The organism is Paenibacillus sp. FJAT-27812 (genome assembly GCF_001273905.1).
In the GTDB taxonomy this organism is placed as follows: domain Bacteria; phylum Bacillota; class Bacilli; order Paenibacillales; family Paenibacillaceae; genus Pristimantibacillus.
The window spans coordinates 5041867-5097568 of the sequence record NZ_LIGH01000001.1 but is presented as its reverse complement, the minus strand read 5'-3'; the positions used below and the strand labels follow the sequence as shown (position 1 = coordinate 5097568).

Genomic DNA, 55702 nt, shown 5'->3' with positions numbered 1-55702 from the left:
GCAACAACGCGCTTAGAAGCGGTACGACAGTCAGTGCGACTAAGAGAGAGGCTAGCAGCGAGTAAGCAACCGTTAGCGCGAAGGGCAGCAGAAAGGCTTGCAGCGAGCCGCGCAGAAGGCCCATCGGTAGAAACACGGCTACCGTTACGAGCGTTGACGAGGTAATGGCGGATGCTACTTCCTTCGTTGCATCCGTAATGAGCTTGACGGAGAAGGATTCTTTTTGCAGCCTTCTGTAAATGTTCTCAATGACGACAATACTATCGTCAACTAGGCGGCCAACCGCAACCGCTACGCCTCCAAGCGTAATGATGTTAAGCGATACGCCTGAGAGCTGCAGCAAATAAAGCGTAATGCCAAGCGACAGCGGTATGGAAACAATCGTTACGATCGTCGCTTTAAAATTGCGCATGAACAATAAGATAACGATTGTAGCGAACAATGCGCCAAGCAATACTTCCCGCATCATGCTATTAACGGAAGAGACAACTGAATCGGAAGTGCTTAGAATGATAGAAGCTTCAATTCCCTTATTGTCTGCGTTTAGGCGCTCAATCGTTTTCTCGATTCCTTTGCCGACCGTAACCGCATTTGCATCCGCTGATTTAGAAATGGTGAACATGATCGCATCCTTGCCGTTCATGCGGCTGATGCTCTCTTGATCCTTAGCTAGCTCCACCGTCGCTACGTCGCCAAGCTTTACGCCTGCCGCGACTGGAAGGCTGCGCAGCGTTTCCACATCCGTTACCTGGTCATATACGTTTAGGTTGCTGGCTCCTCCGTCAAGCGTGCGTTCTCCGATCGAAACGGAAGCCCCTCTGCCCTGCAGCACGCCCATAAGCGATTGCACAGGGATGCCCGCTGCAGCAAGCTTATCTGTTGTAGGCACGACATGTACAGTTGGCGTTGACTTGCCGCTTACGCTGACCTGACCCGCGCCTTCTGACTTCTGAAGCTCTGCCGTAACGATTTTCAGCTTAGCTTCCTTCTCTTGCTCGCTCATTCCCTCGTCAAACGTTAACGTAACCCACGCGATTGGAATCATCGACGTGTTGAATTGAACGACGAACGGCTTCATCACATTTGCAGGCAGCTGGACCTGATCCACCACCCGCTCAATTTCCGCCTTTGCTTCCTTCATGTTCGTTTTCGAGTCAAAATTCATATTGATTTGGGCGTATCCGTCACCTGAAGTCGAGAACATGTCGGTCTTCCCTTTCACGAACGTTACGGCCTCTTCCAGAGGATTCGTGACCATTTGCTCCATCGACTTCGCATCGCTTCCCGGTCCAATCGCGGTTATCATAACCTGCGGATTATCAGCTGCTGGCAAAAACTCCATCGGCAGCCTGAAATAGCTGATTACCCCCATCGCTAATGCCATAATGACGATTAGAATCATGGCCGCCTTATTTCGGAATGACCATTCTGTCAATCTACTCATTTGTTTCCGACTCCTTTTCCCTCTACGGTTTTCTTTTGTTTTGTCTTTTCTAATCATAGTGGGAAGCTGGGGATAGCAAAAACGTCCAGAGAAGGGATTTGTTTCTCGCCCTTAGTCGTAATCCGGCTACGTCTGTAGACCGATTACAAGCTTATAAAAAATGAGTAAGTACTCACTTCACGAACGCGCAAATCGTATGTATAATAAAGTGAGTACTTACTCATTTATGAGGACGAGGAGCGTGACCCATCATGTTTGCCAGCAAAAACGAGCCTTCCGGAGCTGACATTGCCGTCGAGGTGCAAGGCATTACACGTTCATTCGGCGGCCGAGCCGTGCTTGAAGACATTACGCTTTCCATTTCGCAGGGCGAGCTGTTCGGATTGCTAGGCCCTTCCGGCTCGGGCAAAACGACGCTCATCAAGCTGATGACAGGCATTGATCATGCCGATGCAGGCACGGTCCGCATGCTTGGCGAGCCGATGCCGCAGCTAAAAATGCTGCAAGCGTTCGGTTACATGGCGCAGTCGGATGCGCTTTACAACGAATTGACGGGCAAGCAAAATTTAGCTTTCTTTGGCGCTATGTTCGGATTAAAGGGGGCGGTCCTTCAAGAGAGGATTCAAGCCGTATCCCAGCTTGTTGCATTGACCGAGCATTTGAATAAGCAAACAGCAGCCTACTCCGGCGGGATGAAGCGCCGACTCTCGCTGGCAATCGCGCTTCTGCACGAACCGAAGCTGCTCGTGCTTGACGAGCCGACGGTCGGAATTGACCCTGTTCTGCGCCAATCGATTTGGCAGGAGTTATCTGCGCTTACCAAGCAGGGCGTAACGATCATTATTACGACGCATGTGATGGATGAAGCGGAAAAATGCGATCGGCTAGGCCTGATCCGAGGCGGAAAGCTTATTGCCGTCGATACGCCTCAAGCGATTATCCGGCAAGCGGGCGCAAATACCATCGAAGAAGCGTTCATCGCGCTTGGCCGTGAAGGAGGCGTTGAAGCATGAGAATACGTGCGCTTGCCATTCGTATCATCAAACAATTTCTTCGTGACAAAAGAACGCTTGCCATGCTGTTCCTTGCTCCCCTGCTCATTCTATGCTTGATGAAGCTCGTATTTGACGGGCAAGCCGTCTCGCCTGACATTGGGATGATTGATCCTCCAGCGGCAATCACGGAAAAATTCGAGACCTTGAATGCGGAGATGATAAGCTACAGCTCTGCTGAAGATGCCCAGGCAGCATTAAAAGCGGGCAAGCTCGACGCCATCCTTCAACTAAGCGGAGCAGGCACGCCGGAGCTAACGCTTGAGGGGAGCGACCCCTCCACTAACCGAGCCGTCTTGCTGCTATTGCAAAATGTACTTCAGAACGGAGCAGCAAGCTCCGCACCTGCTATTACGTATTTGCACGGCGGACCAGACATGGCTGCATTTGATTCCTTTGGACCTGTGCTTATCGGCTTCTTCTCGTTTTTCTTTGTCTTCCTGCTTGCAGGCGTCTCCTTCCTGCGGGAGAGAACAAGCGGAACGCTCGAGCGATTGCTCGCTACGCCGATTAGGCGCAGTGAAATCGTCGCCGGCTATTTAGCCGGATTCGGCATTTTCACCCTGCTGCAAGCGTCCTTGATCGCCTGGTTTTCCGTTGACGTTCTCGGTTTGTACATGGCTGGCAATATCGGATATATGCTGCTCATTAATTTGCTGCTATCTTTAACGGCATTAACGCTCGGAACGTTGCTGTCGTCCTTTGCCAGCAGTGAATTTCAAATTATTCAGTTCATTCCGATTGTTATCGTGCCGCAAGCGTTTTTCTCTGGCTTGTTCAACCTCGACGCGATGAATCCTTGGCTGCAGAAGCTAAGCTTCGTCATGCCTCTTTATTACGGTGCCGATGCCATGCGGGGCATCATGATTCGCGGCGAGGGCTGGCGTGATTTTCAAACGGATGTTTACGTGTTAGTCGGCTTCTCTTGTATTTTTGCTCTATTGAATGTGCTGGCTTTAAAGAAGCACCGCCGCATGTAGCATCGTTAAGCTTCTGATATAATGAAGGAATGGGTAAGAGCGAAGGAGTGTCTCAGATGCAAGAACCGGTTGAGCAATGGCTGCAAGAGCTGTTGAAGCTAGATGATGAAGAAGTAAGGATGACCGATAAGCAATTAAAAATCGTGCAGGCAGCTTCGGAAATTTTCGCCCAAAAAGGGTTTGCCGCATCTTCTACGAGTGAAATCGCGCAGCGTGCAGGCGTTGCCGAGGGTACGATTTTCCGCCATTACAAGACCAAAAAGGATTTGCTCTTCTCTATCGTAGCACCTGTAATGGCAAAGCTTGTAGCGCCATTCGTGCTCCGCGATTTCTATAAAGTGCTCGACAGCAGCTATGACAGCCTGGATCAATTGCTGCGAGCAATTATCGAGAATCGCATAGAGTTTGTAGAGCGCCATATACAGGTCATCAAAATATTCGTGCAAGAAATTCCGTTTCATCCTGACCTTCAAGAGCAATTCCATAAGCTGATTTTAACGAAGGTGTTCGAGAAATTCAGCGTCAATATACGGAAGTTTCAGCAGGAAGGCACGATTGTGGATTGGTCGCCGCTTACGATCATACGCCTAGCGGCTTCCTCTCTCATGGGCTATGTGCTTTTTCGGACCTTTTCAAGCACTCGAGCGGATAGCGGCTGGGATGACGTGAAGGAAAGGGAGGCAACGATCACCTTTATACTCAAAGGCCTTGCCCCCTAAACAAAACAAGCCGGTTGTCCATCTTATGATGAACAACCAGCTTGTTTTGTTATTTTATTTAGCCGTATCTACTGTGCCTTCCGAGAAGCTGTGCTTGTCCAATTGACGGAAACGAAGCAGCAGCAGAAGCGCCGCCAAACACAATATGCCGCCCAGCAAGTAAGGAAGTCCCATCTCAATCGTGAAGAAAAAGGAGCCTAGCAGCGGTCCAGCTATGCGGCCTAAGCTATCCATCGATGAGCTTAAACCCGACGCGACGCCTGTGCCTACTGTCGTCTTCTGCGTAATGAGCGACGTCACGCACGGACGGATCAAGGCGTTGCCGATTCCAAATACAGCTAGCGACATCGTTGCCCACCATAAGGAATGTGCGGCCAGCAGGAGGAAGAAACCGATAGCGGAAATGACAAGCCCCAAAGCAATATATTTGGGCTCCTCGCCTGTCTTGATTCGTCTGCGCACAACACCACCCTGCACAAGCGCTCCAACAAATCCGCAAACAAAAAACAAAATGCCGACCTGCAGCGGAGTCACGTCAAAGCGGCGCATGCCAAAAAATTGCAGCGTAGCTTCCATTCCCGCGAGCGTAAACGTTACAAAAAACGCTAGCACGTACAAGTATTTAAGCGGTCCTGTAAAAGCCGCAAGCCGCGATACCCGCTTCTCCGATTTGCTCCTCCGCTGCTCAGGCGCAAGCGATTCCTTCAGCTTCGCCGCAGCAAGCACAAACGTAATGAGCGCTAAGGCCGATGCCGCATAAAAAGGAGTCTCAAGCGTAATCACGCTGAGCAAGCCGCCAACGCCGGGACCAATCGTAAAGCCAAGGCCGATCGACATGCCGACAAGCCCCATTCCTTTGGTCCTCTCCTCCGGCGGCGTTATGTCGGCGACATACGCGACGATAACGGAAGCGACTGCTCCCGAGAACAAACCTCCGAGCACTCGTGACAAATACATAAGCGTTAAATTGCCCGAGGATAACCCGAACATCAAGAAGCTAAGAGCAAATCCAAGTACGCCAATTAGAATAATCGGCCGTCTGCCGATTCGATCGGACAAGCTCCCCCAAAACGGCGAGAGGATGAATGATACTGCGGAATAAATAGCCAGCATCCTGCCCGTATGTAATTCCGCTTTGCTAGGATCCGCTGCTTGGATAATTTCAGGCATAACCGGGATGATAATGCCGAATCCTATAAACGTTGTCATTAGAATAGCCATTACGATAAGCATTCGTTTATCTTTCATGCTGCAACCCCTCCACCAACCTATGTTACCATATCCTTTTAACCATCATCTATGAACAATTGAAGAACAAATAAGCTGCCTCGGCTATTATTAAAAAAATGTAGCTTGCATTCCCCCCTGTATTTGCTATACTCAACTTTGTTTGTTACCTCTAATGAAAGGCAGGGATGATAGCGATGGATCACAATAAAACCCCGCTCTTCACCGCGCTTCGCCGACATGCGGAGCAGGATCCCGTTCAGTTTCATATTCCCGGACACAAAAAAGGATTGGGCAGCGACTCGGAATTTCGCGAATTTATCGGCGATAACGCGTTGTCGATCGATTTAATCAATATAGCACCGCTTGATGACCTGCATCAGCCTACAGGCGTTATTGAAGAAGCGCAGAAGCTGGCTGCTGACGCCTTCGGATCGGACTATACCTATTTCTCCGTGCAAGGAACCAGCGGCGCGATTATAACGATGATCTTATCGGTGTGCGCGCCCGGGGACAAAATCATCGTACCCCGCAATGTGCACAAATCCATTATGGCTGCCATCATCTTCGCAGGCGCAAGACCCGTATTCATTTCGCCTGCTAGGGATAATAATCTCGGCATTGACCACGGCATTACGACCCGCTCCGTGCGCAAGGCGCTAGAGCGCCACCCGGATGCCAAAGCCGTGCTTGTTATCAACCCGACTTACTTCGGCATTTGCGCCAATCTCAAGGAGATTGTGGATCTCGTACATAGCTTCGACATCCCTGTCCTTGTGGACGAGGCGCATGGCGTGCTTATTCATTTCCATGAAAAGCTGCCGATGTCCGCTATGCAGGCTGGCGCGGATATGGCAGCGACGAGCGTTCATAAGCTCGGCGGCTCCATGACGCAAAGCTCGGTGCTTAATGTTCGCAAGGGCAGAGTTAATCCGCACCGCATTCAGACCGTCATCAGTATGCTGACGACCACGTCGACCTCTTATATTTTGCTAGCGTCACTTGATACGTCGAGGCGTAATCTTGCTTTGAATGGACATGCAATCGCCGAGCGCGCGATTGAACTGGCACAGCATGCCCGTCAACAAATCAATGAGATTCCAGGCCTTTATTGCTTCGGAGAAGAAATTCTCGGCGATGAGGCTACCTATGATTACGATCCGACTAAAGTATCCATTCATGTCCGTCACCTTGGCATTACCGGCTACGAGACGGAAAATTGGCTGCGCGACAACTATAATGTGGAAATCGAAATGAGCGACATGTATAACATTCTTTGCTTAGTTACGCCTGGAGATACCTCTGATTCCGTATCAAAATTATTAATGGCGCTGCGCGGCTTGTCAGAGCGGTTCCATGAAGGTGCTGAAGCACGTGAATTAGTCGTCAAAATTCCGGATATCCCTCAGCTCTCCCTCTCGCCTCGCGATGCATTCTACGGCCAGACGGAAGTGCTGCCGTTCAAGGAATCCGCGGGACGAATCATTGCTGAATTTATTTATGTTTACCCGCCAGGCATCCCGATTCTGCTGCCAGGCGAAGTGATTACCCAAAAAAATATCGATTATATCGTGGATCATGTCCAAGTCGGCTTGCCGGTCAAAGGGCCTGAGGACCGCAGCATCGAGTTTGTTAAAGTAATCGTAGAGGAAACAGCTATTTCTTAATCGCATTAATATAATGAAAACCGCCCTAACGAAGCATGAAAGTGCTTTTTGGGACGGTTTTTTTTGATAGGGAACGAGGGTATCCCACTTATTGTCAACCGATTTCGAGCATGCTATGATGTTGGCAGAGGTGAGATGCGATGAGTCAAAGCGCTTACATAAAATTCGTGCAAGGATCATCCGTGGAAAAGCTGACATTGGAAGACGTGCAAAGCCAGCTTCTGCTTTACGTAGAGCAAACCAAGCTAACCGGCGCCCAGTTAGGCTGGGATTACGCCGAAGCCGCATTCCCCTATACGATCGAATCGAAACAAGATGACCGTTGGTTTTATTTAAAAGGCATTAATCCTCTTTATAAGCACATCATATTTGGTCCCAGTGAAACAACGAGCGTAGCCGGCAAAACCGTTCCTTGCGTGCAGGTCGTCCTTCCAGATGAGGCTACGCATGGCGATAAGGCAAAAGCAAATGAGCTGTGTAAATTTATGGCGAAGCAGCTGCAGGCTGAGCTGACTATGTTCAACGGGCGTACGATTTACTATAATCCACGTAAATAAGCGGGTACAAAAAAATTCGCGAGCAGTGCTCGCGAATTTTTTTGTGCCCGCTTATCGGAAAGCTGCGAACTAGAATTAGTTCTCTTCGCTCTCCGTGCGTGCGATTTCCTCGTAGATCGCAGTTACGCGATCCCACTCTGCATCATCTTCGATGCCAACCAAGAAGGACTCATCGTTTTCTTCTTCAATACGGAAAATGACACCGTCTGCTTCCGGATCATTACGATCCAGCAATACAGCGTACACATTGTTTTCGGATTCAAACGTATAAACCATGACCATTTCACGTTCCTGGCCCTCGTCGTCAGTCACGATAAAGACATGCTCCTCATGCTCGTGATCTTGACCACAGCCGCAATCATCTCCATGCTGATGCTCGCTCATGATATTACCCCATTTCAATAATGTTTACAGACTATCGTATAGTAACATGACACTCTATCAGCGGTCAAACGAAGACGCCCCTCAAATTTGAGGAGCGCCTGCGTTAATCCTATGCATCACTGGGAGGAAATTAATTTCTCGGAAACAGGCGTCCATTCATCCGAGCCTTTCAGCTTAAGAAAGAAACGAATAGGATATTTCCCGCTAGCTTCAAACTTGTAGTCAATCTCATCTGTCGCATACCAGAAATTGTCCTTGGACGTACTCACGGATTCCGTTTGAATCACTTTCTCTTTACCATATGGGTCAAAGATCGACACTTTCACGGCAACGATATCCGTCTTCAAATTATCGATCTGAGCAAACACTTTGAACTTCGCTTGATAGCCTTTTGATACGTTTCCGAATACCGCGTTATTTTGGAAAAGGAACATATGCACATTTGGCTTATACACGGTGGCTCGTTTGCTTTGATTGTCCCATTCAACGATTGCTTGCATTGATGTGGCTAATTGGCGAAGCGGCAAATAGGTTTTGCTGTCTGCGACTAATCCTCCGTCATCCTGCTCATTACCATTAATGATGACACGTACCTTTTGTGTTGCGGAATCTGCAAACAGCATGGTTCCGCCCCAAAGTGACAGTAACAGCAGCAGAATAGCAACTTTTCTGAGTTTCATAGATGTAAGCCCTCCATCCGATTGCCTGGATGTATGGTTATACTCGAAAACACTAGCAAAGTTGCGGCATGGACAAAACTATTTTTAGCCCGATGCATAATTCGACCAGCACTGTCAAACGCTGTTGAAACCTGCGCTTGCCTGGGAAATACCGCAGGCCGATTATTTTATTACCCGTACGTTCTGGTAAGAACGCAAGGCACGCCCTTCCCTACCGTTCCGGGCTGTCTCATCCTTGCCAAATAGTTGATTCCCCTTGCGCAGGGCGTTTTGCATACCGCGCACGTATCCGATAACACCAGCTTGTAGTTATACTGCTTCCGATCGCTTGCCGGCTGTTTTTTCTTTGCTACTTTACCTTTTCCTTTGCTCATCCTTCGCTCGCCTCCACTATACGTTTCGCTTTAGCATTGTATGTAGGGAAGGGCGAATGTGCATCTGGAATTGTCAGCGTTACACAAAATTTGGTACAGTAAACATGTGGAAAGTTGAGGAGGTTGTATGATGAATATAAAAATGATTGGAACAGGAAGCGCTTTTGCGAAAAAATACGATAATAACAATGCTCTTATTGAAGAAAATGGCTTTCGGCTGCTCGTTGATTGCGGGATTACGCTCCCCAAAGCGCTGCATCAGCAAAGCTACTCCTTCTCTGATCTGGATGCCGTATTAATTAGTCACATTCATGGCGATCATGTTGGCGGCTTGGAAGAATACGCTTTTCAAATGATGTTCAAATACAATCGAAAGCCGGTTCTCTATATTGCCGAATCGCTAATTGAACCGTTATGGGAAAATACGCTTCGCGGCGGGCTTACGCAGGAGCCGCTCGATAAGCTTGAGCATTTCTTTGAGGTGCGTCCGCTCCAGCCGAATATAGAAATTGAGCTTCATCCCGGATTAACGGTTAAGCTGCTGCAAACGAAGCATATTGTGAACAAGCCCAGCTATTCCTTTGTATTTAACAGAAGCTTCTTCTACTCTGCCGATATGCGGTTCGATCTCCCGCTGCTTCAGCAATTGGTCGAGGAAGGCGTCACAACGATTTATCATGATTGCCAGCTAGAAGCGCCAGGTGTCGTTCACGCCAGCTTAGAGGAGCTTTTGAGCCTTCCGGAACAAATCCAAAGCAAAACATGGCTCATGCACTACGGGGACGCTATCGAGCAATATGAAGGCAAAACCGGTGCCATGCGTATCGTTGAGCAGCATAAGTCTTATACCATCGCGTAAAAACAAGAAAGGCGCCTGCATATTCGCATATGCGGCGCCTTTTTTTATAGAGCCGCACCCGTCCATCGACGGGTGTGGGCCGTTTATGCTTGTTGTCCAATTATTTTAGGTCATTAACGATTTGCTCTAAAAGGTAGGCAGCTGATCCAAATTGTTCGTCGGGTCGCCATCGGCATCGCCACGGATATATGTATCTCCATCCCTGCCCTTGAAGGCGTTGACACCCGAAATATGTCCAGCTTGGACTTCCTGAAGCGCCGTTGCATAATCAAGCACGCGACCGCTTGTTGTTTTGAACGCCGTCAGGTCACCGTCTCCGTTTTTTTGCACCGCGACAATTTGTTCTCTCGTGTCTTGTCCGCCAATCGAATCGCTCATTGTTCGTTAGCTCCCTTCAATGTAGAAGAATGTACAACAACCCTTATAATGCCTCATAGATGGCTTTAATATGCAGAGATGCCCGATTTTATCGAGCAGCAAGTGCTTGAATGAATAAAAGCTCGTACGTGGCGCCGATTCCTGCGGGTATGCTGAACTTATTTTTATACTCCTTATACATGCCGGTGATCAAGCTTCTTGAGCTGATGCCTGGCGTAACAGCAGCTTCTGAGGTGCTGGCTCCAACCGCTTTTACAGCATGGAGAAATTCGCTTGGGGAAACAAAAACCTCCGTTTGAATCGATCTGGCAACTTGGACACTCGTGAATCCGGCTTGCTCGAGCAAGTACTTCCACTCTGATGTGGATTTGAAAGACAGGCCATGACGCTGCGGCACCTTCCCGCTCGCGAGATAAACCGCTTTAAATGATTCATGCAGCTCATGAAACGTATCCGGCCCGAAGGTGGCAAACGCAAGCATGCCTTCGCCTTCGGATCGCAGCAATCGCCTTAGATGAAGCAGCGTATCTACCGGATGGCTCAGCCATTGAAAACAAGCGTTAGCGACGATGAAATCAAATGAGCCCGAAGCTGCAATTGGAGCCCACTCTTCAATATCAGCGGACAAAAATCGTATATTGGACCCCTTAGAAACGATGCCGATACGGTGCTTAGCCGCATTGATCATCTCAGGTGCAAGGTCCAGCGCAGTAATGATGGCGTCAGGCCAATCGTTCGCCAGCCTCTCGGTTAATGCCCCCGTTCCGCAGCCAATTTCAAGAATGTTTAACGCAGCGTCTGCTTTGGGGCTAAATTCATGAAGGAGCGATTGTGAAAGTTGATCCGCCATTGTACGCTGCACGTTCGCATGCCTATCATAAGAACCGGCTGCACTGCGGTTAAATTGACGGCTGATCATTTGTTTTCTGCTGTTCATGCCACCAACTCCTTAATTGTTCGGCTATACCCGCTTCCGTTTCTATAAACGGCGCATGGCCGCGTCCCGTTAATGTGATCAGTTCTGCATTTGGCAAAAGCGATACCAGCTCTTCCGCAGCGCCAACGGGACAAACCTTATCCTCTGTGCCATGAAAAAGAAGAACCGGGCATGATATTTCCGGCAGGAGGGTTAAGCAATCCTCATGTCGTAAAATTTGAAGGCCAGCGATTAGCGCAGGGGTTGTCCAACTGCCGATTGGCGGAAGAAAGCCAGACATGCCTGCTGCCCCTTCCGCCTCCGCAAACAATAACTGCCGAAATTTTGTTTCCGCCTCATGTCGGTCATGCTTTAAGCTTCTGATCATCTGCCTCAAATAAGCTTCTGACCAGCCGCGGTCCGCCTCTTCCTTGGAACGCGTGAACTTTGCAGTTGCCGCAAACAGCAAAAGACCATCTGCAATTGACGCAAATTTAATCGCCAGCAATGCGCCGAGTGACCAGCCTGCAATTAGAAGCGGTCCTGTGGCATTCGCCACCCCTTCATCAATCAGCCTCATCATCTCTTCCGGCGTGCCTGCCCTGCTGTAATCCACCGAAATATGATGAAATTCCGGTAAACATGCATGAAGCCGGTCGAATATAACATTCGGAAAGCTCCATCCTGTTAGCCATAAGATCGTACATGGTTTCATGCTTGTGCTTACTGCACACAAGCAAGAATGAAGCCCCGGATGTTTAGCTATAACGGTCATGCGCGAAGCACCCCCAGTTGGTAACCTATGCGACGAATACACCGGGTGGCGTCAACCAGCTCCTGCTCCGTATGCGCTGCAGATAAAGAGAAGCGAATGCGTGCGGTTCCGCTCGGAACCGAAGGCGGGCGGATCGCTACCGCAGCAATTCCCTCCTGTTCGAGCAACGCACTGAAACGAAGCGCAGCAGCGTTGTCTCCAACGATTAACGGGATAATTGGCGTGTCACCGTCGGCGATATGAAAGCCGGCTTCGCTAAGCGAGGAGCGGAACAGCCAGCTTGATGAACGGAGACGTTCCCTCCGCCAATGCTCGGTTTGCACGAAGGTTAATGCCGTTGATATTCCAGCGATAAGAGATGGGGGCAGCGCTGTAGAGTAGATCAGCGCTCTTGCCTTATTGATTAGCCAGCGAATTAAGTTTCGGCTCCCGCATACATAAGCGCCGTAAACGCCAAATGCCTTGCTGAATGTTCCCATATGCACATCCACCTCATTTTGCAGGCCTAGCTCGTGGCATAAACCTTCGCCGCAGCTTCCAAACATTCCGCCGCTGTGCGCTTCGTCCACCATCAGCATCGCGCCGAACTCGTTTTTAAGGGAAACGAGCTCCCGCAAATGCGCATGGTCACCATCCATTGAGAAAACGGCATCCGTAACAATCAGCTTCCGCCGCTTATTACGGTGCTTGCGAAGCAAAACCTTCAAATGCTCCGTATCGTTATGCCGGTATCTTGCATGCTCCGCTCGGCTCAGTACAACGCCGTCTACGATGCTCGCGTGATTGAGTTGATCGCTAAAAACGACATCGCCCCGTCCGACGAGCGCGCTGATCACACTTGAATTAGCCATGTAGCCGTTAGCAAAAACAAGCGACGCCTCGCTATTTTGCCAAGCTGCCAGCGCTTCTTCAAGTCTTGCATACTGTTCACCGTTGCCGGTCACTAGACGTGAAGCGCCGGAGCCCGCACCGTCGATAAGCAGCTTTTCGCGCATCGATTCAATAATGACCGGATGCTGTGCAAGCCCAAGGTAGTCGTTGGAGGCGAGATTTAGCAGCATTTGTCCATTACGCATCGTATAGCCTGGACGGTTTGGAACGGGAGCACTCTCCCGCAAGGTTCGCAAAAGCGATAAGTCAGCCAATGATGAAAGCTCTTCTTCTATCCACTTCATCGTGCGTTTAACTCAATCTCAAAGCCCATATCTTCAATGATTTGATGATCAGCCGTTATCGCTTGGCCTGCTGTCGTTAAATAATCGCCAACAAACAGTGAATTTGCGGCATACAGCGATAAGGGCTGCAGCGAACGGAGGTTGACCTCGCGGCCGCCTGCGACGCGGATCTCTTTGGCGGGACAAATGAATCGGAACAATGCCAATACCTTTAGCGCCTTCATTGCCGGAATCCGGCCTGCATGCTCAAGCGGAGTTCCCGGGATTGCATTCAGGAAGTTTATCGGTATCGAATCCGCATCCAGCTCGCGCAGCGCATAAGCCATTTCTATCATTTCTTGATTCGTTTCACCCATTCCGATAATGACACCGGAGCAAGGGGACATGCCGTGCATTTTCACCTTCTCAACGGTCTCGATGCGCTGGTCGTATGTATGGGTTGTCGTAATGGACGGATAGTTGGCTTTGCTCGTATTCAAGTTATGGTTGTAGCGATCGACGCCTGCCTCGGCTAATCGTTTGGCTTGACCATCCTTCAAAATGCCGAGGCATGCGCATATTTTGAGCGGCATCGTGGCTCGAATCTCTTTTACCGCATCCACGACTTGCGCAAGCTCTCTTTCCGTCGGACCTCTACCAGCCGCAACAATGCAATAGGTTCCGGCTTTGCGCGCCATCGCCTCGCGTGCTCCTGCAAGCAGCGTATCCTTTTCCAGCAGCGTATATTTTGGAACAGGCGCCGTCGATACGATGGATTGAGAGCAATAGCCGCAGTCCTCGGGACAAAGACCGCTTTTGGCATTGATGATCATGTTTAGCTTCACTTTTTTGCCGTAATAATGTTTCCTCACTCTAAAAGCCGCTTGCATAAGGGGAAGCAGCTCATCATCGTTCGCTTCTAGTACCGCAAGCCCCTCTTCAACCGTTAAAGGCTCGCCATCAAGCGCCTTTTTGGCAAACGCATCCCATGCCGGAACAGCAGCAATCATGTTCATTTTCCTTCGTCCTCTCTATGTTAACTCGTCAACGCTTGTATGATTGGTGTGAGTTGAAGCTCTTCCAAAGCCGTGTTGATCAATAACGTTGTATTCGTATCGTCTTGCAAGCATGGAAACCGGCCGAGTACCTTTATGCCGCTATATCGTTCGATTAGCTCTGCATTCCTTGCAACGCTTGGGTCGTCATGAAGCCCGGCCGAGCTTCCGTCATTTAAAATAATGCCGATGATCGGAACCTTGCGTTCGCGCAGGAATGATACCGTAAGCAAAGTGTGATTAATCGTTCCTAGACCCGAACGGGCGACGATTAAGACCGGTACGCGCAGCTCCGAAATCAAGTCCGCTACAAGCGCCGTTTCCGTCAGCGGAACCGCAGCGCCTCCTGCCCCCTCTATGAGTAAGGAGTCATAACGTTCAACCAGCGGAGCGCCTGCAGCAATTAGCTCGTGCAGCGTTAAGTCCAATCCCGCCTCCTTGGCTGCAAGCAGTGGGGTTAGCGGAGTCTCGAATGAGAATGGCGCCACCGCCTCGGCATGCTCATCCATTCCCGTGCATCGGAGCAAAATTTCCGCGTCAGTATCGCCGCTGCCAAGCACGGCACCGGACTGCACCGGCTTCCAAACGCCAATCTTTAACCCTTGTGCGCGAAGCGCAGCAGCAAGAGCCGCTGTAACGATTGTTTTCCCAACGCCTGTGTCTGTTCCCGTTACAAAACATCCTCGTATCAGCTTCATCGAATCAAGCCGTTTTCGGTAACGTCAACGATGGACTTCGCCAAAATTTCCGTCATTGCAGCAAGTTCGGCTTCCGTGCTCACAAGAGGGGGAATAAACACGATGACATTGCCTAGCGGCCTCGTCAGCATTCCAAGCTCTCTCGCCCTTTGACTTATTCGAACGCCAATGCGATCTGCCCAGTCGTAGGGTTCACGTGAAGCTTTATCGCGCACAAGCTCAATTCCGATCATCAGCCCCTGCTGACGGATATCGCCGACATGCGGCCTGTTTTTAAGCGAGGCGAGCTGCTGCTCCACAAATGCCGCTTTTGCGCTTACTCCCTTCACGATGCTGTTCTCTTCAAAAAGCTTCAAGCTGGCCAAAGCGACCGCGCAGCCAAGCGGGTTGCCCGTGAACGAATGCCCGTGGAAAAATGTTTTCTGCTCCTTGTAATCCGCATAAAACGCGCCGTACACCTCATCTGTCGCAAGCGTCGCCGCCACAGGCAAATACCCGCCCGTTAGCCCTTTACCGATGACCATCAAATCGGGCGAGACGTCATCGAGCTCACAAGCGAACATGGCGCCTGTCCTTCCAAAACCGGTTGCCACCTCGTCCGCGATGAGCAGAACGCCATGTTTGCGGCACAGATCAGCCATCTCGCGCAAACATCCAGGCGGCATGACGATGATTCCGCCCGCTCCCTGCACGATCGGCTCCACGATAAGAGCAGCGATCTCATCCGCCTTGGTCTCAAGCAGCTGCTGCAATGCGGTTAACGTAGCCTTCTTCGCTTCCGTTGCACCGCCTTCATGGCGATACGCATACGGATATGGAATGACATGCGTCGGAAAAAGCATTGGGCGAAACACGTCATGATAGAGCGGAATAGCACCTACGCTGACCGCGCCAATCGTATCCCCATGGTACGCTTGATTCATGGTAACAAACGTCGATTTCCTCTTTTCCCCTAGATTATTCCAGTATTGAAAAGCCATTTTGACCGCAATCTCGACCCCAGTCGCTCCGGAATCGGAGTAAAATACTTTATTTAAGCCTTTCGGTGCGATCCGTGCCAGCTTCTCAGCAAGCTCGATTGCCGGTACATTTGCCATTCCAAGCAAAGTCGTATGGGCAACTCTTCCTAGCTGGTCGGTTATCGCTTGATTCAGCTGCGGCACATTATGCCCGTGGACATTAAGCCATACCGATGAGAAGCCGTCATAATAAGGACGCCCCTGAACATCGTATAACCGGACACCTTCCCCGCGTTCGATGATGAGCGGATCAGAGTCATTGTAATCTTTCATTTGAGTAAAGGGATGCCAGAGATGCGCCTTATTCATCGCGGCAAGCCATTCATAACCCGGTGTCATAAACGATCACCATCCGATAAGATTTCTATATGTTAACCAAAATAAATTATTTTAGGTTAACATATAGATTTAGCCATTCTAGCAGACCAAGAAATGCCTGTAAAGAGAAATCAATCCGGTTGCCGCACAAAAACACAAAAAAATCCGACGAACTCGCTTCCTTAAGCGAACGCCGGATTTCCGTTTTTATTTTCTTTTGAATGCCCCTGCCGGAAGTTTCCTCCGCCATACAAATTGTTCATCATGCGATAATGAATCATTGATGGCGAAATTAGCCACAGCACCAACTACAATACCGATAATTCCAAACATCCCCAATAGCCAAATGGCTAAATAGGCATACTCTGCAGCCAACAGAAACCGCCTCCTGAGCGCTTTCTTTATAGGTATGCGTGGCTGGTTAGCTTTAGTATACGTTTCCAATATGCATATCCAACGAAAAAAGGCTCATACTAACGGACGGACATGGGATAACCATTCTTTGGCCTAACCTAACTGATTGGAGGAAAAACGATGCTTGAAAATGTAGACAGCAGCTATAATTGTTCGAACGCGTCTCATGATCTGCCGAGCTTGCTGCAGGAATTGGAGCAGTTAGAGCTAGGCGCTCAAAGTGGACAAACCGAGGAAGAACAGCAGCATATCAATCGGCTTAGAAACCAAATCCATTTCATCAGAAATAAATGCGATATTCCGCATGAATCTTAATTAGATGTAAAATAGTTCCTCCTTCTTGCCGATAATTCAAGTAGGAGGTGTTATATGGATATTGCAGCTGCATCAATTACGATGCACCAGAACAGCCTTGCGCTTGCAACGAGTATCCGTGTCATGTCAATAGCCAAGGATCAGGCTACTCAGCAAGGACAGAACCTCGTGCAAATGCTTCAAAGCGCACAGCCTCATTTAGGGCAAAGCATTGATCTTCGCGTTTAAACATGTCCCCCAAAGGCAATTATTCCTTAGGGGGTTTTTCATCTCTCATTTTTGAAAATGTTTCAGAATATCCTTGTTGGTGTAGTTAATCAAATACGAAGGGTGACTTTTACAAAATTGTTCAAAAAACTAACAATTTCCTAATTTCTTTGTTCGAAAAATTCTAACAACCTTCGTTTATTCTAATCTTAACGAATGAAAAGTTGGAGGGGTTATGATGAACCACTTTTTCTATCAGCAGAAAATTGAAGAAGTTCGCGCCGAAATGGTCCTTATGTTTGACGCATGCAACAACTTTACCGATCAGGCTGTTGTCAAAATCAGCCAAGAGCTCGATTATCTCCTCAATGAATATTCAAGCTGCTTGGCTAGGTCAGAACGTTAATCAAGTGATCTCGCATGTATAGAAATCGTGTTTTATCTTGCATAAAATTCAATCGCGTTGCTCTCATCCTTAAGGATGGCAAACGTGAACTGCAGCCCAGGAGTCACCCATTCTTCCGTTACTTCCGGTACTGTAAAGTCAAGATCGACAATCGCGCTATCCCAAATTTCAATCGCGTCTTCCCTGCCATGCTCATTTAAAAAGGAGACTTTAAAAATCATCGGATCTCTCTCGTCATCATAATGCTCCGACACTTCGAATGCTGTAAATTGCTGTACGATTATTTTGAAATCTACATCATTTTGCAAGTGCACGATACCCGGTTTGCCAATTAATGATTTGATTGCTTCCGCAAATTGATTGTGAATGTCGTTATTAAACATGTTTGTTGCCATCTCCTGTCTATGTATCATGATTGATATCCACTAGCATATGTAGCGCTTGTACCACGTAAAGCATTATAACCCGCTCGACATCGGCACTGCAATCTGACGGGGAAGCTGTTCTTTACAAAATCCCAAAAAAAGTGTTGACTTCATTTCCTTATCCTGCTATATTATTAATTGTCGCTAATACGATCTGGTAGCTCAGCTGGGAGAGCACTATCTTGACAGGGTAGGGGTCACAGGTTCGAACCCTGTTCAGATCATACAAATAAGAACCCGTAATCCTTTGTATCATAAGGGATTGCGGGTTTTTTCCTGTTTTACGGTAATATCGAGCAGCCAAATAAAAAACACCTTCTAATTGAAGATGTTGGAATAAAGCATTTATAATTGCACAATTGTAGGTGCGTTCACCCTTACTATCGGTTTCAACTTCTTAACCAGATCCCTAGTCATATGTGGTGTTATGTCATCCTGAAATAACAATGCCGCAATTTCCCCGGAAGAATTTTTATTTTTACATATCTCTTTGCTTCGACGGGATCTCCCGGTTTCCGAATAGGAGTAGCTATGGAGCAGCAGGCTCGAACCTCTTGCGATCATAAACATAAAAACCCGATATCCTTTATATAATAAGGGATTTCGGGTTATTCCTTTTTCCATGATACGATCGTTGTCAAAATATCGAGGTTAATCCGTAAACCCTAGCATTTGCTTGTATTTGTTCACCGGAAAAGGAAAGCTTATATACCCTTCTGAACCTTGCATCGATACAACCTCGGCTGGTATGCCCGAAACTACGCCGTTATTCGGCACATCCCTAGTCACAACCGCATTTGCGCCAATTGCCGCATGATCTCCGATCGTAATGGCTCCAATGATTTTCGCTCCGGCTCCCATATAAACATTGTTGCCTATTGTCGGCACGCCCTTTGACTTACCTCTATTGCTAGCACCAATAGTCACGCCTTGCATGATTACGCAATTGTCCCCAATCTTAGCTTTGCTGCTAATGACTATGCCGCCATAGTGGCCGATATAAAAACCTTTGCCAATATCCGTGGCAGGCGAGATCGAAATGCCGTACTTATATTTATACCTTTGCAGCATAACCATACTGAATGCGTAAAAAGGATACCAGACCTTGCTTTTTAATCGGAGATACCTGCATAAGCGAAACCAGAACATATAGTGAAAGCCAGGGAGCATAAATTGACGGTAAAATACTTTTTTCATACTTACCTTTTCGGATTCTTCATAACGGTACAAGTCGGAAAACCAAAACAGCTTTAACTCTTTAAATCTCATTTACAATGCACAACCTTCCAGCTGAGTCTTTTTTGAACGGTTCGACGTTCTCAATAAAGAACTTTAAAGGAAAACATCTCCTTTTTCAAGCGTTTTTCTGTAAATATAGAAAATTCCCCTTCAAGCGTGCCTTATAACTAATCTAACAAGCCATGAAGGTTTTTTTATCCATTTGGCCATTCTATAGGTAAGAACGTTCTTCAATTTAGGGACAGCGATAACACATTCTGCAATAAATCTGTAGCGGTTTGCAACAAATTGCCTTTTCCCTTCGTTAAATAAGTGCTGCAGCAAATAATAGAAGAGGTGACCGCATGAGAAAACGACCGATTATAATATTGACACTGGTTGCAATGATGCTCTTCACGCTCGGACAAACCGTCTGGGCATTTAAGGACGTTAAAAATGATGTAAATGAGCAGAAAATTAACGAGCTTAAAAAACAAGGCATACTAAGCAGCAATAAAGCGGATAAGTTTAATCCGAAAGGCAAGCTCACTTATGCAGAAGGTGTTTCTTTACTTGTAAAAGGATTCGAGCTTAACATTGATAATATCCGCTTCATTAAAGAACCTAAAGCAAGCGACTACTTCACTAACCTGAAAGACAATGCATGGTATTCGAAAGCTTTTATCATTGCTAACCTTAATGGGCTTGAAATTCCAAAAACGGTCAAAGCTAATGATATCATGACTCGCGAGCAGTTCGCCCATCACTTGTTCAAGGCAATTTCGAAAAAAGGCGATTATGCTTATATCGAAATTTACATGATGCTAAAGGATGAAGCTGACGTCAACAAGGATTATATGAACAGCATTCAAAAGCTGCTAATTAGCAAAATCGTCACGCTGGACGGCTCGAACAAGTTTTATCCCAAAAAAGCGATCACTCGCAGCGATGCCGCAGGCTGGCTCCATGATGGCATCAAATTCGTAAAGGAGACGGCTCCTATTCCTAATTTGCCTGAGCAACCAACACTGAACCTGAAGCTTACCGTAGCTGCTGTAAACTCCGAGATCAACAAAGTAACGGTCAGCACGCAGGTACCACATCCGGGCTACAGCATCCGGATCGCTTCCATTGGCTTCGAAGGAGACAAAGCGATTATTTATGTGGAAACGATTCTGCCTGATCCGGATAAAATGTATCCGCAGGTCGTAACCGATGTTCAAGTATCTACTTATGTGGATGCCAAGCTTAAACCGGTTCTTCCGCAGTCCGCTTCTTCAAGCGAGTCATCGACAGGCATCATCGCCGAGTAATATGACGGAAAAAGGCTTCTCCTATGCTATGAGCAATCGCTCGGTCATGGGAGAAGCCTTTTTTTTCATTTTATTTTTAACTCTGATAACATCGGTATCGTCCAGTCGATAGGATCGCTCCCAATCGTCTCTAAAAACGCATTTGCCCGCGAGAAAGGTTTGCTTCCAAAGAATCCTTTGCGGGCTGCAAACGGGCTAGGATGAGGCGAGGAGATGATATGATGCTTCTCTCGATCAATACGTTCCGCCTTCGTCTCCGCGTGCTTGCCCCACAGCATAAAGACGACCGGCTTGTCCCTTTCGTTCATCACGGCAATGATCGAATCGGTGAACCGCTCCCACCCAAGCCCCTGATGCGAATTCGGCTTGCCCTCCTCCACCGTAAGCACCGTATTGAGGAGCAGCACCCCTTGCTGTGCCCAAGAGACTAAGCTGCCATGGTCAGGAATTGGAGCGCCTACATCCGCCTCCAGCTCTTTGTAAATGTTTTTGAGTGATGGAGGCACCTTCATGCCGGGCTGCACGGAGAAGCTAAGCCCCTGCGCCTGCTGAGGGCCATGATAAGGATCCTGTCCCAAAACGACCACCTTCGTCTGCTCATATGATGTATAATTTAGTGCATTAAATATATTTTGTTTCTCCGGGTATACCGTCATCGTCTCATATTTATGATCAAGAAGATCAAGCAGCTCCGCCATATACGGAGCATTAAGCTCATCCTCTAACCGCTGTGACCAATCGTTATTTGGCAAAATCGTCACATCTGCGCCTCCCTCTGAGATGAATGAAAACTATATTTATCCTTGCTTATCAAACCAATTATAATAATATTGATTAATATATTGGCCAGCCAGCATATAGGGCACCGTTTCTTCTTCAATAAATGTTTCCTTGCCCCTCATGCTAAAATAAAGCCATAACGCGAGTCCTTCCGAAAAAGCTTCCGCGTTGTATTCAGCCCCATTTAACAGGTTCGAAATAACGCCCATGCAGCTCTCGATTGCCGCTTCCCCTTCTGGATGATACGCTTTGAGCTTTATTTTCAGATAGGAATACACGTAAGGAAACTCCTTGCTTCCCGTCAATGCTGAGCTAAAAAGCGCAGTCGAGATCGCGGCAGCCATAATGCCCGTTTTCCACTGCTCTTTATGTTCGGTCAAAAAATGATCGCCCTTGAACCGCTCGAGTAGATCATGATATAAAGTATCCTTTAACGAGAACACCTCCGCATATAAACGGCGCGAGCTCTGCTTAAGTGAAGACTCCTCATTGTTTTGCTGATTCATTAATCCGCCTACTTCCCCTATTTGCTCAAGTATAACGTTACAGCTTCTAGTTTACTTCATTCAAAATAGAGAAAGCAAAAGCTTTGCAATAAAAAAAGCCAACTGCGATTATTCGCAGCCAGCCACTCTCGCTATTTTTAATGGGTATGCACAACTTCCGTCCCCGCAATAAAATCATGAATCGCACGCTTATCCTCCCGCATACCGACCATAAAGGCGCTGACAATAGCCGCGATGCCCAAAGTTATTCCGTATACGAGCCCGCCAACAACATGCCGCAAAAGCATCGTTCCGAGCCCCGGAGGCGAACCGTCCAGCTTTCGAATTTGAATGCCGCAAATTCTTTTTCCAATCGTGTAACCACTCCAAAAAACAGGAACGAGTACGGTGTAAAGAAATGAAATCACATCGGTAAAATACTCTCTACCCTCAAGCCCGCCGGTAATCAGCAAGGAAATAATAAATAATGGAATACCAACGATAATGCTATCCAGCAATCCAGCCCCAAATCGAACCCAAAATCCTGCATTCATGTTCGAAATCCCTCCAAACAAGCTTTTTTATTGGTTTCAACAAACGGTCGGACCGCCTATGAGTGTTTCACTCATCATGTAAGGTGTATGCGGTAAGCAATCCGAAGTATGCCAGTTAATTAAAAATGGGGCTTTGGCAAGTACTCTCACAAGCAAGCATAGCGCCAAGCTGTGATACGATCTCCCGCTTCCCGATTAAACCATCTATTTTTCGTCTATATTAAAAATATAGTTTACTGCCGGTATAGATATCAACCATTATTACAAACCAATTCAATACTTCATTAAAGGAGATTCGTAAACACGTGGCTTCTACCAACCATATCTTAATCAATAAAGCCTATGCTACTCCCAGTCTAAGACAAAATATACTTAACAAAGGCATGATCTGCCTATATTGCGATTACTCAGGCTTCGTATCAAAAAATGGTTTTGGCGTGGGATGCTGCTTTGTCCATAACAGAACCATACAGGTCACTGCCCGGAAACTGTATCTCGTACAAGATGAGGGCTCAGATTACGGGGAGTTGCTCGCTATCCTGTACAGCCTTGAAATACTTACAAGGGCATTAACCGAACATCAACCGAAACATGCTTTCATATTTACGGATTGCAGCCGAATCGAGCATTTTTTATCTAGAAACGCCTTTTTAAATCCGCATTATGAAAAGGCAAGATCTGAAGTGCTTGCTTCTATGCATCACTTAAAAACGATGTTTCCGGAAGTTCGAGTGGAAATAAAGTACATGAGTAAGCACAAACAGAATAATCCCCTTCATAGGCTAGCGCATAATGCGGCAAGGGAAGCTGCTAATTAAAAAGAAATTCGGAAAACAAAATTTATATGAAACATTTAAATTAAAACGTAATAGCTTCGAAATGCACACAAAGAAAAAACTCTTTCCCAACGCTTGTTTGTGGCAAGTGTAGAGAAAGAGCTTTTTCATTGTTTTGAAGCTTATGTACTTCGTGAAAGCTCAAGGCTTTCTGGTATGCCGAGGACGGGAATCGAACCCGTACGATGGTCACCCACCGCAGGATTTTAAGTCCTGTGCGTCATTGCCAATCCGCAAAACCAGCGTGGATACTGGATTCTTCACTAACTGTACCGCTTGAGCCTAACAGGATTTTATACATCAAAGTACTCATAAATCCTGTGCTTATATACATTTTATCAGTCCAGAAACGGGAAAGCAAGTTGACTTGCGTACTAATTACACTCAACATCTTGTTGCCTTGTTCCTTTGCACCATTGCAATTAACTCATCTAACGAAAGCATATCACTTCTTCTGCGATGTATCATCCGATGGCAGTTAGCGCATAGAACTGCAATATCTTCTTTTGGATCAACATAGTGCTCCTTTTGTACACTTGATAGTGGATTGATGTGATGTATTTCAATAAATCCCTTACCATGATCACCATAGAACTCTTCAAAGTTAAATTTGCATCCCATGCAAGTCACGCCATGGTATAGAATCGCGGCTTTCTTTATCTTAGGATTACGTTCATACTTATTGACCACAGATGATTTCCTTAGGCCTTCTTTATGCAATTCATCCTCATCATCCAAAATTTCATAAGCACTGTCACTCATTATATATTGCTCTAGAACATCCCTCTTAGGCACATATATCCATCCGTAATGCCCCTCCAAGGTCTTCTTAGATACCGTATATCCATATGAGTCTGCAACCATAATAAGCTTATTCAAATAATGCTCGTAATCTTCAGGTGGGACATGGTCGAAGTATGTTCTTAATATTTGTTGGGTTTGACCTCCACTTCCCCAGCCGTCGTAGTTCTCATGAGTCGTTTCTGAGTATCCAATAAATTTGCTTGGCGCGAAAATATCTAGCCTCGGATGGTAGTACCAGTGGAAGTACCTTGAGAATCGTTCGCTTGCCTTGCTTAGGATATGTAACCCACGATTAAACTCAACCATATTACGTTCAATATACTCCCATTTCCATTGTTCAATAGGCATTAGCTTTCACACCTTTGTAACCTAATCATTATGGCTCATCGCTTCCAACGTGGTATGCACTGTGTCCAGGTATGGCTGATTCCGAAAGCTTGATGTAGTTCTGGATTTCGGTTTTCCATGTTTTCATAAGCGTGACCCTAGTCGTGACCAGCCTTATTGACGTATAAACGTAAGTTCCATGTCCGTAGGTGTGATCCAATACACGTCAATTTTATCTCCCACGCTTGCTCGACATACATTGTGAAGCCAATTTCCCAGTATCGTCAGATCACCCATGCTCTCAAACTGTTTAGCATATAAAGGGTCACTTTGTTGACCTGAAGCAAGAAGTGTTGTATTGAGTGTTCCCTCTACGGAAACGCAGTTGTATGTACTTCCTGCTCTTATTCCGATACTATAAGCATGAGCTGCGGGAATTTGAATGTAGGACTCATTTCCTCTCCTGGGTCGAGTGTTTGTATAGCGATGAGTCCCCCAGTTTAAGTGTGCTTCTTTTATTGTTACTCTGTACCTATCTCCTGCTGACGGCATATTATCACCTCTTTATTATATTCACAACACTTTATCTGATTTTTCGACGTAATAGTAGGTTTTTCCTCCTATGGGAGAAGAATAAAATGGTAAAAGTAAACAAACTGCAATAGGAGGATCTCATAACATGACTGATAACCTTTCCCCTGAAGACAGAACTAAGAATATGAGTGCTATTCGCTCTAGTCGAACTAAGATTGAGGATAAGGTCTGTAGTGAACTATGGAGTAGAGGATACCGCTTTCGCAGGAATGTCAGCGGTCTCTTTGGTAAGCCTGACATAGCAATTAAGAAGTATAAGCTAGTCATTTTTATTGATTCTTGCTATTGGCATGGTTGCGAAATTCACGGCAATATGCCGAAAAGTAATCAGGAATACTGGCTTAAGAAGCTTAAGCGCAACAAAGAAAGAGATAATGAAGTAACCAATTACTATCAAAATCGGGGATGGTCTATAATGAGAATTTGGGAACATCAGCTAAAGAGGGATTCATTTGATAAGACAATCAGCGTTCTCTGCTCCTTTGTAGATAAAGCAAAAAGGCAGGGTTTGTCCCCGCCTAATTGATTATCTAACAACATATTCTTCTGATTCTTCTCTTACCTTGTTCTTAACTAAGTTTACTTCTTCTGAATTATCGAATGTCCATTGAGCTTCGATTGAATTGTATGGTACTCCCGCAAACGTCTTAAGAATAGCTTCAACAATCACCTTTGCCCCCATTGGAGGCACAGCCATTCCGATCTGTTTTCTTACAGCTTCTTTTCCACCTAAGAACTCATAGTCATCAGGGAACGACTGTAATCTAGCCCGTTCACGATTTGTAAGTGCTCTAGGTATTGCATAATGATACATATGTGTTCCACCACCCCCGCTGCCTGTTACTGTATAAGCTGGCTTATCAGGGTGGAGGCGTTTATATATCTGACTGATCTTAGTCTTCTTGACGTTCAATCTCAGATGTTCTGGCAATCCTTCATACCATGCATTTTCACCTGGTGGAATATGTGAAAGCATCTCAATCACTTTACCTTGATGATTTGTGTACTCTTGATTCGCTGCGTTTGCAGGGATTGGTGGTACTTCAAGAGCTTGTCTTGCAGTTCTATAATTATTAGGGCCATGAGTCGGTTCAGGCACTCTAAATCGCAATCCTACATCTTTTCTAATTCCAACAATGATTATTCTTTGCCTTGCTTGTGGTACGCCATATTCATGAAACTTATACAGATGAGGCGTTAAGTTGTAACCAGCCTGCTCCAAGTCAGATAGTATCCTAACAAACGCTTCACCATCATTAGCGCTTTCAAGCCCTCCAACATTCTCAGCCATAAACCAGAGTGGTCTATGAATATTCAACACCTTAACTCCATAAGAGTACAATGGTCCAAAATCACCATTAAACCCTTTCTTCTCGCCAACATTACTGTAATCATTACAAGGAAACCCAAATGAAAATGCGTTGATCCTTGGAAGGGCTTCGATATCTAATGTCCTTACGTCACCTTCGATAACAGATTCAGGGTTATCAGGACAGATGTTGTGTCTGAACGTCTCGCATGCTGCTGGGTCATAATCATTCGCCCACGTGTGCTGTACTCTAAACACTTCACCTGTTGAACTGACTACTTCAGCATGTTGTGCTCCTAGGGACAGGCCGCCTGGGCCGCTAAACAATTCTCCTTTATTAAATATCATTATCAAACAACTCCATATATCATATTGTTTGTGTTTGTCATAATCACACGAACTGTAGTTCTATTATACATTAACCATACAAATAAAGCAGCCCCATATAAAAGAAGAAGACTGGGAAGCCCCAGCCTGTGTGGTTACTTTTTCGGTTTCTTCCTAGGGGTGCGAGGATTCTTAGGTTTGGGCAGATCGCTTTTACCAGTATCCTGCGTACTCTTTCTAGTACTAATGCTGATTAGCAACTCAGAAAGATTATTTGCCTCCGCAACAGCACCAGTAATTTTGCTGTCACCTGTAAAACATGGTACAAATACTCTAGAAATGAAGTGACCAAATGTCATATTGGAATAGCTGGCTAAGATGTCCGTCTTTATTTTCTCAGCACCGCTCACTTCAATTGCTGGAATAATATCAAATCCGTGAATAGAGGATACCATTACATAAGAACTTGGAGAGAAGGTAAGCATGTCTTTTACTTGCTTCTTTAAGAGAGTTGTATCAACTCTAACATCGCTTTTATTGTCCGAGCTCATACTTGAATCAAGTTTGTGCTGTAATAGTATTCCCTTCTCCACTTTAAGGCCTTCCAATTCCATCTTTAGAGTAACTATTAGATCCGCACCTATTGTAGATTCTTCTGTTCGCGGGCTTAATAGTCTATGATTAAATTCAAAATCAATCCTAGTATCTTCTCCTTCAATCGGACCAATTATATAGAGATCATTGAATAACCCAAACCAATCAGCAACCGCACCTGAACCGTGTTCTTCCTTAGTTGCAAATGACTTGAAGTTTTTCTTGTACCTCCGTATTGCTTGATCGATGTGTTTTTCAATTTTAGCAATCAACGGGTTTTCGGGATTTAAGTTCATTAGCTACACCTCAGTTAGTTGTCCCAGCCTCTAGCCAAGACATCTAGAGTACAGTGAACATAAAGAATTTCTTGCCATCAGGGAATCTTAAGTTAGGAACCCAGAACGGCTGTCCATCCCAGTCCTCCTCAACTCTACCATTAAATCTGTACATGGTTAAGGTTGGGCCAGATGGGTCAAAACGGTCCGAGCCGCCAGAGAGCAATGCTCGATAACCTTTGCTAATGTTAGTACTCCTTACCTCAATAAATCCACGGTTATGGAACATTTCCTTCATATTCCTCATGCAAGTCCTTATTGCTTCATCGTCCCATGAACCTCCCCCAGTCTCATCAGATGCAGTTAGGTTTAGGACATCTAAAAGCATATCAATTGGAACTTGCATGACTTGTCCCGCGCCCATAAAGGGTAACAACATTCGATCCAACGTCTCTACATTTTTCACCATCGGGGAATACGGGAAATATCTCTTCCCAGGCATGTAGAAGGCTAGGGCATCAACATATACCACACTCGTGCGAGTCGCTCGTAATAACGAATGTGTTGTTCTAGACAATACAATGGCTTGCATTTCAGTCGGATCAATTTGGCGTGTCATTGTCCAAAGTTGCTTATGCGAATCATGTACACCTTTGAAAATATCCAATAACGAACTTGAAATGTAAAACCGCATAACATCCATATCATTCTTTCGGTACCCATACATTCTAGAGTGTTGCAAGATAGTATCAACCTGTGGTGATTTACTTGTTCTGCCATAATAAGTTACCAGAAGCCTTTTAATAGTTACACCACGGCCCAGTCGATTACCACCAATCAATATATTAAACGGTGAACTATATGTTGCTGATCTTGAACCTGAAATAAGTAGCTGAATGCTTGTACTATTTATGCACTCTGCAATCTCTTGAATGACTTCCTGGTAAGGCTGCGGATTTGGATTGGTAAGCCTCATATCGTCGAAAGCTTCTCGTAAATATTCTATTACAAGAGCACTATCTTGAGATGTTGGGTTCGACATAGCACGAGTAAGCCTAGTTACAAAGCTGTTTACGATACGTTCTATCCTCCTGTGAGGATCTTGGCGTTGACTAACATGACAAACAAATGAGAACGCGGTGCCTTCTCCATTTATCAATTTAGATGCAGCTGCAACGAAGAATGAGCATAAAGCCTTTCTAAGTCCTGTTGGAACCGCTTCCCAAGTCTCCTCTGCATCTAATGTATCAGATGAGAGAATGTTGTCGACCTCATTATCTGGAAATAGTCTCATTGGTGATAGTTGCTGCTCAGCTTCAAAAAAAGCTTCGCCGCCTACGTATCCGTCCCCAGGCTCGAATGTTACTGTAAATTGAGGAGCAAAGTCACTCTCCGAATGTTGCAGAAATAGGGATTGTGGAGTCGCAGTTACTTGAACATATACATGCTTTTCGAAATAGCCCCTTATATTTACAATAGCCTCATTAACACCGCTTAAGTCATCTGTGTCATTATTTAGTAAAGTGTTAAGACTAGCTTGATCCGCTTCATCGTCAAAGATAATGGGGCGAATTTCATTTGAACAGTGCGTTTCTATAAAGTCAATGAGTGATTGGAGTATATAAGTATTCTTAGTGGCCATCAGCACTAAACCGCCTGTTTGAAGTGCTGTTTGTATTCTTTCTGGATGTGCCATCATCCACTGGTCCTTACCTAAGGTCTGCATCCCAGGCAAAGACTGATTGATTCTGTCGAGTGTTTGATCATATAACCACACGTTATCAGATGTAAGTATTATAAACAGTCGGAAGCCATTGTCCGATGCTAAAGCAGTGGACATTAGCATATTGTTTGTTTTTCCGCTTTGAATCTGTCCAAATAGTAATCCGTGACGAGTTGGGTCACTAAGAGTTCCAACCTTCTCAATCAGCCTAAAAGCGTTACTCTTAATTTTAACAACTTCTGTTTGGATCAATCCGTCATGTCGTAAAATCCTCGATAATCTTGCAACCTTTGAACCATCTAAGATCATTTCTATCTCCTTCTTTGACTAAAGTCCATATAGTATGTGTCATCGTTCATTTTATATATGGTTATCGAATCTCTTCCATATTGATCAAGGTGCTCTTTCTCCACTTTCTCACCAAGCGGGACCCCAATTCGTCTTCTAAAGTACTTACCGAGTATGCTATTGTCATGATTTGTGTGGATTGCTTTTCTTCCTTGCTGGGCAACTGCACATACAAAACTTTCACCATCATCAGTTATTATAGTAAACTCAACAGCCAAATCAGGAAAAAAATCAGGATTGTCCCTATGTATATCACTTGAGATTGGAATGTAAGCTTGATTAGGCTCCCTACCATCCCGTTGCCCCCAATTCAAAGCACTTCTACCATGCACCTGGTCATCTCTTTTTTGCGTTAATCTAAGCACAACACTTGGACATCCGCTAACCGCTGCACCTATCGCCGATGTATCAATGTCTGAAACTTCAGGCTCCCTCTGATACTGCATTTGGAAGTGTTCAAATACATCTTCGTCAGTACAATCTTTCAGCAAATGATCCTCAGGGAAAGATTGCAATATTTCTCCTGGATCTGCCGATACCATAAGTTCCTGATAATCTCTGAATCCATGCCATGTTAAATTGGAAGAACCCGCATAGGCTATATCTAAATCACCATTCTCCCCTTCCCACAATACAGCTTTTGTATGTATTGGCGGCGATGCATTATAATAGCGAACTCGTAATCTGCCAGTATTCTGGACTAGATTGACATATTCATTATGGTCCCAAATAGTGATTGGTTGTTGTTTTACCATACCCAAGATCAAGTCGATGGACATTCTTTCATATGTATATAAAAGATGATGAACAAAAGCAGACGATCCATATCCCGTTAAAACACGAAAGTTCATCCTGCCTTCTTCATATGGGGTTTTAATGACTTGAGAATAAATATGCGGCCATTGCGGCATCGTGTTTTCCTCCCACTAGTTTTTCTATATTTACTTATAATCAATATCTCTCACAGGGTTAATTGGGTTACCAAAATCAAATGGTTGTGAATAATACACCTTCTCGCAATCAGCACATTGAACATCACACAAACGATTGTATATGAGCTTATCCTGCTTAGTTAAATGGGCAGGAGGCTCTTCAACACCGATAACAAACAATATTCCTCCACAATCCTTGCACCTGAGCATATACTTGTTGCTCCCCCATAAAAGTCTTGGGCCTAAATCACTATACAACATCAGATAATGCTGTGCAGTTCTTAATGTCAATCAGCCTTGGTCCTAACATTCGACATTAATACAAGAATTCCCTGCATTCTAGAAAAAGAAAAGCGCCTCATGGGCGCTAATCCGTTCTTGTCATCGTTACATTCATTAATGCATCAAAGAACTCCATGCTTCCACCGTCATCGCCAATGGTAAGCTGAACATTCACACCACCCGCATCTAATTCCAGGTAGCTTTCCTCCAGATAATTTATCTCAAAATCGACACTAGTGGAAATCTGACCATCTTTGAAATAATCAATTATCCCGTTAGACTCGACACCGAATAATAATTGGATGCAGAAAGTACTATTTTCATCGCACCATTTACCCTTAAATCCATCAATCAAGCTTGTTTCAGCCAAATCATCTGCAACTTGGCTACTGGCTGATCTTTCAAGAGTATATTTATTGTTTCCCTCTTCATAAGTAAGGCCGTCTCCTTCGAGAACTAGCTTCACAGTTGCTCGATCCTGATCATCATTTCCGACTCGCAATATAACGCTACTAGCACCAGATTGAATATAGCCAAAGTTATTAGGATACTCTTCTCCCATACTGTAATAGGTAATAACACCGCTATTATCGTCGGTAAAGGAGATATCAAAGGCCAATTCATCCGAACCAGGTGTACTCCACTTGCCTGCGAACTGACTTATATCATTATTAGGAGCAGCTTTTTCATCTGTCTTAGCGGTTGCCGTCTTTTGTTTACTACCAACAGCATGAAGAATCGACTCATGACCATTCACAATGGTAAAGTACAAGGAACCATCTGAACCAATTATTCCTGTTTGAAGTAATTTATAGTACGGGGGTTCAGTAAATGAAACAATCGTTTTGTCCTTACCGCTCTTATCAAATGCTTTCATCATAGAGAAGTTATAAGAATCATTGATGCCAATAAGAAGTGTTCCTTCTGAATCAATTAATGGGTCAGTAAATGTAACATCACGACCAGGTTTATGTGCGTACTCCCATAGCTTTGTCCCGTTATCTCTTATGGCGTATACAGTTCCAAACCTAGTTGCGAAATATAATACATTTTCATCTGATATTGAAATATTCGTCGTATCATTTTGTGGTTCTGGAATTCGAAATATATACTTGTGTTGTCCGTTTGGTTTAATCGAAACCAAATATGATGGTCCAACTGGATCATTTGTAATAACATACACCGTTCCATCTGGACCTATAGTCGGTGAGGAATTTATTCCTTTAATAGGAATATACCATTTCTCCGTGCCTTCTGAAGTGATAGCAAAGAATCCTCCAACCTTATCCGTTTTCCTTTTTCCGCTAATATATATCGTTCCGTCTTTTGCTATTGCAGGGGAGTCGACCGATCCTGCAAACGTCCAGATGACGCTGCCATCCTTTGGGTTTATTGCGAAAAGTCCTTCTGATGAGGTTAAGTATAAAGTTCCGTTATCGCCAATAGATGGTGATGATTCCCTAGCGGTTTTAGATAATGTTGGGGTCTTCCACATTAATGTTCCATCCGCATTGATTGCGTAGAGTGATCTATCACCGTTACTAACATAAATTGTACCGTCTGTGCTTATTGATGGAGTGAAAAATTGACCTACCAAACCAGATGATGATACATACTCATAAACCCATTTTATTGAACCGTCTCTGTTAATCGCGGTAATATTTTTACCTGCATTATAGATAACTCCGTCACGACCGATCACTATATTCATAAACTCGTCAGGTTTACCTTTTAAGTTCCAAATAGGTGCCTCGATATCCGCAAGCTTAAAACGGGATACACCTGCCCAATTAGATATGGTTGGCTGAATCGCCTGCTTATCATATCCTCCTGAAGCATACCCATTACCTTGAATGAACTCAGGTACAATACTTGAAGACTCCGTACTTGTTGGTGGAATTTCATCAACTGATTCTATGACGGCTTTACTAACATTTGATTCCACTATATTAGTAGGTGAAGCGGTTTGTGGAATTTCTGACAGTGCCTCTTGATCATTTGAAGTGCATCCAACCAATAAAATTAATATGAGTAGTGCCGCGACTGTTACCCTGTGTCTCATTAATTCTGTTCTCTCCCTCTCGATTATACGTTCACAAATCAATGCCAGATAAACGCGAAAATATTTCATATAGCAGAATTGAAACTGTTATAAAATTCTGTGGAATGGTATGTATAGTAGTTTGCTGTCGAAATTCCTAACTCGCCCCCCCCCCTCCTCCACAGGGATGGTAGTGCTTCCAGACTACATTCAGTATTCATATAGTATATATATCACATTTGTTACTTATATGCTATAATATCGGGTCGTTAATATCAATGTGCTGTCGATGCTCCATTAACTCTAAGCTATCGTTTTGCTTAGAGGTGAGAGTTATGAATAGTCGCACTATGAAGATAGTAGGAGAACGAATAAGATCATTGCGTGAGCAGCGAAAATGGAGCCAGATGAAGCTTGGTGAACTAGCAGAATTGCATTACACATACATAGGGCGAATTGAGCGTGGTGAGAATAATGTCACGATGAAAAGCATTGAGAAGGTAGCCGCCGCGCTTGAAGTACCGTTCGAAGAGCTCTTCCGATTCATTCAGCCTCTGGAGAAGGGACGGGATGAATACTACTTATCCCTGCTTGTGTCAAAGTTCCAAGGTAGAAGCGTTGCCGATCAAAAGAGAGCTTACGAAATGCTCAGCTACATGCTTGATTGGAAAGACGAGTAAAAAGGATTCATTAAAAGAGGACCTGTTCACTCCTTATTGGAGTGAATGGGTCTTTTTTGCGTTCATCAGCGTGACAGAGAACAATAAGGGAGCCTTTGAGATGAAGCTCCAATGAGAGGAGGTGAAATACATGAATGATAAAAGAGATTCTATGCAGGAAGTGAGCTCAGAGCTATTGTGTGAAACGTATTGGACAGCATTGCAGCTCGGACTGGATCAGGGATTCGTTGAAATGCTTAAAGCGGAGTTAGCGCGGCGGGGCATCGACATTAATAATGAATCGGAGTGAAGAAGCATGATCAAGCAACTTTTGGTTACCAAATACATTGAGCATGTCCAGTATCAGCTTTATAAAACAAAGGTGCTCTACTTAGCTACATTCAATGACTACAAAGGAACCATTATTGAACAGGACGTATTGATTGATGCTTATGGCATTCTCGTGATCATCAGTGAAGGGCAGGAACAAATCCAGTATGATAGTGGTCCACTATCCGCTCAAGGATACCAGGTTAACTGGCTATTCCATCACATTCACAGACTGGGTTTGAACGAGCTTGCTGAGATACGGGAGGTAATATGGCGAGAATATGATTGTTGGTGTTTTAACCAATATAGTGATCCGTTTGGTCGGATTGCGGCACAAAAGCTTAGAAAACAATTAAAGAAACTGCTTCACTAAGGGCTTCTGTTTAATACCTGGAAAAAGGTATTAGTGGGAGCCCTTTTTTCGTTTGACAGTGAACCCAATACAGGCCGAGTGAGATAAGGCTACAAGGAGGGATAGACATGAAAGATTTTCAGAATAAGCTGCACGAGGCATCCACGGCTCTGATTCTGTTAAGCAGAGAATTTGAGCGATTGGAAGCAGACCACAGTGACATTATTGCAAAAGACTATCCTTTTGGCGTTTGCCTAATAGAAATTGTACATGGAATGCTGGAGTGGCAAGAAACAATCAATAATCATATGGAGGCGATTAAGCGTGGAGAAACGGCAAATAGCTGACGAGATGACCACTCTTCTCCGTCAGTTGGTAATGCAAAATCAGTTGGTTATGGCAGCTCGCGTCTTGGGAGTGTACTTTCAGCGTGTATGGAAAATCGACGAGGAACTATCTAATCAGTATATTCGCGGCTACTTCGCTAAGTACTATCCAAAGCAGTTGGAACAGCATCTTAAGCGTCAAAATTAAGCCAGTTAAGGAAAGGGTGATACTCAATGATTAAACAGTTGCGAGAGCGTAAAGAGGCTCTACAAAGCGTCAGGAAACGTTTGGATGGAAAGGCATCGCTCAGAACCCATGAGGGAAGGCAATATATTCGTTGCCTGGCAATGCTCGTAAGTACGGAAATGCAGATTGAAGGAGTTCATGGCAAAGAAAAAGACCGTACTCGCAATACGGTCTCACAGTAAAACCTATTCGATTCAATAATAACCCAATACCTATACCCATTCAAGGGGAGGCCGCCGTGCCTCTCCTATTTCAATTTCTTGGAGGTAATCCACAGTGAACATATACTCTATTAAAACAGCCTTAGCTGATGCCCTTTGCGTGAAAGAAGATAGCACCATCATTCAAGAGCTATTTACTCGCTTTGTAACGCCATATGAACTGCTTGATGCTAATGAGTTGGAACTTACCTGCATCAAAGGTGTTGGCCCAGCGAAGGCTCGTCAGATCGTTTCTACGCTTAAGTTGGCAAGAGCGTTGAATACGCCGCGTGAAGCTCCCTACGTAATAAGGAAGCCTGAAGACATCTTCCAGTTGATGCGCTTTACGATTGGTCACCTTATGCACGAGGAATTTTGGATTCTGCCGCTGAACACCAAGAATCATGTCATTTGCAAGGAGAGAATCAGTGTCGGAACGCTGAATAGTGCAATAGTTCATCCTCGTGAAGTATATCGATCATTGATCCAGAGAGCTGCGGCAAGTTATATTGCCGTCCATTCACACCCCTCTGGAGACTGCACCGCTTCCCACGAAGATATTCAGTTAACGAAACGCTTAGCAGAAGCTGGGGAACTTTTAGGTATAGAGCTTCTTGATCACGTTATCGTTTCAACCGATAGTTACTGCTCACTCAAAGAGCGAGGTTTGATGTAAGTATCAACTAGAGGAGTCGGCCAAAATGACTGGCTCCTTCTTATTAGCACTAGGCCTTCGGCTGCGTCGTTGGGCTCGCTTCGCTCGCATGTTCGTGCATATTTTATCAATCGAACTTATCACATACCTAAATCCAAACCAATTTCGTGGAGGAATGTTACTATGACTAATGCAGCTGCAATCGGATACGCACTTCTCACAGCTAAGAAAATGGGAATGAACCATGAGGAGCTTAAGCGCCTCGAAGCCATTATGTACAGCTATCTTGATCTCGTTACAGAGGAGGAGGCCGAAGAAGCATACCGTAGGAATTAATAGAATAATAGTGTGGAGCCAGTCCATTAGTGATTGGCTCTTCTTAAGTCCCGCATAAATGTATGGTACTATAGTAAACACAGCATACAGAGAGGATTGAGTCGCATGACCAAAGCAGTATACATCGCACAATTACCAAAGCAGGAGCAAGAAGAAATTGCCGCGAAGCTTAAGGCAATACTGGTTGCAGAAGGTCTTTCAGAAATAGAGGTTTTCCGAGCTGTTAAGGATGCGATGGACAGCAAGATTGCTGACGTTATTCATCTATTCGACGATAAATGATGCAATGGGGATGGAGCCAGCCGCATTGGTTGGCTCTTTTCTATTACCTCTCGTTCATAAGCGATCGAACGCTAAATCTGTAATTAGGATCAGAAAGTCTCCTAGCCATAAGGTCCATAGAAAGCTCATTCGTATAGGTAGGGGAATCACTGGTGGTTCGCTTATTCTTAAGGTTCTCGTACAGATTAATCATATGGGCATTTGCGGCCTTCTGACTATCCGAACAAGTGCTCAGTTCGCTCTCACGAATCAAAGCCTCTATTAGATCATCATAATTATGCATTGTTATCATCGTCTCCTTCATAATCGTCATCGGCCTCAAAGCCTAAAACGAACTCTGGCCAGTATTGCTCGTCTTGCTCGATCAATTCAATAGTGCTATTCATGCATGTTGCCCCCTGTATCAGCTAGTGTAGTAATTCCCGCCGCAGACAGATTACAATACCGTATCCCATAAATCAGGATCATCTTTAAGTTCTGCTTTCCAATATGCTCTTTGTTCTTCAATGTCCATTTCAGAATATTCTTTTTCGGTACTGAGTCTATCCACCAATTGGCCCTCGGAGAACCACATCTCATACAAGTAAGCCTCGAATTCTTTCCAGCGGTTCTTCATAATCAGCCGTTCCCCTCGTTCAATTAGGCTGATCGTAGAAGCTGGTAATCGGACAATCTTTCCGAGCTGCTCCTGGCTAAGCCCATCATGAATCCTTTTCAATTTGATTTGCTTATGAAGAGGAAGTTGCTCAGGGAAGAGCATTAAATCTCTCCTGGCATAATAGATGCTCATTATATCATTGGGATCATGGACATAATCGCTGCGAAAGCCGAATTCCTTATAATATCTTAAATCAGGTGTATACATTTCATCAGTCCTTTATGGTTATCGTGCCTCCCCTCTGGTGTAAGGAAGGGAGGCTATATAGAAGGAGAACACGGTAAGGGAAACAGTAGGGAACCCTTATCGTTCTGATTCGAACGTAACCCTTAGAGCTGGAAGATGCAATACAAAATACTAAATAATTTGGTAAATCATTTGCTACAGATTTACCATTTCAGTTCCCCCTGCTACACCAACTAACACCTAAAAAATTGCCACCCTCTTGATATTACTGGGGTTTTGGGCTCTCATGGTCGAATTCTCAAACAAGGGTATGGGGCATCCTTGCTGGGGGGCCAAGCACAAAATCAGTAATCACGTATAATCATGGTTGATTAGAAACCGATTGCAGCCGACAAATTTGCTAAGTGCAGGCTGCAAGGTTCCGTGATATGATCGTCTCAAATCAATACGAAAGGTGAATGGTGGTAATGAGAAAGGAATTGGAGAGGGAAACGGAATTCAGAACATATCTTCAGGGAGTAACAAGAAATGTTGCTGTGCAGCGAGATAATATCTCTAGATGTCGAACAGTGAGTGAACACGAGGGATCAATATTTAATCATTATTACCAGGATGAAGGGAGACTGCTCCTAGATAGACTTTCATACGGTTCTTCTGATGAACGGTCTGGCGCTAAACAACGGCATTCCATTCCTATTGATGGTAATATTCGTACAGGGACAGCCTCATACAAAACTGCTGTGAATCGATACTTCGACTTCCTAAAGCAACAGAATTGAAGGTGATCTTCGCGGCCAAACAACTCAAGAGCGAAAATTAACAAAGGGACGGTTTTCCCGTCCCTCCAGCAACTATAGGTATTTCGTAAATGTATCCTTGAAAGCAATCAGAGTCCTTATTCCCCAATCGATCATTGAACCTTCACTGGTTGCATCCATATATGCTGCTATTCGGCACGCTCTCTTATCGTCCAATCTTTCCCAAGACAACTCACCGAGTACAGTGACTATTTCTGGTTTGTACTCGCTCAACTCATCGAACTTAGCCTTGTTCAATTCCTTGTCATTCATATCAATGTAAAACTCACATGAGAATCGATTTCCGCTACGGAATGTGACCGTATAGCTAAATCCTGTCTTGCCAGAGCTGAAGCTAAACCAACTATCATAACCAACCGACTTGGCATTCGTAAAATGAGGTTTGCGCTGCTTAAGTTCTGCCAGGAACTTAGTGAAGTACTCATGATAGTACATTTGCTTCGGAGTCTTTGCCCCGCTTCCACCAGACACAATCGCCTTCTGTGCTTTTCCCCATTCATTAGGTGAAGCCTTCACTTTGAGTAATGGCGCGGGTAATGAACCATCTATGGTAATGGCTTGTATCTCTACTGCAAAGAAGTGAGTATCTTCATTGGATACCTGGTTAAGCCAGTCAATTGCTTTTCGATGTTCTTCCCTGACTTCTCTCGATATCCAGATGATGATCTTGGCATCAGCACCAGATGCATAAGTAATTAATTGCCCCAAATGCGAATGATCCGTTGCTTCCAATTGGTTCTCGATAACTACTGAATGTCCCGTATTAACTTCCCTAGCATAAATATCAAGAGAGAAAGAACCGATCCCATGCTCAGTGGTTATTAACTCAATATCCATTCCGAGCTCAGCACCTAATGTATCAAGGTTTTCCGCGAGCCAAGGTGTAAAGTCCCTAGCTTCATTCACCCATACAGAACGAATATCATCTATGTACGACACTTGTCCCAGCTTCATACAGTAACACTGCTCTCTTTTGATTTCCAATCGAATTCTGGATGTTGCTGCTTCAATGAGTAAAGTTCTGTCAAATGGGTAATAAAATACGCCTGAATAGCCTCAATATGATCCTCTGCTGACAAGAAATCCAAAAGACTCTTTTCGCAATAGATGTTAGCCCAAGCTGTGTTGTCATCCAAATCCTCAGAAAACCAACCCTCATTGCTCTCAACAAACTCCTTCATTGCCGCAATCATATCCACACGTTTCGGACATTTTGGATTCACTTCAAACATGATGCAAACGGAAGTGTATTCATCATCCGTAATATAAAATCCAAAGTTAATGACACTAAAGTTACCCTGATCATTTTGCTTCATGTAACGGTAATACTCTTTTAACTGGGCAAATCGATTAGTCCAACCAGTTGATCTATTAAATAGATTGGATACCGTCTCTTCAACCTTGCCTTCTAGACAGCCATCCATCATTCTAATCAAGCGTTCCATGTGCTGAATTGCATATATATCTTGTGGTACAAACCGTCTGCTGTCGTTCAACTGCATCTCCTCCATATACTCCAGTAATAAATCAATGAGTTCGCTTCTATGGCGCTTTAGCCAATTGTATATTTGAAACCATCTAACTTGGTGAAATGAGGTGGCCGCCCCACTACTAATAATGTCTTTCTTCTGCTTGGGATCGTGTAGCTTCGTTATGTATACAAGATGTGTCTGACAACCATCAGTCTCATAACTTCTTAGATGGTCGGCATATCGCTTAAGTTGCTGATCTCCTTCTCCTGTACCTAGTTTGTTTTCGATACATAAAACATGAGGTTGTCCGCCATCCGAAAATCGAATAAGCAAATCAGGCCTACTATCGGTTAAATGATCCACTTGCTTGTTATATGTTTTCTGTGTTGTTACCTCACGGATATTCGTTGTTCCCACTTTAATATCGGTCAGTGTATTCAGAAAATCATGCAGCAGTTCTTCCTTATTCAGCACCTGAGCAAAAATCTCAGTAAGGTAATCCTCTAGCTGATTTCTATCTGAACGGCTGAGCAGATGATACAGTTGCTTGAACAGTGAACTCAGATGATATCCCCCCACTCGCTCGTAATATAAGTAAATATCCTCCATCCATATTGGTTCCACAGAGTGCAACAAAATTCCTTTGTACGATCCTTAATAAAGTTCATACTATAGAAAAAAGCCACCTCTACTGGCGGCTCGTAGTTCTCCGTCAATGTATGTGGCCGATGATAAAATGACAAGCCTACACATTATAGTCGCTACCAAAACTGTGTATAAACCGAATCCTTAGCTAGAATCATTTCCTTTGATAATCGTCTAATCACGGTAATCTCCCCCTATCGCAGTAGCTTTTCAAGAAAGCTCCTTTTGCTTCCCTCTTCCGTCTCAACTACCTGATGATCAACTGCTTGCTCAAGCGCTGCCTTCACCTCTTCCTCAGCAGTTTCCTCGACGGAGGGCATGCGTTTCAGAGTGATGAAGTCCTTTCCAGCTTTTGCAACCTGCCAGCCAAGTTCGACCAGATGCTCGTCAAAGTAATTTCGCGCCTCAATCGTACTAACCACTTGCTTTGCAATTCTGCCGCCGATCTCTTCGCAATGGGAAGACGTATTGGATATCGTCACTTCACTTACTTCATCCGATTGATGGTTTAGATGCTCTTGGATTCTGCTAATGACCGTAGCCTTATCCACTGAACCAATCTTCGCCCTCGGTTTGGGTGCAGCTGTCAGCGTTTCAACAGTATGGATGGGAATCCATTTTCCATCGTGTGCGATATTCCGTCCCTCAGTTGTAATGATCTCCATCTCATGAATAACAGGAACATCTTTAATGCTAGCTTGTTGGAAGTCTTTAAGTAATAACTCGCAAAAGAACACGCCGCTTTCTCGAACCATTGCATAAAATGTACCCATCAATATTAACCCTCCCAAGTTTGATTGATAATCTCTACTCTGTTGCATCGATCTCAGATTGATTACCATCCACATCAACAACTGTCATCAGGCCGTCCATACATCCGTTCTTCCAGATGCCTTTGACGTAACCCCCATCTTTAACATAGAAGATTCCCTCCCCATGTGGACGGCAATGATACATGCTGCCCTCATACCGATGACCATTCGGAAACGTCAGTGTACCCTCGCCGCACGGAACGATGCCTTCAAATACATAACTTTGTGTGAATAAAATTTTCATCTGACGTGCAGGGACACCATCTTCGCACCAAAACTGTACGATTCCGCCAACCATGAACAGCGTGACAGTCCCGTGTGGCTTACCATTCCGAATAACACCATCGAGCTTAGCGAAACCATGCTCTTTGACTTCCTCGGCAATCGACTCCAGGTACTTTTCCAGATGTTCATACTCCAGAAAGGCCCAGTCCATTGCTATAGCGTTCCAATTCAGATTCAACGACAACTTCATTCCTTATCTACTCCTCTCTTGTGATGGACTAATACTACCATACTCTACTTTCTTTTGTCCATATTAATATTGACATAAATTTATTATCAATATTTATTATAAAAATATTGATTGTATTTATATTGTCCAAACAAATGTGGTATAATAATGAAAGAGGTGATTTTATGTATGGTCGGGAGATAAAGCACGATGAACTTATCGAGCTGATGTCTAAGGATAATGCCCAAAAGCTTAAGTGGATTAGGGAGAAGCTGGATGAGATATATAGGAAAGAATTCACGAAGAAGAGAGTAGCCGAACAAGTCGACGGCATCTCTTACCAAACCCTTTATTTCCTTGAGGAGCGCGGCAAAGAACCAAGAATGGATACCATTCGGAAGTTAGCCCAGCATTACAATGTGCCACTGGACATCTTTGAAAAGGATAAGCCAGTACAGCCCTTCTTTCTTGGAAGAAGGGCAGATGAACAGCGTTGGATCGAAGAACAGAATGAAGCGTTTATGAATGGGAGAGATATATCGGAGGTCGATTATGACAAAGAAGACAATGATGAGCTTCCCGATTACATCGAACCAGAATTTGCTTCCGATGAATTCAGCATCGAAGTAGACATGAAAATATTTGTGGGAAATGACAGTAATCCCACAATGGCATATTTACTACAAGAACGGACAGCAATTGATGAGGAAGATATTGAAGACATTAGGAAGCAGATCAGCCAACTCATTCGCCTTCTCGGTCGCAAGCACTTGCAGATAAAGGCGAAGGAAGCTGCAATGAAGGAACTTAAACAAAAGAAATCTACTCCAGAGGAAGCGCTCGCCTCCATCCAAAGTTATATAGCAAGCGGTAAGTTAGCAGATGATCAAGCCAGATTTAAGGAGCGAATGAATACTCGCCTTCGACGTTCTGTACTAAGCAAAAACATAAAGACGGTTATCGCTAAGGATATGGACGAGGATGAAGGTGCGCATTAATTAGATTTGCCGTTTATGTGAACCTGTTCATTCGTGGACAGATTCAAATCTTGTTGTGGCGCTAACTTGCGCAGATCACGGTAAGAATTTGAAGCAACTGATGCGTAGAAATTAGCACGCAGTCAAACCTCCCCCTCCGATGCATTCAACTTTCGAAAGCATCTGAGCAATCAGAATCATTATTGCAGTAACGTAACGAGGCATCCGCAACAAGATTCTATCCAGAACCGATAAGCGAGTGCATACACCGTATTATTCATGCACATCTTTGCATACAACCAGTTACAACCATGTACTAAAGCAACTTAATCAGCAGAAAGCTTCGACCGTTACAATCCATGCATGAAAGAATCGGAATCAGTATCCTAGAACCGCAGATATGATGCATGAATAGTAACCCCCCTTAAAATGCAGGTTATTATATAATAGCGGATACAGCAGACAGTTAGAAATACTACTATCCTGCAAACTAAGGGGGGTAGGGTGACAAAGTCACGAATCAGCACTCAGTAGACAGTATCAATGATGCTGATGACTGGCGGTCTACTAGAACGTATCTTTAGTGGAATACAAACTATGGATGCAGCAGAAGGTAGCAGATTAGCACTATGAGAAGGAGAGTTACAATACATGGATACAGTTACATTGAATCATGAGCAGTACCTTAGCTTTACTGGATGGAGCGAAAGTCACTGCATGAAGCAGACAGTTAGTACACGCAGACAGAGACTTGAGGATATGGGAGCAGATGTCGTTACTGTAGATGGTAAAGGTAAGGGTGCTATTTACACCATACGCATTCCCGCTGGATTCTACCGCATGTTATTAGTAGATGTGATGCGTTATAGTCCCGTAGGTGCAGAGTACATTGACATGATAATGAGTGGCCGAGACATTGTGCATTGCAGTGAAGGTAGCTATGTAAAGTTCAGTGTTGAACTGTATACCGAACTGGCTGCTAAGTACGGGCTTGAGTACAAGGCTGTAGAAGCTACCTGCACTCGCATCCGTAACTTTCTGCATAACAATGGATACATAGTGTCGGACTCACCTACAAAAACGCACCGAGTGAAAAGATCGAAGCTTGTCGGTGGAAGATTCGTCGATGAGTGGGTGATTGGTGACGAAGCCGTAGCGAATGATCAAAAAGCTCGTGACATATGGATAAGTTTCTTTAAGCAGAAGCTGGATGCATACCGCGAGATTGATCCAGATGCCAATTCCATACCACACAAACTTATTGGACACGAAATGAAGCAACTGTACAGCTTTGGTATGAAGGATAAGTTGAATGTCGAATACTACCGTGTTGCAAAGAAGACTCAGGCCACCGAAGCACTCCTTGCTGACATTAATTACACACGGGATACCTTCCTTAGGACATTGGATTTGGGCGCTGTTCTTACTGTACTTCGCGATCGCCAGTCAGAGTATCGTATACGCAAGCAGGAACAAAGGGAACAAGCCCAGAAGAACGAAGTAGAAATCGAAGCGACCCAACCGACAAAAGATGAACTAGAGGAATTACGGCAACGTATGAAGCTCATAGAGCTACAGAAGGAATCGAATTGCCCACCTGCAACTGAAGAACAAAAGCAACAGTTGGCAACCATTATCGACGAACTCTTTCCGCTAATTGAAATTGAGAATGAACATACAAGGGAATACGCAGGGGGCACGCCCGCTTCACCCCGTCACTCGGTGTGAGCCGTCCCTCGGCTTGTCAGCCAAGGAGGGGTGGATAAGTGGTATAAGCCGCCAGTCAAGGCTGAACGCTTCGCAGCCTTTACTGGTTTACCACTTGTTCATGATTCTTCAAGATAATTGCCGCTGAATCAAATCCTTTGCCCATTTCACTACTTCGTCATTACCTTCAATGACGAACTCTTGCCCTCTGCCTACCGACTGCAACGTACAATGATTATCACGTAGTTCCCAGACTGGCCTCCCCGACTTACTGTATAAGTCCTCATGATAGCTCATTCTAGTCCCCATGCTTGGATGAAAGAAGTGCGGCAGTTTCCATACGGATCGTTTTCGCTGTCCCTCTAGGGTTAGAACCAAAGAATCATCGTATTTGAACGTACCACATCCTGGTATGGAATTGTTAAATGACAATGATAGTGCGGCAATATATGCAGTATTCATATCCCTGTCTCGATACAAGTAATGAGGATGAGGCAACTTCCAGCTATCGTAATGTCCTACTTTATCGATTGGCTCAATCTCTCCTACCTGCATATAGCCCCAAATGACATGTCTATGGGTCCCATTAACGTATTTATACCCAGCCGCCGTCCTGACAGCATCCTTGAACCATCCAAAGAATAAGAACAAATCTCCGATCTGAATGTTCTTTCTGGCTAGATGAGACTGAGCCGCGCTTGACTGAACGAATATCCCTCTCCATTCAGGATGCTTCCTTTGCATTACTGAAGCATTGATATCTGGGTCGAGATGTACGTATGTACCGTTGGAGTACTTCTTAATTCCAAGCTGCTCCATCAGATCGAGGTATGTATGATTCTGGTCAACCCTTAAATCGGAGTAGCCTACACCTGAATTCACTTCCTCATCTTCGGGGATAGGAAAAGAGATTAATCTTCCTGAATCAACAAGATGCGGGCTTGGATATCCCCCAGCAGATGAATCGAATCCTTTCCTGCTCAGTATAATCTTCATGATTGCCTTCTCCTATAGGTTTATGACCTTGTATTCGCCTTTGCCAAGAGCTTCGTAATCGTTGTATGTAACAGCATGATGGTCCTTGGCATTACTGCAACACCTGGAAGTGATATGAGTCCTTATCGTCGATTCAGTATATATCGTATTGTTCCTCTTCATATACTCAATTGCTTCCTTAGACGTAAACCGATTATCTCCCTTGGCTCTAATAATCGATCTGGTTGCCAGCAATAGCTCTTCCCTACAGCTCCCCTTACTCATCCTGTATCCCTCCAGTCACATTTCCCCTATCGTATCATGAACTGCCTCTGTCAGAATAGTAAGCGGCTATAGTGTTTAAATGTTGTTTGTCCAGTAGAGTCTATGAATTCATTTCCCCATTGACCATCCATTGTTTTCATTTTTTGGACAGGCTACAATCTGTTCAAGAGGTGAGCATGATGTTGAAGAAGGAATTACTGGATCAGGCCGAGGCGTGTGGAATAGATGGTCCTTGTGAATCGCAAATCACCAATATTAATCGTCTACAGGTTATTATGGACTGTATCCCCTGGATCGGAGTCACCTAACTCTGTTTCGCCTAGCATTCGGCGCATTTCATTGACAACGCTTCGTCTTACAGGAAACCTTACTCTTCTTTTATATAAATGGATTACAATAGGTAACGCAGAATCTCCTATCTGATATCTGAGTAATGTTCCAAGAGCGGTACCAGTTGAACTTCGAACAGTGATATTTTCAACAGGTAAAAAATCATGGATCCTGAATATTTCGATCCAGGCAGAACCTAGACTGATTATGTGTTTCACCAAGTGATTCCTAGAAATCTCGCAAACAGCCTCAAAAGCCATTTTCGTTGTTTTGGCTTTCAACAACCACGGTTGAACTGATCTCAAGTCATTGTAATTTTTTGAATGGTAAGGAATGTATTCCATGGTATTAATAAGGTCAAACGAGAGATTTACGTCGAATTTTGCCTCCCGATACCTCGTACGCCTCCATCTACATCCATCACATGACAGATTATGCAGAATACACGATTGATCGCAAATATTTCTTTTGCTTGGTATTACAAGCTTTGTTTTATCTAACCGCCCGCACTCCTGAAGAAAATCTTTTCGTCGCCAACTAGTGTATCGGGAGATTGTGTTCTTGTTAATGGCTGTAGAATATTGGGCTTGATCCTTTACCCCACCTGGATTCATTAATAACAAAAGTAAGTCTTTTGTCATGTCTTCCTCGAAGGGTCCATAAAAAGGTTCTGGGTACAAGAAATCCGACTGTAACATTTCCTCTTTGAGCTCGGCAGTATATTCTCCATCGATTTCTCTAAGCACATCTAATGGTTTATCTCCTGAATAAACTCTTCGCCATTCATTTACTAAGTGCTGTACTGTTGGATTAATACCCATTTATAAACCTCCGATCTATTCCACTTTTTTTTACAATTGTGAAGTTTCAAAAGAGAAAATACAATAGCTTACACGTAAAAAATAAAAGCACCTTGGCTTGTTTCAAGCCAAAAAGTGCTTCTAAGCATGCATTACTTTATTTTACCTACCCTCACCTTTTGCTGTATCAGTCGATTCAACGGGGATGCTGTATTATGTTGCTCACGCACATCTGTATCTGAAAGCCGTACATATCGTTTGGTCATGGTCATATCCACATGACCCAGCATCTGTTGCAATCCAAATGCATTACCGCCGCCGCGCAGAAACACAATGGAAAATGCATGACGCAACGCATAGGGCCATAAGTGCGTCCCTAGCTTCTTGCAGTACATTTCAACACGGTCGCCCCATGTATGCCTATTCAGTGGTCTACCCTCATTTGTACAGAATATAGGCGCTTTTCCGCTCCACTCCTTAGGACGAACAGACAGCAATTCTTGAATTGCCTCAACTGTCATTGGAGATAATGGTAAAGTACGAGATACACGAGTTTTAGCTTTAGCTGCATCGACACGCATTTCTCTGGCTCGCGGGTGGAAATCCCCCTCATCCAAGCTGAATGCTTCCTTGGGTCTAATCCCACAGTCGAGGAATAGCAAGAATAAAGTATAATCCCTTAACCCAGCAAAGGTCTCACGGTTCGGAAGAGCTATAAGACGGGCAAGCGTTTCTTCATCGACACTGACATGCCTTCCTTCATCCTTGCGCTTCTTGAAGCCATTCAAGGGGTTATCGGATAGCATGCCATGCTCCACGCACCAGTTCAAGAACGTACGCAGGTATACGAGTCGATTATTGTAAGTCGCGGGCTTAATCCCCTCTTGTCCAAGATGATCTACTACAGCCTGTTCCAATAGATCGTATGAATCCTTAGCATCAGGATAGCGCTTAAACAATAAGTTAACATGTGTCGTGTAGTCCAGTATAGTCTGATCGCTAATCCCATTCGCTTTTTTCCAGGTAATGAATCGATCCAGTGCCTCTTCCATTGTCGCAGGTGCTCTCTTTACCTTGTTCATCCTTACCGCCATAATTAAAAAATCCTCCTTCGCCTTCACCTGTATTTGGGATACAGATAGTGCGAAAAAGGATCTCACGTGATGAGTCCTGTGCGGCTAGCAGAGCCACAATCTGGTACACAGGATTCATCATTTTTTATGGTTTTTAGGATTGCTACTGTCAAAGGAAAACCCTTATGTAAGTAGGTATGCCGAGGACGGGAATCGAACCCGTACGGTGGTCACCCACCGCAGGATTTTAAGTCCTGTGCGTCTGCCAGTTCCGCCACCCCGGCATAATGAGAAGGTTTTGCTAATGGTGGGCCCTGAGGGACTCGAACCCCCGACCAATCGGTTATGAGCCGACCGCTCTAACCAACTGAGCTAAGGGCCCTCGAAAAACGTATATTTCAACGTAATAATCGAAAGGTTGGTTGCGGGGGCAGGATTTGAACCTGCGGCCTTCGGGTTATGAGCCCGACGAGCTACCGGGCTGCTCCACCCCGCGACGTATATCCATTTGAGCAAAGCTTCTTGAAATGGCGACATAAAATAATATACTATATGGGGATGTTTTAAGTCAAGCAAAATATTCTAATTTATTTTTGTTTCTTTTTTTAAGGAATAAATCTAACGCCAAACCGCCCTTTGCGGGATCTAAAAACTTCTACCTCACTCGGGCATTCATAGCCGTAAACCCACCAATCATTTTCCATTCTTCTAACTAGGCAACCAGCTTGAAACTTCGTTTCGTATAGGCGAACCCAGTACACCCATCTCATGCGAATCCCCCCACTGTTTTTATAGGATAAGCAGCGTATTTGCCACAACAACAAAGGTTGTAGCCATTAGAATACCCATAAATTCGGATAATACAAGCATGCATCACTTAATCCTTCCCTCGGGCTTCTTATATTTCGATCAAATCGGGTATACTCAAATTAGGTCATTATGAAGGAGCTGATAGCCATGTTATATGGAATAGTCGTTTTCCCGGAGAAACATGTGCAAGATATCGCTAATAGCTGGCGCAGACGCCATGATCCGCATTACGCAGCAATCCCTGCTCATCTAACGGTTAGAGACGCAGAGGAATGGACGGAAGAGCAGCTGCAGCTTGCTGTTGCTCATTTAGAGCAGGTCACTTCAAAGCTGCCCGCATTCTCTATCCATTTGAACCGGGTGTCTACCTTCTATCCCGTTAATCATGTTCTCTATCTAGCGCTTCAAGACACAGATGCCATGCAGAAGCTCCAAGAGCAAGTATGCAGCGGTCCATTGATAACGAACGAAGGAAAGTACGTTTATACGCCGCATGTCACGATCGGGCAAGAGCTCTCCGCTGATGAGCTTCACGATCTTTATGGCAACCTTCGCATGCAGTCGATCGACCTCGCCTCCAAAATCGACCGCGTTCACTTGTTATACCAGACCGATAACGGCTCCTGGACCGCTTATCAATCGTTTCTGTTAAGAGGATAGACTAAATATCTATCTGGATAAGAAAAAGCCCGCAAACGACGCTCAGGTCGGTTGCGGGCTTTTTACGGTATTAATAAATTATCCTCTCGGCATCACTTCAATAGAAGGGCCGCCACCGGTAGCTTCTCCGGTCGGATTGTTTTTGATTTTTTCGAGCACAGCATTTCCTCGAGTTTCCCACTCGGCAAGTGCTTCTTTTGCTGTCTTCGTCTTTTTGATTACTTCTTGGAACAGTTCGTAGCCAGGCTGTTGCGCTTCCCAAACGCCTGGTTTTGTACGATAAATTTGATCAGCATCCGAGCTAGTCGGCGGCAGCGGCTTAAGCGTAGTGAAAGCATTCATGTTGTATTGCAAGCCGCCGATTGGCGTCAAAAACTCTTTGCGTGCAACCATCTCATAAAGGCTTCTCGACTTCAGCTTCGCCCATTCTTTGCTGTTTGAAAATTTAATAAAGTCCCAAGCGTCTTTATCATTTTGGGCTTTGCTGTTAATCCCCATCAGTTGGCTAAGCGAGATGCTTCCGCCTACATCAGGATCATTAGGGTGTACAGGAACGGTTACGACATCCCAATCAACAGGCTCAAAGTCTTTGATTTTAGAAGCGTTGTCCGCTGCTTTTTTGAGTTCGTTAATGTAGCCGTAGTCACCGATTGTCATCGCAACTTTGCCTTTGATGAACAAATCACCATAGAAAGGGTCATTTCCGCCTTCAGCGCTTTGCTTCTCGTACATCTTGTTAATGAATTCCTGTGTCGGAACAACCTCTTCTTGGTAAAGCGATGCTACCGTATTCCACACGCCTTCCCATTGGTCGCTGTTAACAAGCATTTTTTCTGCTTTGTCATCCCACATTTTCAATTGCAGCGCTTGGCTGTAGACTTGTGTGTCGTTAAAGCCATCTGACGGCCAGCGGTTAAACGAGAATCCAAATTTGCGGTCTTCTCCCTCGCCTTTGGCTACTTGACGCGCAAGGTTAAGAATGTCTGCCCATTGCATCTTGTCTGTTGGCGGAGTAACACCTGCCTCAGTGAACATCTTTTTATTATAATAAAGTGCAGAAGAGTTGAACGTAGGCGTTAACGCGTAAAGGTTGCCGTCGCCTGCCGCTTTAATTCCGTCAATAACGGTTGGAACATAATCGCTCAAATCAAATTTGTCTTGCGTAACAAGCGGATCCAGCGGCTGAAGCAGGTTATCCTGCGTCAATCTGCGAAGCATATTGTAGTCAAGCACGACCACGTCTACCGGATTTGTGCCGCTCAGCATTTCCTTCATCTTCTCGTAAGGATCAGGCTGCGCCGCAGGCTTGGATTGATCTTGCTGCTCAAAACGTTGATCATCATAGTTGATTGCGCCTACGATTTCAAACGTGATGTTAGGATGCGACATCTCATACATATCCGTGTACTGCTGGCGGAAATAAGGCTCGTTATCCGATCCGCCGTAAAGTACGCCAATCCGCAATACCCGCTTCTCTGCCGACTCATTAGAGCCGCCGCTGCATGCGGCAAGCAAGCCGATAAGCAAGGCAAGCGTTAGGCTTACCAAAGTAAATTTTCGAATCCGCATGCCTGATAACCGTTGTTTGTTCATTTGATTAACCCCCCAATGATTTAGGCGGCGTAATAATAATCCGCTCACCGTCAAATTCCATAGTTGCTTTGTCTTTAATGTTTAAGGCGGATAAATACTCCTTCGGCACTTGTAACCGTCCAACTCGATCTACAACGACATAGGCTTCATGGACAGATTGAAGTCCACTTGCAGCAGCCGGAAGCTCTGCCTCACCTCCATCAAGATTGATGTTCGGATTTCGTTTAATAAACTCCGTGCTCGTTAACCCGTCGCGAATGGCTACGACGCGGTCTACCTTGCCAGCAAGCGTCAAGTCATGCGTAACGATCACGATCGTAATGCCGATCTCGCGGTTCAGCCTGCGGAAAATACCCATAATTAAATCTGAGGTTGCCGTATCGACGGAACCGGTAGGTTCATCAGCGAGCAGAAGCCTTGGACGGTTCGACAGCGAGATCGCGATGGCAACCCTTTGCTGCTCCCCGCCTGATAGCTGATGGAGCTTGTTATGCATGCGCTCCTTCAAGCCGACCCATTCAAGCAGCTGCTTCGCATAAGGCCGATCAACTTTCCCCGATAACATCATCGGCATTTCTACGTTTTCAAGCGCGGAGAGGTAAGGCAGCAGGTTCCGGGCATTATTTTGCCAAATAAAACCTACTGTTTCCCGCTTATACTTCACGAGATCCTCTTCCGTAATCTTAAGCAAATCCCATGGGCCTACATGCACCTGCCCGGCAGAAGGGCGGTCAAGACCGCCCAGCGTGTTCAGCAGCGTCGATTTGCCGCTGCCGCTGTTGCCGATGATAGCCATAAGCTCGCCTTCGTTTACTTTCAAATTCAAGCCTTGCAAGGCGACGACCTCTAGATCGTCTGTTTTGTAAATTTTCACCAGACCTTCGCAATCGATCATCGCTGTTGTCATCGTTCTTCTCCCATCTTAACCGCTTGATGCACTCTGAGCCTGCGAATATGCAGGAAGAGCAGCAATGCGCCGATCAGCATCATAAATCCGACTACGATGAACAATTGATTCGTATCGCTCGATTCGAAAATGACCCTGAATGGCGGCACCGTTTCGGCCACATTTTCCGTCGTTTGCAGGAACGGCAGGAAGAGCAAGCTAACCGCTTTCCCGATTAGAACACCCAAGCCTATGGCTAGGCCAGCTGTGAACAGCTGCTCAAGCAGCAGCATCCCTGTGAGCTGCTTGCGGGATAACCCCATCGCGCGCAGTACGCCAAATTGAACGACACGCCCCGATAGATTAAAGAACCAAAAGAGTACGTAACCAGCAAGCGTAATGATGACTGAAACCAGAAAACCCAAGCTCAGTATGCCGAAAACCCCGCCTCTGGTTGGAAGCTTCGATTGTATGATCAGCTCGCTTCTAACATCATTAATAGAAGCGATCTCTATGCCTGCCTTTTGAAGCTCTTGGACGATCGGCGCAACCTTCGCGTCCGGTTTCATCTTCAGCCATACTTCATAAGGGATAAGCGGAAGCTGATCGTAAATATAATCCAAATTCGTAATGATAAATGGCGATTTATCCGGGTATTGGCTAGGCCAGTAAGGCAAAATGCCAACCACCACGAAATCAACCTTGCCCTCCGGGAATCCAACCGATACCGGGTCCCCTAGCTTAAGCTGATACTTCTCTGCTACCTTCGATGGAATAAGCGCAGCCTGCTCATACAATCCCAAATTGTTTAAATAAACATTGGGATGAGCGGCATACAAGTCGTTGCGGAACCAGCCTACCTTGGCAAAATCGACGTTGTCGATACCCATTATCGTGCCTTGGCCGATTGATTTGCCTGAGATGACGACGCTCCCCTTCGCTTGCAGTACGCGCGCTGCCGCTTCTACCCCGTCAAGGGAACGGAACAGCTCGAAGGGCGGTTCGCTGAACAAAACCTTTGTTGGCACGGTTTGACCGCCGCCACCAGAACCGCCATTTCCGCCGCCTCCGGCACCACCGTTTCCGCCACCGCCATTTCCGCCGCCTCCGGCACCACCGTTTCCGCCACCGCCATTTCCGCCGCCTCCGCCTGAACCTCCGCCGTTTCCTCCATTGCCTCCGCCATTATTGCCCGGCTTCGTCGTAATCTCCGGAGAGCCTTCCCACACCGTTTGAATGGTAACGTCGGCGCCGTATTTATAAAGCGTCCGTTCCGTCGAGTTCAAATCGATCGTTCGAGCAGCCGACGCGTTATATACGCCAAGCCCAAGCGTTAGTACAAGCAAAATCATAAGCGGGTAATAGCCCTTTGACGAGCGAGAAAGCTGAGTAAGCGTCAAATAAAGCGGCACCGGTAAAAACTTGCGTCCGAGCCATGTGAAGAGCTTCAATAGCCATGGGAACAGCCGCAAGAAAAATAAACCTAGTGCGAAAATGGATAGAGCCGGTACAAAGAATAAAAACGGTTGTACATTTAATTGATCTGTCGTCATGCCCGTCTTGAACGTCAGCATTTGCCGTTCATTGAACATATACCAGCCATAACCGGCAGCAGCTAGCAATAACACATCAAGGTACCATCGCTGCCATGCCGGCTTGCGGTCTGAACGGGCAAGATCCTGCTTGTAGCTGACTATGGATGACCTTGCATACATGATTGCTGGAATAATAGTCGCAAGAAGAGCAAGCAGCACTGCTGCGCCGCCTGCGATTATCGCTTCCGTAGAGAAGCCCACCGGAATCGACTTTCGATTGACGAAAGAGAGGAAGCCATTGGCCGATCCTATGCTCTTCGCCATGAACCAGCCGATAAAGGGGCCGCTCGCAAGCGCTATGCCGCCAAGCAACAATCCCTCGAGCAAATAAATCCAAATAATTTGCCGCGTTCCCGCTCCCCTGCTTCGAAGCACGGCTATGTCGCTGCGCTGTTTATCGAGCGACTGGCGGGCATTCATTGCAATAAAGAAAAATACCATTGCCAGCATTGGTGCGGCAAGCGTGAACAGCAGCGTTTGCAGCTGCAGGCTCTGCTTCTTAAATTCCGTAAGCGTGGACGCAAAGGATATTTCTACTCGCGTATCCTTGAGGCGCTGATACAACTCAATATTGAGGCGCTCAAGCGTCCTGCCAAGCGGCGATAATTGGCTCGTTTGAATCTCCGATAAATCGAAAGCATAATACCAGCTGGCGTTATGAAGCGGAATGCCTTTCTTAGCAAGCAGGTACTTCTCGAACGCCGGATTGCTAATTTGCAACGTATTCAGCAAGCTTTCCATTCCTTGATACCAGTATGAACTCGTATCACTAAGCGGCTTAACCGCTCCGACGATTTTGACCCGTAAAGTAAGGTCTAACCCGCCGAATACCGGATATTCAAAAATATCACCGATATGTACATCATTGCGATACATCGCTTCCTCGAACATAACCGCTTCGAGTATCTCTCCATCCCCTTCAGTGTTCACGAACCATCTGCCCTGCGTAAGCTCCGTATTTCCCTCAAGCCCGGACATGGTCATAATCGTGAGCTGGCGATTGCGCCCAGCATCTACCTTTGAAGGATCCTCAGGCACAACCTCTGTGCTGCGAATGGAATAGTTGTTAACGTATGTTTGAAACGGAAAGCCAATCTCCTTCGGCACTCCATCCTTGATATAGTTCTCAAGCTCCGACAGCGCCGATAAATCCGTTTTCCCGCCAGCGGGTGATTGATACCTCATGAGCAGGGAGCCAGCCGGTAATCCGGAACTCTTCTGCTGCAGCGATTCAGCTACGACTCTCTTGAGCGCGCCATCCGCGTACATCGGTATACTGGTCGCAAAAGCAACCGCTAAGGTCAGCCCCGCCAGCGTGCTTATGGTTAGCCAGCGCGTGTTCCACATTTTGCGGAACAAAAAACGAAACAGCGGAATACCCATCGGCTATCGACCTACAACTTTCTGCCCCGGCTTCAAACCTTGCAGGATTTCGATCTGCGTCGCGGTCTGTTGGCCGACCTCTACATCCACCTCACGCTTGCCGTCAGCATCAATAACTTGCACGTAAGTACGCGATCCAATGGAACGAAGCGTAGAAGGAGGAATAACGATGGCGTTTTCTGTGCGCTTCGTAATGATGTTAATGGATAGCGGCGTACCTCTGTTTAAGTTTTTTGGCAAATCCTTAAGGTCGACGATGAGGAAGTCTTCAGGGCGCTCCGGCTTCGTCACGCCAGGATTGCCGCCGTTGCCGCCATTATTGTTCTCATCTACTTTGATCGGAAGCTGTTTTACTTTGCCTTTAAAAGTACCCACGTTGCTAATGTTAGCCGATACCTCAAGCCCGACAGCGATTTTTTCAAGCTCTGTTTTCGATAGCTTTGCGGCTGCTGTAATTTTGCTCGTGTCCGCTACAATCGCAATCGGAGCATAAGCTTTGATCAGGTCGCCTTTCGCTACGTTGAGCGTAACCACCGTTCCGCTAAATGGCGCCTTCAAGCTCGCCTTTGCTATTTCCTCTTCCATGTCAACAAGCTTCTGCTTGCGCTCTTCGAATGCAATCGACTTCTCCTCGAACTCAAATTGATCCATCTCATCGCGCAGACGAAGCGTATCTTTCATTTCTATTTCTGCTTTCTTAAAAGCGAGCTTCTCCAGGCGAAGCGTTTTGACCAAGTCATCGACGTCCAGCTCACCGATCACTTGGCCGGCCTTAACCGCTTCTCCTGCTTTCACATACACGCCCTTCAAATGCTTGCCGTCTAGTGTGAAAAACAAAGTTTCCTCTTCCAAGGAAATCAACTTACCGATTACTTGCACCTTCGTCTCAAGCGTGGCAGTCGTCACCTCGTACTCCGGCTTCTTGGATATTTGCGGCGGTGCGATTTCAGGCAATACCTCTTCCTCTTTTTCAGGCGGAAGCAAGGAGCACCCGCTTGCAAATAATAAGGAAACACTCATAACAACAACCATTGAACGCTTAAATAAACTTTCCGTCCACCATTTCATAGACACGGTCGGCAACCTCCAAAATCGTAGGATCATGTGTAGTCATACAAATTGTAACTTGTTCAGTGCGAATAATATTTTGGAAAACGGCCATAATTTGAGCTGACATACCTGTATCAAGCTCTGCAGTAGGCTCATCGGCTAAAAGCAGCATCGGCTTGTGAGCGATTGCTTTAGCGATAGCCACACGCTGCTGCTCGCCGCCTGAGAGCTCGAAGGGACGATGGTTCATCCTCCGCTCGAGTCCAACAAGCTCGAGGCACTGGGTAACTCTATCCTTCCACTCTGCGCGCGGAACGCCAGCCATGCGAAGCGAAAGCTCCACGTTCTCCCGTGCAGATAAAAGAGGCATGAGTGCAAAAG

Annotated in this window: 62 protein-coding genes and 4 tRNA genes (2 of these 66 running past the window's edge); 24 read left to right on the top strand and 42 right to left on the bottom strand. The window is 45.4% G+C overall.

Annotated features, from left to right (window positions below):
- On the bottom strand, window positions 1–1444 hold the start of the coding sequence (locus ADU23_RS21315; protein WP_053375580.1) for an efflux RND transporter permease subunit. Its footprint begins 1586 nt before the window's first position; the window shows 1444 of its 3030 coding nt (coding positions 1–1444); the start codon lies at window positions 1442–1444; its stop codon lies off the left edge, out of view.
- 251 nt (window positions 1445–1695) lie between these two features.
- Between ADU23_RS21315 and ADU23_RS21310 the strand changes: the two genes are divergently transcribed.
- From ADU23_RS21310 to ADU23_RS21300, 3 genes are read left to right on the top strand one after another with little or no spacing between them, the layout of a single operon-like run.
- Window positions 1696–2457, top strand: a complete 762-nt coding sequence (locus ADU23_RS21310; RefSeq protein WP_053375579.1) for an ABC transporter ATP-binding protein — start codon at window positions 1696–1698, stop codon at window positions 2455–2457.
- Window positions 2454–3476, top strand: coding sequence for an ABC transporter permease (locus tag ADU23_RS21305; RefSeq protein WP_053375578.1), 1023 nt, complete (start codon window positions 2454–2456; stop codon window positions 3474–3476). Before ADU23_RS21310 ends, ADU23_RS21305 begins: the two co-directional genes overlap by 4 nt.
- Before the next feature lie 56 nt (window positions 3477–3532).
- Window positions 3533–4195, top strand: coding sequence for a TetR/AcrR family transcriptional regulator (locus ADU23_RS21300; RefSeq protein ID WP_053375577.1), 663 nt, complete (start codon window positions 3533–3535; stop codon window positions 4193–4195).
- A gap of 54 nt (window positions 4196–4249) precedes the next feature.
- Here ADU23_RS21300 and ADU23_RS21295 read toward each other — a convergent pair whose 3' ends face one another.
- Window positions 4250–5443 carry an MFS transporter gene (locus ADU23_RS21295; protein ID WP_053375576.1) on the bottom strand — a complete coding sequence of 398 codons (1194 nt, stop codon included), beginning with the start codon at window positions 5441–5443 and terminating at the stop codon, window positions 4250–4252.
- Window positions 5444–5619: 176 nt separating this feature from the next.
- On the opposite strand from ADU23_RS21295, the gene ADU23_RS21290 reads away from it, so the two are divergent.
- Together ADU23_RS21290 and ADU23_RS21285 are read left to right on the top strand one after the other, a co-directional pair.
- Entirely contained in the window at window positions 5620–7089 is a 1470-nt protein-coding gene (locus tag ADU23_RS21290) for an aminotransferase class I/II-fold pyridoxal phosphate-dependent enzyme (RefSeq protein ID WP_053375575.1), read from the top strand.
- 140 nt (window positions 7090–7229) lie between these two features.
- Window positions 7230–7646, top strand: coding sequence for a DUF1885 family protein (locus ADU23_RS21285; protein ID WP_053375574.1), 417 nt, complete (start codon window positions 7230–7232; stop codon window positions 7644–7646).
- Between the two features lie 75 nt (window positions 7647–7721).
- Here the strand turns inward: ADU23_RS21285 and ADU23_RS21280 are convergent, their stop codons facing one another.
- The 3 genes from ADU23_RS21280 to ADU23_RS21270 all read right to left on the bottom strand — a co-directional run bounded on the left by ADU23_RS21280 (window position 7722) and on the right by ADU23_RS21270 (window position 9084).
- Window positions 7722–8030: a DUF1292 domain-containing protein gene (locus ADU23_RS21280; protein ID WP_053375573.1), complete on the bottom strand. Its 309-nt coding sequence runs from the start codon at window positions 8028–8030 to the stop codon at window positions 7722–7724.
- 116 nt (window positions 8031–8146) lie between these two features.
- Complete coding sequence (locus tag ADU23_RS21275; protein ID WP_053375572.1) at window positions 8147–8710, bottom strand: stalk domain-containing protein; 564 nt, start codon at window positions 8708–8710, stop codon at window positions 8147–8149.
- Between the two features lie 170 nt (window positions 8711–8880).
- Window positions 8881–9084, bottom strand: a complete 204-nt coding sequence (locus tag ADU23_RS21270) for a hypothetical protein (protein ID WP_053375571.1) — start codon at window positions 9082–9084, stop codon at window positions 8881–8883.
- Window positions 9085–9214: 130 nt separating this feature from the next.
- On the opposite strand from ADU23_RS21270, the gene ADU23_RS21265 reads away from it, so the two are divergent.
- Window positions 9215–9943, top strand: a complete 729-nt coding sequence (locus ADU23_RS21265) for an MBL fold metallo-hydrolase (protein ID WP_053375570.1) — start codon at window positions 9215–9217, stop codon at window positions 9941–9943.
- Window positions 9944–10069: 126 nt separating this feature from the next.
- Here the strand turns inward: ADU23_RS21265 and ADU23_RS21260 are convergent, their stop codons facing one another.
- From ADU23_RS21260 to ADU23_RS33285, 8 genes are all read right to left on the bottom strand, one after another.
- Window positions 10070–10321 (bottom strand): DUF3892 domain-containing protein, encoded by a 252-nt coding sequence (locus ADU23_RS21260; RefSeq protein ID WP_053375569.1) that lies wholly within the window; start codon window positions 10319–10321, stop codon window positions 10070–10072.
- 88 nt (window positions 10322–10409) lie between these two features.
- Complete coding sequence (gene bioC / locus ADU23_RS21255; protein WP_053375568.1) at window positions 10410–11258, bottom strand: malonyl-ACP O-methyltransferase BioC; 849 nt, start codon at window positions 11256–11258, stop codon at window positions 10410–10412.
- Complete coding sequence (locus ADU23_RS21250) at window positions 11221–11952, bottom strand: alpha/beta fold hydrolase (RefSeq protein ID WP_053377755.1); 732 nt, start codon at window positions 11950–11952, stop codon at window positions 11221–11223. Before ADU23_RS21250 ends, bioC begins: the two co-directional genes overlap by 38 nt.
- A 56-nt stretch (window positions 11953–12008) precedes the next feature.
- Window positions 12009–13187, bottom strand: coding sequence for an 8-amino-7-oxononanoate synthase (gene bioF, locus ADU23_RS21245; RefSeq protein ID WP_053375567.1), 1179 nt, complete (start codon window positions 13185–13187; stop codon window positions 12009–12011).
- Entirely contained in the window at window positions 13184–14182 is a 999-nt protein-coding gene (gene bioB / locus ADU23_RS21240; protein WP_053375566.1) for a biotin synthase BioB, read from the bottom strand. The genes bioF and bioB overlap by 4 nt, the downstream gene beginning before the upstream one ends.
- Before the next feature lie 20 nt (window positions 14183–14202).
- Window positions 14203–14919 carry a dethiobiotin synthase gene (gene bioD, locus ADU23_RS21235; protein WP_053375565.1) on the bottom strand — a complete coding sequence of 239 codons (717 nt, stop codon included), beginning with the start codon at window positions 14917–14919 and terminating at the stop codon, window positions 14203–14205.
- Window positions 14916–16277: an adenosylmethionine--8-amino-7-oxononanoate transaminase gene (gene bioA, locus ADU23_RS21230; RefSeq protein ID WP_053375564.1), complete on the bottom strand. Its 1362-nt coding sequence runs from the start codon at window positions 16275–16277 to the stop codon at window positions 14916–14918. The genes bioD and bioA overlap by 4 nt, the downstream gene beginning before the upstream one ends.
- Window positions 16278–16463: 186 nt before the next feature.
- Complete coding sequence (locus tag ADU23_RS33285) at window positions 16464–16631, bottom strand: hypothetical protein (protein ID WP_176707654.1); 168 nt, start codon at window positions 16629–16631, stop codon at window positions 16464–16466.
- A gap of 159 nt (window positions 16632–16790) precedes the next feature.
- Between ADU23_RS33285 and ADU23_RS21225 the strand changes: the two genes are divergently transcribed.
- The 3 genes from ADU23_RS21225 (at window position 16791) to ADU23_RS32270 (ending at window position 17598) form a co-directional block, all read left to right on the top strand.
- Window positions 16791–16985, top strand: coding sequence for a hypothetical protein (locus ADU23_RS21225; protein ID WP_053375563.1), 195 nt, complete (start codon window positions 16791–16793; stop codon window positions 16983–16985).
- 54 nt (window positions 16986–17039) lie between these two features.
- Entirely contained in the window at window positions 17040–17213 is a 174-nt protein-coding gene (locus ADU23_RS32275) for a YjfB family protein (protein WP_065383999.1), read from the top strand.
- Window positions 17214–17430: 217 nt separating this feature from the next.
- Window positions 17431–17598 (top strand): aspartyl-phosphate phosphatase Spo0E family protein, encoded by a 168-nt coding sequence (locus tag ADU23_RS32270; protein WP_231637503.1) that lies wholly within the window; start codon window positions 17431–17433, stop codon window positions 17596–17598.
- 32 nt (window positions 17599–17630) lie between these two features.
- Here ADU23_RS32270 and ADU23_RS21220 read toward each other — a convergent pair whose 3' ends face one another.
- On the bottom strand, window positions 17631–17981 hold the full coding sequence (locus tag ADU23_RS21220; protein ID WP_053375562.1) for a hypothetical protein: 351 nt from the start codon (window positions 17979–17981) through the stop codon (window positions 17631–17633).
- Window positions 17982–18174: 193 nt separating this feature from the next.
- Between ADU23_RS21220 and ADU23_RS21215 the strand changes: the two genes are divergently transcribed.
- Window positions 18175–18247: transfer RNA gene (locus tag ADU23_RS21215), tRNA-Val, on the top strand.
- 427 nt (window positions 18248–18674) lie between these two features.
- Here the strand turns inward: ADU23_RS21215 and ADU23_RS21210 are convergent.
- Complete coding sequence (locus tag ADU23_RS21210; RefSeq protein WP_053375561.1) at window positions 18675–19292, bottom strand: serine O-acetyltransferase; 618 nt, start codon at window positions 19290–19292, stop codon at window positions 18675–18677.
- A 314-nt stretch (window positions 19293–19606) separates the two neighbouring features.
- Between ADU23_RS21210 and ADU23_RS21205 the strand changes: the two genes are divergently transcribed.
- Window positions 19607–20554 (top strand): protease complex subunit PrcB family protein, encoded by a 948-nt coding sequence (locus tag ADU23_RS21205; RefSeq protein WP_053375560.1) that lies wholly within the window; start codon window positions 19607–19609, stop codon window positions 20552–20554.
- Window positions 20555–20619: 65 nt separating this feature from the next.
- Here ADU23_RS21205 and ADU23_RS21200 read toward each other — a convergent pair whose 3' ends face one another.
- The 3 genes from ADU23_RS21200 to ADU23_RS21190 form a co-directional block, all read right to left on the bottom strand.
- Window positions 20620–21315, bottom strand: a complete 696-nt coding sequence (locus tag ADU23_RS21200) for a uracil-DNA glycosylase (protein WP_053375559.1) — start codon at window positions 21313–21315, stop codon at window positions 20620–20622.
- 36 nt (window positions 21316–21351) lie between these two features.
- Window positions 21352–21840, bottom strand: coding sequence for a hypothetical protein (locus ADU23_RS21195; RefSeq protein ID WP_053375558.1), 489 nt, complete (start codon window positions 21838–21840; stop codon window positions 21352–21354).
- 137 nt (window positions 21841–21977) lie between these two features.
- Window positions 21978–22373 carry an RDD family protein gene (locus ADU23_RS21190; RefSeq protein WP_053375557.1) on the bottom strand — a complete coding sequence of 132 codons (396 nt, stop codon included), beginning with the start codon at window positions 22371–22373 and terminating at the stop codon, window positions 21978–21980.
- Window positions 22374–22678: 305 nt separating this feature from the next.
- On the opposite strand from ADU23_RS21190, the gene ADU23_RS21185 reads away from it, so the two are divergent.
- A complete protein-coding gene (locus ADU23_RS21185) occupies window positions 22679–23191 on the top strand; it encodes a hypothetical protein (protein ID WP_053375556.1) in 513 nt (170 codons plus the stop codon).
- A 402-nt stretch (window positions 23192–23593) separates the two neighbouring features.
- Here ADU23_RS21185 and ADU23_RS21175 read toward each other — a convergent pair whose 3' ends face one another.
- Together ADU23_RS21175 and ADU23_RS34315 are read right to left on the bottom strand one after the other, a co-directional pair.
- A complete protein-coding gene (locus ADU23_RS21175) occupies window positions 23594–24361 on the bottom strand; it encodes an HNH endonuclease (protein ID WP_053375555.1) in 768 nt (255 codons plus the stop codon).
- A gap of 153 nt (window positions 24362–24514) precedes the next feature.
- The gene (locus ADU23_RS34315; RefSeq protein WP_053375554.1) at window positions 24515–24892 is read right to left on the bottom strand and encodes a hypothetical protein; all 378 of its coding nucleotides are present in this window, start codon (window positions 24890–24892) and stop codon (window positions 24515–24517) included.
- A 127-nt stretch (window positions 24893–25019) separates the two neighbouring features.
- On the opposite strand from ADU23_RS34315, the gene ADU23_RS21165 reads away from it, so the two are divergent.
- On the top strand, window positions 25020–25460 hold the full coding sequence (locus ADU23_RS21165) for a very short patch repair endonuclease (protein WP_053375553.1): 441 nt from the start codon (window positions 25020–25022) through the stop codon (window positions 25458–25460).
- Here the strand turns inward: ADU23_RS21165 and ADU23_RS21160 are convergent, their stop codons facing one another.
- From ADU23_RS21160 to ADU23_RS21135, 5 genes are all read right to left on the bottom strand, one after another.
- Window positions 25461–26591 (bottom strand): DNA cytosine methyltransferase, encoded by a 1131-nt coding sequence (locus ADU23_RS21160; RefSeq protein WP_053375552.1) that lies wholly within the window; start codon window positions 26589–26591, stop codon window positions 25461–25463.
- A 134-nt stretch (window positions 26592–26725) separates the two neighbouring features.
- On the bottom strand, window positions 26726–27460 hold the full coding sequence (locus ADU23_RS21155; RefSeq protein ID WP_053375551.1) for a hypothetical protein: 735 nt from the start codon (window positions 27458–27460) through the stop codon (window positions 26726–26728).
- A gap of 43 nt (window positions 27461–27503) precedes the next feature.
- A complete protein-coding gene (locus ADU23_RS21150; protein WP_053375550.1) occupies window positions 27504–29471 on the bottom strand; it encodes a Z1 domain-containing protein in 1968 nt (655 codons plus the stop codon).
- A 2-nt stretch (window positions 29472–29473) separates the two neighbouring features.
- Window positions 29474–30421 carry a restriction endonuclease PLD domain-containing protein gene (locus tag ADU23_RS21145; RefSeq protein ID WP_053375549.1) on the bottom strand — a complete coding sequence of 316 codons (948 nt, stop codon included), beginning with the start codon at window positions 30419–30421 and terminating at the stop codon, window positions 29474–29476.
- A gap of 388 nt (window positions 30422–30809) precedes the next feature.
- Entirely contained in the window at window positions 30810–32786 is a 1977-nt protein-coding gene (locus tag ADU23_RS21135; protein WP_053375547.1) for an outer membrane protein assembly factor BamB family protein, read from the bottom strand.
- Between the two features lie 314 nt (window positions 32787–33100).
- Between ADU23_RS21135 and ADU23_RS21130 the strand changes: the two genes are divergently transcribed.
- The 8 genes from ADU23_RS21130 (at window position 33101) to ADU23_RS32890 (ending at window position 36152) form a co-directional block, all read left to right on the top strand.
- Window positions 33101–33445: a helix-turn-helix domain-containing protein gene (locus ADU23_RS21130; RefSeq protein ID WP_231637502.1), complete on the top strand. Its 345-nt coding sequence runs from the start codon at window positions 33101–33103 to the stop codon at window positions 33443–33445.
- A gap of 130 nt (window positions 33446–33575) precedes the next feature.
- The gene (gene sda / locus ADU23_RS32265; RefSeq protein ID WP_082311167.1) at window positions 33576–33734 is read left to right on the top strand and encodes a sporulation histidine kinase inhibitor Sda; all 159 of its coding nucleotides are present in this window, start codon (window positions 33576–33578) and stop codon (window positions 33732–33734) included.
- A 6-nt stretch (window positions 33735–33740) separates the two neighbouring features.
- A complete protein-coding gene (locus ADU23_RS21125; RefSeq protein ID WP_053375546.1) occupies window positions 33741–34127 on the top strand; it encodes a hypothetical protein in 387 nt (128 codons plus the stop codon).
- A gap of 107 nt (window positions 34128–34234) precedes the next feature.
- The gene (locus ADU23_RS31820; RefSeq protein ID WP_063846075.1) at window positions 34235–34453 is read left to right on the top strand and encodes a hypothetical protein; all 219 of its coding nucleotides are present in this window, start codon (window positions 34235–34237) and stop codon (window positions 34451–34453) included.
- A 213-nt stretch (window positions 34454–34666) separates the two neighbouring features.
- Entirely contained in the window at window positions 34667–34861 is a 195-nt protein-coding gene (locus ADU23_RS21115) for a hypothetical protein (protein ID WP_053375544.1), read from the top strand.
- Between the two features lie 94 nt (window positions 34862–34955).
- Window positions 34956–35555 carry a JAB domain-containing protein gene (locus ADU23_RS21110; RefSeq protein ID WP_053375543.1) on the top strand — a complete coding sequence of 200 codons (600 nt, stop codon included), beginning with the start codon at window positions 34956–34958 and terminating at the stop codon, window positions 35553–35555.
- A gap of 162 nt (window positions 35556–35717) precedes the next feature.
- Window positions 35718–35870 (top strand): hypothetical protein, encoded by a 153-nt coding sequence (locus tag ADU23_RS33280; protein ID WP_197286095.1) that lies wholly within the window; start codon window positions 35718–35720, stop codon window positions 35868–35870.
- Between the two features lie 105 nt (window positions 35871–35975).
- The gene (locus ADU23_RS32890; protein ID WP_157265895.1) at window positions 35976–36152 is read left to right on the top strand and encodes a hypothetical protein; all 177 of its coding nucleotides are present in this window, start codon (window positions 35976–35978) and stop codon (window positions 36150–36152) included.
- A 436-nt stretch (window positions 36153–36588) separates the two neighbouring features.
- Here the strand turns inward: ADU23_RS32890 and ADU23_RS21100 are convergent, their stop codons facing one another.
- The 5 genes from ADU23_RS21100 to ADU23_RS21075 form a co-directional block, all read right to left on the bottom strand.
- Window positions 36589–37017 (bottom strand): helix-turn-helix domain-containing protein, encoded by a 429-nt coding sequence (locus ADU23_RS21100; RefSeq protein WP_053375541.1) that lies wholly within the window; start codon window positions 37015–37017, stop codon window positions 36589–36591.
- An 830-nt stretch (window positions 37018–37847) separates the two neighbouring features.
- Complete coding sequence (locus ADU23_RS21090; protein WP_053375539.1) at window positions 37848–38768, bottom strand: DUF4268 domain-containing protein; 921 nt, start codon at window positions 38766–38768, stop codon at window positions 37848–37850.
- Window positions 38765–39895 (bottom strand): PD-(D/E)XK nuclease family protein, encoded by a 1131-nt coding sequence (locus ADU23_RS21085; protein WP_053375538.1) that lies wholly within the window; start codon window positions 39893–39895, stop codon window positions 38765–38767. Before ADU23_RS21085 ends, ADU23_RS21090 begins: the two co-directional genes overlap by 4 nt.
- A 230-nt stretch (window positions 39896–40125) precedes the next feature.
- Window positions 40126–40704 carry a hypothetical protein gene (locus ADU23_RS21080; RefSeq protein WP_053375537.1) on the bottom strand — a complete coding sequence of 193 codons (579 nt, stop codon included), beginning with the start codon at window positions 40702–40704 and terminating at the stop codon, window positions 40126–40128.
- A 34-nt stretch (window positions 40705–40738) separates the two neighbouring features.
- Window positions 40739–41218 carry a hypothetical protein gene (locus ADU23_RS21075; RefSeq protein WP_053375536.1) on the bottom strand — a complete coding sequence of 160 codons (480 nt, stop codon included), beginning with the start codon at window positions 41216–41218 and terminating at the stop codon, window positions 40739–40741.
- 164 nt (window positions 41219–41382) lie between these two features.
- On the opposite strand from ADU23_RS21075, the gene ADU23_RS21070 reads away from it, so the two are divergent.
- A complete protein-coding gene (locus ADU23_RS21070) occupies window positions 41383–42195 on the top strand; it encodes a helix-turn-helix transcriptional regulator (protein ID WP_053375535.1) in 813 nt (270 codons plus the stop codon).
- Window positions 42196–42825: 630 nt separating this feature from the next.
- On the top strand, window positions 42826–43902 hold the full coding sequence (locus ADU23_RS21065; RefSeq protein WP_053375534.1) for a hypothetical protein: 1077 nt from the start codon (window positions 42826–42828) through the stop codon (window positions 43900–43902).
- 108 nt (window positions 43903–44010) lie between these two features.
- Here the strand turns inward: ADU23_RS21065 and ADU23_RS21060 are convergent, their stop codons facing one another.
- The 7 genes from ADU23_RS21060 to ADU23_RS21030 all read right to left on the bottom strand — a co-directional run bounded on the left by ADU23_RS21060 (window position 44011) and on the right by ADU23_RS21030 (window position 47840).
- Entirely contained in the window at window positions 44011–44877 is an 867-nt protein-coding gene (locus ADU23_RS21060) for a hypothetical protein (protein ID WP_053375533.1), read from the bottom strand.
- A gap of 12 nt (window positions 44878–44889) precedes the next feature.
- Window positions 44890–45141 (bottom strand): DUF7669 domain-containing protein, encoded by a 252-nt coding sequence (locus tag ADU23_RS34310; RefSeq protein WP_053375532.1) that lies wholly within the window; start codon window positions 45139–45141, stop codon window positions 44890–44892.
- Between the two features lie 263 nt (window positions 45142–45404).
- Complete coding sequence (locus ADU23_RS21050; RefSeq protein ID WP_053375531.1) at window positions 45405–46292, bottom strand: hypothetical protein; 888 nt, start codon at window positions 46290–46292, stop codon at window positions 45405–45407.
- 131 nt (window positions 46293–46423) lie between these two features.
- On the bottom strand, window positions 46424–47365 hold the full coding sequence (locus tag ADU23_RS21045; RefSeq protein WP_063846073.1) for a tyrosine-type recombinase/integrase: 942 nt from the start codon (window positions 47363–47365) through the stop codon (window positions 46424–46426).
- A gap of 177 nt (window positions 47366–47542) precedes the next feature.
- Window positions 47543–47628: transfer RNA gene (locus tag ADU23_RS21040), tRNA-Leu, on the bottom strand.
- 21 nt (window positions 47629–47649) lie between these two features.
- Window positions 47650–47726: transfer RNA gene (locus ADU23_RS21035), tRNA-Ile, on the bottom strand.
- Window positions 47727–47763: 37 nt separating this feature from the next.
- Window positions 47764–47840 (bottom strand) — tRNA-Met (locus ADU23_RS21030).
- A gap of 461 nt (window positions 47841–48301) precedes the next feature.
- On the opposite strand from ADU23_RS21030, the gene ADU23_RS21025 reads away from it, so the two are divergent.
- Entirely contained in the window at window positions 48302–48814 is a 513-nt protein-coding gene (locus ADU23_RS21025) for a 2'-5' RNA ligase family protein (protein ID WP_053375530.1), read from the top strand.
- A gap of 78 nt (window positions 48815–48892) precedes the next feature.
- On the opposite strand, the gene ADU23_RS21020 is transcribed toward ADU23_RS21025, so the two are convergent.
- The 5 genes in view from ADU23_RS21020 to ADU23_RS21000 are tightly spaced (at most 8 nt apart) and all read right to left on the bottom strand, a layout consistent with a single transcriptional unit that may run on beyond the window.
- Window positions 48893–50407 carry an ABC transporter substrate-binding protein gene (locus ADU23_RS21020; protein WP_053375529.1) on the bottom strand — a complete coding sequence of 505 codons (1515 nt, stop codon included), beginning with the start codon at window positions 50405–50407 and terminating at the stop codon, window positions 48893–48895.
- Between the two features lie 4 nt (window positions 50408–50411).
- Window positions 50412–51302, bottom strand: coding sequence for an ABC transporter ATP-binding protein (locus ADU23_RS21015; RefSeq protein ID WP_053377752.1), 891 nt, complete (start codon window positions 51300–51302; stop codon window positions 50412–50414).
- Window positions 51303–51310: 8 nt separating this feature from the next.
- Window positions 51311–54271: an ABC transporter permease gene (locus ADU23_RS21010; RefSeq protein WP_053375528.1), complete on the bottom strand. Its 2961-nt coding sequence runs from the start codon at window positions 54269–54271 to the stop codon at window positions 51311–51313.
- A 3-nt stretch (window positions 54272–54274) separates the two neighbouring features.
- The gene (locus ADU23_RS21005; RefSeq protein ID WP_231637501.1) at window positions 54275–55345 is read right to left on the bottom strand and encodes an efflux RND transporter periplasmic adaptor subunit; all 1071 of its coding nucleotides are present in this window, start codon (window positions 55343–55345) and stop codon (window positions 54275–54277) included.
- Window positions 55311–55702: the 3' portion of an ABC transporter ATP-binding protein gene (locus ADU23_RS21000; RefSeq protein WP_082197934.1), read on the bottom strand. It continues 340 nt past the right edge of the window; 392 of the gene's 732 nt are visible here — the last part of the coding sequence; the start codon falls outside the window, past its right edge; it ends in the stop codon at window positions 55311–55313. The genes ADU23_RS21005 and ADU23_RS21000 overlap by 35 nt, the downstream gene beginning before the upstream one ends.

Excerpts from the sequence above, each read along its gene's own strand:
- bioA (WP_053375564.1), bottom strand. The coding sequence starts at position 16,277 with ATGACACCGGGTTATGAATGGCTTGCCGCGATGAATAAGGCGCATCTC.
- ADU23_RS21275 (WP_053375572.1), bottom strand. The coding sequence starts at position 8,710 with ATGAAACTCAGAAAAGTTGCTATTCTGCTGCTGTTACTGTCACTTTGG.
- ADU23_RS21060 (WP_053375533.1), bottom strand. The coding sequence starts at position 44,877 with ATGAAGATTATACTGAGCAGGAAAGGATTCGATTCATCTGCTGGGGGA.
- bioB (WP_053375566.1), bottom strand. The coding sequence starts at position 14,182 with ATGAACATGATTGCTGCTGTTCCGGCATGGGATGCGTTTGCCAAAAAG.
- ADU23_RS21290 (WP_053375575.1), top strand. The coding sequence starts at position 5,620 with ATGGATCACAATAAAACCCCGCTCTTCACCGCGCTTCGCCGACATGCG.
- ADU23_RS21195 (WP_053375558.1), bottom strand. The coding sequence starts at position 21,840 with ATGAATCAGCAAAACAATGAGGAGTCTTCACTTAAGCAGAGCTCGCGC.
- ADU23_RS21020 (WP_053375529.1), bottom strand. The coding sequence starts at position 50,407 with ATGAACAAACAACGGTTATCAGGCATGCGGATTCGAAAATTTACTTTG.
- ADU23_RS21280 (WP_053375573.1), bottom strand. The coding sequence starts at position 8,030 with ATGAGCGAGCATCAGCATGGAGATGATTGCGGCTGTGGTCAAGATCAC.
- ADU23_RS21115 (WP_053375544.1), top strand. The coding sequence starts at position 34,667 with ATGATTAAACAGTTGCGAGAGCGTAAAGAGGCTCTACAAAGCGTCAGG.
- ADU23_RS21225 (WP_053375563.1), top strand. The coding sequence starts at position 16,791 with ATGCTTGAAAATGTAGACAGCAGCTATAATTGTTCGAACGCGTCTCAT.
- ADU23_RS21050 (WP_053375531.1), bottom strand. The coding sequence starts at position 46,292 with ATGGGTATTAATCCAACAGTACAGCACTTAGTAAATGAATGGCGAAGA.
- ADU23_RS21155 (WP_053375551.1), bottom strand. The coding sequence starts at position 27,460 with ATGAACTTAAATCCCGAAAACCCGTTGATTGCTAAAATTGAAAAACAC.
- ADU23_RS21125 (WP_053375546.1), top strand. The coding sequence starts at position 33,741 with ATGATCAAGCAACTTTTGGTTACCAAATACATTGAGCATGTCCAGTAT.
- ADU23_RS21085 (WP_053375538.1), bottom strand. The coding sequence starts at position 39,895 with ATGGAGGATATTTACTTATATTACGAGCGAGTGGGGGGATATCATCTG.
- ADU23_RS21135 (WP_053375547.1), bottom strand. The coding sequence starts at position 32,786 with ATGAGACACAGGGTAACAGTCGCGGCACTACTCATATTAATTTTATTG.
- ADU23_RS21065 (WP_053375534.1), top strand. The coding sequence starts at position 42,826 with ATGGATACAGTTACATTGAATCATGAGCAGTACCTTAGCTTTACTGGA.
- bioC (WP_053375568.1), bottom strand. The coding sequence starts at position 11,258 with ATGAACAGCAGAAAACAAATGATCAGCCGTCAATTTAACCGCAGTGCA.
- ADU23_RS21190 (WP_053375557.1), bottom strand. The coding sequence starts at position 22,373 with ATGAATGCAGGATTTTGGGTTCGATTTGGGGCTGGATTGCTGGATAGC.
- ADU23_RS21250 (WP_053377755.1), bottom strand. The coding sequence starts at position 11,952 with ATGAAACCATGTACGATCTTATGGCTAACAGGATGGAGCTTTCCGAAT.
- ADU23_RS21080 (WP_053375537.1), bottom strand. The coding sequence starts at position 40,704 with ATGGGTACATTTTATGCAATGGTTCGAGAAAGCGGCGTGTTCTTTTGC.
- ADU23_RS21310 (WP_053375579.1), top strand. The coding sequence starts at position 1,696 with ATGTTTGCCAGCAAAAACGAGCCTTCCGGAGCTGACATTGCCGTCGAG.
- ADU23_RS32890 (WP_157265895.1), top strand. The coding sequence starts at position 35,976 with ATGACCAAAGCAGTATACATCGCACAATTACCAAAGCAGGAGCAAGAA.
- ADU23_RS21150 (WP_053375550.1), bottom strand. The coding sequence starts at position 29,471 with ATGATCTTAGATGGTTCAAAGGTTGCAAGATTATCGAGGATTTTACGA.
- ADU23_RS21285 (WP_053375574.1), top strand. The coding sequence starts at position 7,230 with ATGAGTCAAAGCGCTTACATAAAATTCGTGCAAGGATCATCCGTGGAA.
- ADU23_RS21260 (WP_053375569.1), bottom strand. The coding sequence starts at position 10,321 with ATGAGCGATTCGATTGGCGGACAAGACACGAGAGAACAAATTGTCGCG.
- ADU23_RS21265 (WP_053375570.1), top strand. The coding sequence starts at position 9,215 with ATGAATATAAAAATGATTGGAACAGGAAGCGCTTTTGCGAAAAAATAC.
- ADU23_RS34310 (WP_053375532.1), bottom strand. The coding sequence starts at position 45,141 with ATGAGTAAGGGGAGCTGTAGGGAAGAGCTATTGCTGGCAACCAGATCG.
- ADU23_RS21220 (WP_053375562.1), bottom strand. The coding sequence starts at position 17,981 with ATGTTTAATAACGACATTCACAATCAATTTGCGGAAGCAATCAAATCA.
- ADU23_RS21205 (WP_053375560.1), top strand. The coding sequence starts at position 19,607 with ATGAGAAAACGACCGATTATAATATTGACACTGGTTGCAATGATGCTC.
- ADU23_RS21300 (WP_053375577.1), top strand. The coding sequence starts at position 3,533 with ATGCAAGAACCGGTTGAGCAATGGCTGCAAGAGCTGTTGAAGCTAGAT.
- ADU23_RS21210 (WP_053375561.1), bottom strand. The coding sequence starts at position 19,292 with ATGAGATTTAAAGAGTTAAAGCTGTTTTGGTTTTCCGACTTGTACCGT.
- ADU23_RS21100 (WP_053375541.1), bottom strand. The coding sequence starts at position 37,017 with ATGTATACACCTGATTTAAGATATTATAAGGAATTCGGCTTTCGCAGC.
- ADU23_RS21160 (WP_053375552.1), bottom strand. The coding sequence starts at position 26,591 with ATGATATTTAATAAAGGAGAATTGTTTAGCGGCCCAGGCGGCCTGTCC.
- ADU23_RS21130 (WP_231637502.1), top strand. The coding sequence starts at position 33,101 with ATGAATAGTCGCACTATGAAGATAGTAGGAGAACGAATAAGATCATTG.
- ADU23_RS32270 (WP_231637503.1), top strand. The coding sequence starts at position 17,431 with ATGAACCACTTTTTCTATCAGCAGAAAATTGAAGAAGTTCGCGCCGAA.
- sda (WP_082311167.1), top strand. The coding sequence starts at position 33,576 with ATGAATGATAAAAGAGATTCTATGCAGGAAGTGAGCTCAGAGCTATTG.
- bioD (WP_053375565.1), bottom strand. The coding sequence starts at position 14,919 with ATGAAGCTGATACGAGGATGTTTTGTAACGGGAACAGACACAGGCGTT.
- ADU23_RS21175 (WP_053375555.1), bottom strand. The coding sequence starts at position 24,361 with ATGCCTATTGAACAATGGAAATGGGAGTATATTGAACGTAATATGGTT.
- ADU23_RS21295 (WP_053375576.1), bottom strand. The coding sequence starts at position 5,443 with ATGAAAGATAAACGAATGCTTATCGTAATGGCTATTCTAATGACAACG.
- ADU23_RS21075 (WP_053375536.1), bottom strand. The coding sequence starts at position 41,218 with ATGAAGTTGTCGTTGAATCTGAATTGGAACGCTATAGCAATGGACTGG.
- ADU23_RS33280 (WP_197286095.1), top strand. The coding sequence starts at position 35,718 with ATGACTAATGCAGCTGCAATCGGATACGCACTTCTCACAGCTAAGAAA.
- ADU23_RS21070 (WP_053375535.1), top strand. The coding sequence starts at position 41,383 with ATGTATGGTCGGGAGATAAAGCACGATGAACTTATCGAGCTGATGTCT.
- ADU23_RS21015 (WP_053377752.1), bottom strand. The coding sequence starts at position 51,302 with ATGATCGATTGCGAAGGTCTGGTGAAAATTTACAAAACAGACGATCTA.
- ADU23_RS21090 (WP_053375539.1), bottom strand. The coding sequence starts at position 38,768 with ATGAAGCTGGGACAAGTGTCGTACATAGATGATATTCGTTCTGTATGG.
- ADU23_RS21165 (WP_053375553.1), top strand. The coding sequence starts at position 25,020 with ATGACTGATAACCTTTCCCCTGAAGACAGAACTAAGAATATGAGTGCT.
- ADU23_RS21145 (WP_053375549.1), bottom strand. The coding sequence starts at position 30,421 with ATGCCGCAATGGCCGCATATTTATTCTCAAGTCATTAAAACCCCATAT.
- ADU23_RS21305 (WP_053375578.1), top strand. The coding sequence starts at position 2,454 with ATGAGAATACGTGCGCTTGCCATTCGTATCATCAAACAATTTCTTCGT.
- ADU23_RS32275 (WP_065383999.1), top strand. The coding sequence starts at position 17,040 with ATGGATATTGCAGCTGCATCAATTACGATGCACCAGAACAGCCTTGCG.
- ADU23_RS21270 (WP_053375571.1), bottom strand. The coding sequence starts at position 9,084 with ATGAGCAAAGGAAAAGGTAAAGTAGCAAAGAAAAAACAGCCGGCAAGC.
- ADU23_RS21010 (WP_053375528.1), bottom strand. The coding sequence starts at position 54,271 with ATGGGTATTCCGCTGTTTCGTTTTTTGTTCCGCAAAATGTGGAACACG.
- ADU23_RS21045 (WP_063846073.1), bottom strand. The coding sequence starts at position 47,365 with ATGGCGGTAAGGATGAACAAGGTAAAGAGAGCACCTGCGACAATGGAA.
- bioF (WP_053375567.1), bottom strand. The coding sequence starts at position 13,187 with ATGAAGTGGATAGAAGAAGAGCTTTCATCATTGGCTGACTTATCGCTT.
- ADU23_RS21025 (WP_053375530.1), top strand. The coding sequence starts at position 48,302 with ATGTTATATGGAATAGTCGTTTTCCCGGAGAAACATGTGCAAGATATC.
- ADU23_RS31820 (WP_063846075.1), top strand. The coding sequence starts at position 34,235 with ATGAAAGATTTTCAGAATAAGCTGCACGAGGCATCCACGGCTCTGATT.
- ADU23_RS34315 (WP_053375554.1), bottom strand. The coding sequence starts at position 24,892 with ATGCCGTCAGCAGGAGATAGGTACAGAGTAACAATAAAAGAAGCACAC.